The sequence below is a fragment of the Mariniphaga sp. genome (assembly GCF_041687215.1).
Classification (GTDB): domain Bacteria; phylum Bacteroidota; class Bacteroidia; order Bacteroidales; family Prolixibacteraceae; genus Mariniphaga.
In genome coordinates this window covers 1-57671 of sequence record NZ_JAWLCI010000017.1, presented here as the reverse complement: position 1 = coordinate 57671, position 57671 = coordinate 1, and the positions used below count along the sequence as shown (strand labels likewise).

47 protein-coding genes and 2 tRNA genes (1 of these 49 running past the window's edge) are annotated in these 57671 nt (G+C 40.1%); 26 read left to right on the top strand and 23 right to left on the bottom strand.

Translation table 11 applies throughout. The annotated features are described in order from the left end of the window. From ACESMA_RS08360 to ACESMA_RS08320, 9 genes are all read right to left on the bottom strand, one after another. Window positions 1-605, bottom strand: partial view of an alanine racemase gene (locus tag ACESMA_RS08360; RefSeq protein WP_372948339.1) — the 5' portion only. Its footprint begins 499 nt before the window's first position; only the first 605 of its 1104 coding nucleotides appear in the window; its start codon is at window positions 603-605; its stop codon lies beyond the left edge, outside the window. Between the two features lie 21 nt (window positions 606-626). Next, on the bottom strand, window positions 627-2042 hold the full coding sequence (locus ACESMA_RS08355; RefSeq protein ID WP_372948338.1) for a nicotinate phosphoribosyltransferase: 1416 nt from the start codon (window positions 2040-2042) through the stop codon (window positions 627-629). Window positions 2043-2131: 89 nt separating this feature from the next. Further along, on the bottom strand, window positions 2132-3409 hold the full coding sequence (locus ACESMA_RS08350) for an adenylosuccinate synthase (RefSeq protein ID WP_372948337.1): 1278 nt from the start codon (window positions 3407-3409) through the stop codon (window positions 2132-2134). A gap of 162 nt (window positions 3410-3571) precedes the next feature. Then, window positions 3572-4015: a Fur family transcriptional regulator gene (locus ACESMA_RS08345; protein WP_372948336.1), complete on the bottom strand. Its 444-nt coding sequence runs from the start codon at window positions 4013-4015 to the stop codon at window positions 3572-3574. A gap of 68 nt (window positions 4016-4083) precedes the next feature. Beyond that, window positions 4084-6333 (bottom strand): RelA/SpoT family protein, encoded by a 2250-nt coding sequence (locus ACESMA_RS08340; protein WP_372948335.1) that lies wholly within the window; start codon window positions 6331-6333, stop codon window positions 4084-4086. A 121-nt stretch (window positions 6334-6454) separates the two neighbouring features. Further along, entirely contained in the window at window positions 6455-7609 is a 1155-nt protein-coding gene (locus tag ACESMA_RS08335) for a glycosyltransferase (protein WP_372948334.1), read from the bottom strand. Next, window positions 7606-8064: an NUDIX hydrolase gene (locus ACESMA_RS08330; protein ID WP_372948333.1), complete on the bottom strand. Its 459-nt coding sequence runs from the start codon at window positions 8062-8064 to the stop codon at window positions 7606-7608. The genes ACESMA_RS08335 and ACESMA_RS08330 overlap by 4 nt, the downstream gene beginning before the upstream one ends. Beyond that, window positions 8061-8969 carry a tRNA (adenosine(37)-N6)-dimethylallyltransferase MiaA gene (gene miaA / locus ACESMA_RS08325; protein ID WP_372948332.1) on the bottom strand — a complete coding sequence of 303 codons (909 nt, stop codon included), beginning with the start codon at window positions 8967-8969 and terminating at the stop codon, window positions 8061-8063. Before miaA ends, ACESMA_RS08330 begins: the two co-directional genes overlap by 4 nt. A 96-nt stretch (window positions 8970-9065) precedes the next feature. Beyond that, complete coding sequence (locus tag ACESMA_RS08320; protein WP_372948331.1) at window positions 9066-9581, bottom strand: IS1096 element passenger TnpR family protein; 516 nt, start codon at window positions 9579-9581, stop codon at window positions 9066-9068. A gap of 412 nt (window positions 9582-9993) precedes the next feature. Here ACESMA_RS08320 and ACESMA_RS08315 point away from each other — a divergent pair, with 412 nt between their 5' ends. Beyond that, the gene (locus tag ACESMA_RS08315; RefSeq protein ID WP_372948330.1) at window positions 9994-11211 is read left to right on the top strand and encodes an ABC transporter permease; all 1218 of its coding nucleotides are present in this window, start codon (window positions 9994-9996) and stop codon (window positions 11209-11211) included. A 51-nt stretch (window positions 11212-11262) separates the two neighbouring features. Here the strand turns inward: ACESMA_RS08315 and gap are convergent, their stop codons facing one another. Next, the gene (gene gap / locus ACESMA_RS08310) at window positions 11263-12270 is read right to left on the bottom strand and encodes a type I glyceraldehyde-3-phosphate dehydrogenase (protein WP_372948329.1); all 1008 of its coding nucleotides are present in this window, start codon (window positions 12268-12270) and stop codon (window positions 11263-11265) included. A 993-nt stretch (window positions 12271-13263) separates the two neighbouring features. Here gap and ACESMA_RS08305 point away from each other — a divergent pair. Continuing rightward, window positions 13264-19491, top strand: coding sequence for a T9SS type A sorting domain-containing protein (locus tag ACESMA_RS08305; RefSeq protein ID WP_372948328.1), 6228 nt, complete (start codon window positions 13264-13266; stop codon window positions 19489-19491). Between the two features lie 149 nt (window positions 19492-19640). Beyond that, a complete protein-coding gene (locus ACESMA_RS08300; RefSeq protein ID WP_372948327.1) occupies window positions 19641-20381 on the top strand; it encodes a nitroreductase family protein in 741 nt (246 codons plus the stop codon). Here the strand turns inward: ACESMA_RS08300 and ACESMA_RS08295 are convergent, their stop codons facing one another. From ACESMA_RS08295 to ACESMA_RS08280, 4 genes are read right to left on the bottom strand one after another with little or no spacing between them, the layout of a single operon-like run. Then, window positions 20382-21098: a LytR/AlgR family response regulator transcription factor gene (locus tag ACESMA_RS08295; protein ID WP_372948326.1), complete on the bottom strand. Its 717-nt coding sequence runs from the start codon at window positions 21096-21098 to the stop codon at window positions 20382-20384. Window position 21099: 1 nt separating this feature from the next. Then, window positions 21100-22164: a sensor histidine kinase gene (locus tag ACESMA_RS08290; protein ID WP_372948325.1), complete on the bottom strand. Its 1065-nt coding sequence runs from the start codon at window positions 22162-22164 to the stop codon at window positions 21100-21102. Continuing rightward, window positions 22164-22874: a glycosyltransferase gene (locus ACESMA_RS08285; protein ID WP_372948324.1), complete on the bottom strand. Its 711-nt coding sequence runs from the start codon at window positions 22872-22874 to the stop codon at window positions 22164-22166. The genes ACESMA_RS08290 and ACESMA_RS08285 overlap by 1 nt, the downstream gene beginning before the upstream one ends. A gap of 23 nt (window positions 22875-22897) precedes the next feature. Continuing rightward, on the bottom strand, window positions 22898-23662 hold the full coding sequence (locus ACESMA_RS08280; protein WP_372948323.1) for an SDR family NAD(P)-dependent oxidoreductase: 765 nt from the start codon (window positions 23660-23662) through the stop codon (window positions 22898-22900). Window positions 23663-23778: 116 nt separating this feature from the next. Here ACESMA_RS08280 and ACESMA_RS08275 point away from each other — a divergent pair, with 116 nt between their 5' ends. The 3 genes from ACESMA_RS08275 to ACESMA_RS08265 all read left to right on the top strand — a co-directional run bounded on the left by ACESMA_RS08275 (window position 23779) and on the right by ACESMA_RS08265 (window position 26411). After that, window positions 23779-24819 (top strand): AIR synthase-related protein, encoded by a 1041-nt coding sequence (locus tag ACESMA_RS08275; RefSeq protein WP_372948322.1) that lies wholly within the window; start codon window positions 23779-23781, stop codon window positions 24817-24819. Between the two features lie 36 nt (window positions 24820-24855). Beyond that, window positions 24856-25587 (top strand): bifunctional demethylmenaquinone methyltransferase/2-methoxy-6-polyprenyl-1,4-benzoquinol methylase UbiE, encoded by a 732-nt coding sequence (gene ubiE, locus ACESMA_RS08270; protein WP_372948321.1) that lies wholly within the window; start codon window positions 24856-24858, stop codon window positions 25585-25587. A gap of 62 nt (window positions 25588-25649) precedes the next feature. Continuing rightward, window positions 25650-26411, top strand: a complete 762-nt coding sequence (locus tag ACESMA_RS08265; protein WP_372948320.1) for a porin family protein — start codon at window positions 25650-25652, stop codon at window positions 26409-26411. On the opposite strand, the gene ACESMA_RS08260 is transcribed toward ACESMA_RS08265, so the two are convergent. After that, window positions 26392-27174: a TrmH family RNA methyltransferase gene (locus ACESMA_RS08260; protein WP_372948319.1), complete on the bottom strand. Its 783-nt coding sequence runs from the start codon at window positions 27172-27174 to the stop codon at window positions 26392-26394. The two genes, ACESMA_RS08265 and ACESMA_RS08260, sit on opposite strands and share 20 nt — an antisense overlap. Window positions 27175-27267: 93 nt before the next feature. Here ACESMA_RS08260 and ACESMA_RS08255 point away from each other — a divergent pair, with 93 nt between their 5' ends. The 18 genes from ACESMA_RS08255 to ACESMA_RS08170 all read left to right on the top strand — a co-directional run bounded on the left by ACESMA_RS08255 (window position 27268) and on the right by ACESMA_RS08170 (window position 47159). After that, complete coding sequence (locus ACESMA_RS08255) at window positions 27268-29604, top strand: BamA/TamA family outer membrane protein (protein WP_372948318.1); 2337 nt, start codon at window positions 27268-27270, stop codon at window positions 29602-29604. Window positions 29605-29726: 122 nt separating this feature from the next. Continuing rightward, window positions 29727-31091 carry a sodium-dependent transporter gene (locus tag ACESMA_RS08250; RefSeq protein WP_372948317.1) on the top strand — a complete coding sequence of 455 codons (1365 nt, stop codon included), beginning with the start codon at window positions 29727-29729 and terminating at the stop codon, window positions 31089-31091. 143 nt (window positions 31092-31234) lie between these two features. After that, the gene (locus ACESMA_RS08245) at window positions 31235-32344 is read left to right on the top strand and encodes a helix-hairpin-helix domain-containing protein (protein ID WP_372948316.1); all 1110 of its coding nucleotides are present in this window, start codon (window positions 31235-31237) and stop codon (window positions 32342-32344) included. A gap of 111 nt (window positions 32345-32455) precedes the next feature. After that, window positions 32456-32647, top strand: a complete 192-nt coding sequence (gene rpsU / locus ACESMA_RS08240; RefSeq protein ID WP_372948315.1) for a 30S ribosomal protein S21 — start codon at window positions 32456-32458, stop codon at window positions 32645-32647. Window positions 32648-32680: 33 nt separating this feature from the next. After that, window positions 32681-33565 carry a tyrosine-type recombinase/integrase gene (locus ACESMA_RS08235; protein ID WP_372948314.1) on the top strand — a complete coding sequence of 295 codons (885 nt, stop codon included), beginning with the start codon at window positions 32681-32683 and terminating at the stop codon, window positions 33563-33565. Window positions 33566-33583: 18 nt separating this feature from the next. Continuing rightward, a complete protein-coding gene (gene hpf, locus ACESMA_RS08230; protein ID WP_372948313.1) occupies window positions 33584-33886 on the top strand; it encodes a ribosome hibernation-promoting factor, HPF/YfiA family in 303 nt (100 codons plus the stop codon). Between the two features lie 259 nt (window positions 33887-34145). Beyond that, window positions 34146-34218: transfer RNA gene (locus ACESMA_RS08225), tRNA-Gly, on the top strand. 65 nt (window positions 34219-34283) lie between these two features. Then, window positions 34284-34355, top strand: a tRNA-Thr gene (locus ACESMA_RS08220). A 37-nt stretch (window positions 34356-34392) separates the two neighbouring features. After that, window positions 34393-35580, top strand: coding sequence for an elongation factor Tu (tuf, locus tag ACESMA_RS08215; RefSeq protein WP_372948312.1), 1188 nt, complete (start codon window positions 34393-34395; stop codon window positions 35578-35580). Window positions 35581-35719: 139 nt separating this feature from the next. Continuing rightward, window positions 35720-35911 carry a preprotein translocase subunit SecE gene (gene secE / locus ACESMA_RS08210; RefSeq protein WP_372948311.1) on the top strand — a complete coding sequence of 64 codons (192 nt, stop codon included), beginning with the start codon at window positions 35720-35722 and terminating at the stop codon, window positions 35909-35911. 20 nt (window positions 35912-35931) lie between these two features. Continuing rightward, the gene (nusG, locus tag ACESMA_RS08205) at window positions 35932-36480 is read left to right on the top strand and encodes a transcription termination/antitermination protein NusG (protein ID WP_372948310.1); all 549 of its coding nucleotides are present in this window, start codon (window positions 35932-35934) and stop codon (window positions 36478-36480) included. A gap of 21 nt (window positions 36481-36501) precedes the next feature. Then, window positions 36502-36945, top strand: a complete 444-nt coding sequence (gene rplK, locus ACESMA_RS08200) for a 50S ribosomal protein L11 (RefSeq protein ID WP_372948309.1) — start codon at window positions 36502-36504, stop codon at window positions 36943-36945. 25 nt (window positions 36946-36970) lie between these two features. After that, window positions 36971-37666, top strand: coding sequence for a 50S ribosomal protein L1 (gene rplA, locus ACESMA_RS08195; protein WP_372948349.1), 696 nt, complete (start codon window positions 36971-36973; stop codon window positions 37664-37666). Window positions 37667-37668: 2 nt separating this feature from the next. Next, window positions 37669-38187 (top strand): 50S ribosomal protein L10, encoded by a 519-nt coding sequence (gene rplJ, locus ACESMA_RS08190; protein WP_372948308.1) that lies wholly within the window; start codon window positions 37669-37671, stop codon window positions 38185-38187. 33 nt (window positions 38188-38220) lie between these two features. Further along, window positions 38221-38601: a 50S ribosomal protein L7/L12 gene (rplL, locus tag ACESMA_RS08185; protein ID WP_372948307.1), complete on the top strand. Its 381-nt coding sequence runs from the start codon at window positions 38221-38223 to the stop codon at window positions 38599-38601. Window positions 38602-38706: 105 nt separating this feature from the next. Then, window positions 38707-42519, top strand: coding sequence for a DNA-directed RNA polymerase subunit beta (gene rpoB / locus ACESMA_RS08180; RefSeq protein ID WP_372948306.1), 3813 nt, complete (start codon window positions 38707-38709; stop codon window positions 42517-42519). 52 nt (window positions 42520-42571) lie between these two features. Beyond that, complete coding sequence (gene rpoC, locus ACESMA_RS08175) at window positions 42572-46828, top strand: DNA-directed RNA polymerase subunit beta' (protein WP_372948305.1); 4257 nt, start codon at window positions 42572-42574, stop codon at window positions 46826-46828. A 4-nt stretch (window positions 46829-46832) separates the two neighbouring features. Then, window positions 46833-47159: a DUF3467 domain-containing protein gene (locus tag ACESMA_RS08170; protein WP_372948304.1), complete on the top strand. Its 327-nt coding sequence runs from the start codon at window positions 46833-46835 to the stop codon at window positions 47157-47159. A 64-nt stretch (window positions 47160-47223) separates the two neighbouring features. Here ACESMA_RS08170 and ACESMA_RS08165 read toward each other — a convergent pair whose 3' ends face one another. From ACESMA_RS08165 to ACESMA_RS08140, 6 genes are all read right to left on the bottom strand, one after another. Beyond that, window positions 47224-47784, bottom strand: coding sequence for a YdeI/OmpD-associated family protein (locus ACESMA_RS08165; RefSeq protein ID WP_372948303.1), 561 nt, complete (start codon window positions 47782-47784; stop codon window positions 47224-47226). Between the two features lie 4 nt (window positions 47785-47788). Next, on the bottom strand, window positions 47789-48139 hold the full coding sequence (locus tag ACESMA_RS08160) for a DUF2200 domain-containing protein (RefSeq protein WP_372948302.1): 351 nt from the start codon (window positions 48137-48139) through the stop codon (window positions 47789-47791). Window positions 48140-48423: 284 nt separating this feature from the next. Beyond that, complete coding sequence (locus ACESMA_RS08155) at window positions 48424-49368, bottom strand: PstS family phosphate ABC transporter substrate-binding protein (RefSeq protein ID WP_372948301.1); 945 nt, start codon at window positions 49366-49368, stop codon at window positions 48424-48426. A gap of 137 nt (window positions 49369-49505) precedes the next feature. Beyond that, entirely contained in the window at window positions 49506-50828 is a 1323-nt protein-coding gene (locus tag ACESMA_RS08150; RefSeq protein ID WP_372948300.1) for an aspartate kinase, read from the bottom strand. 2 nt (window positions 50829-50830) lie between these two features. Beyond that, on the bottom strand, window positions 50831-51775 hold the full coding sequence (locus ACESMA_RS08145; RefSeq protein ID WP_372948299.1) for an alpha/beta hydrolase fold domain-containing protein: 945 nt from the start codon (window positions 51773-51775) through the stop codon (window positions 50831-50833). A gap of 146 nt (window positions 51776-51921) precedes the next feature. Next, on the bottom strand, window positions 51922-52632 hold the full coding sequence (locus ACESMA_RS08140; protein ID WP_372948298.1) for a GntR family transcriptional regulator: 711 nt from the start codon (window positions 52630-52632) through the stop codon (window positions 51922-51924). Window positions 52633-52812: 180 nt separating this feature from the next. On the opposite strand from ACESMA_RS08140, the gene ACESMA_RS08135 reads away from it, so the two are divergent. Continuing rightward, window positions 52813-54084 (top strand): dihydrolipoamide acetyltransferase family protein, encoded by a 1272-nt coding sequence (locus ACESMA_RS08135; RefSeq protein WP_372948297.1) that lies wholly within the window; start codon window positions 52813-52815, stop codon window positions 54082-54084. Window positions 54085-54201: 117 nt separating this feature from the next. After that, window positions 54202-56670, top strand: coding sequence for a thiamine pyrophosphate-dependent enzyme (locus ACESMA_RS08130; RefSeq protein ID WP_372948296.1), 2469 nt, complete (start codon window positions 54202-54204; stop codon window positions 56668-56670). 98 nt (window positions 56671-56768) lie between these two features. Here ACESMA_RS08130 and ACESMA_RS08125 read toward each other — a convergent pair whose 3' ends face one another. Further along, window positions 56769-57185 carry a HEPN domain-containing protein gene (locus ACESMA_RS08125; RefSeq protein ID WP_372948295.1) on the bottom strand — a complete coding sequence of 139 codons (417 nt, stop codon included), beginning with the start codon at window positions 57183-57185 and terminating at the stop codon, window positions 56769-56771. Then, entirely contained in the window at window positions 57182-57505 is a 324-nt protein-coding gene (locus ACESMA_RS08120; RefSeq protein WP_372948294.1) for a nucleotidyltransferase domain-containing protein, read from the bottom strand. The genes ACESMA_RS08125 and ACESMA_RS08120 overlap by 4 nt, the downstream gene beginning before the upstream one ends. Between the last annotated feature and the right edge of the window lie 166 nt (window positions 57506-57671).

Genomic DNA, 57671 nt, shown 5'->3' with positions numbered 1-57671 from the left:
TTATGATAATAAGACAGATAGCGTTGTTTCAGCGTACGAAGTTTCAGCAGAGAATCGAAATGGCGGCTGAAAATTTCATTAGTTGAGCGCGCAGAATAGGTGTGGCCTGCGTGAGTAAGAAAACCTTTAAATGTGATTTTCTTATTTTCAGCCAGTATCTCCAGGATGGAATTTATTAAACTGATTTTAGATGGTTCAATGCCAGTACGATTCGAACCTGTGTCAATTTTAATGTAAACTCCAATCTTATGTGTTGTTTTTATTGCGAGAGCCGAGGCAGCTTCCCTGTTTTCTATTAAAACATTGAGCTTGATATTGTCTGCCAGCCGGTTTACATTGATAATTTCAAGAACATTTAAAGGAAATGCGATGGTTATATCATTCCAACCGTATCGTGCAAAATATTCGGCCATTTGAACCGATGAAACAGTAATGGCTTCTACTCCATAAATCCGAAACCAGTCACCGATTTCTGCCGACTGGTGCGTTTTAAAATGTGGCCTGAACCGAAGTTGAAAATCCTTTGCTTTTTGCGCCATTCTTTCAATATTGTGCAAGCAAATGCCTTTATCAATAACCAGAGTTGGTCGAATAATTTCTGTCATATTTTTTTTGATAGATGTTTTTTATTTCAACTGTTTTGCCAGTGTGTTTCTGGTTTCCATCAATTTTTCAGAAATTCCAACTTTATAAATATGCGGGCTGATAAAACGTTGATGTTCTTCAGGCAACAACGCTGCTCTTTTTACAAGGTACTGATAAATTTCCTCTGTATTTTTCTGTTCAGAAATTATATCTCCTTTTTTTACCACCAATTGCAACAAGGGTTCTTTTTGCAGCGAAACAATTTTTGTACTTCTCTCAGGATAGATGGGATGAAATATATATTCTGCCTCATTCGGATTTTCATCTGACAGTAAAATGGCATCCCGGTAAAAATTGCCGTCACTGTCAAAACACCTGTAAACCTGTTTCTTACAAGGGAGTGTTACTTTTTCAATATTTTCGGAGAGTTTCATTTTAGGCTGACCATTTATTTCAGAAAGTTTATAAACTCCATCGAGGGCAGCATCGTTTTTGCCGGTAATAAGTTCAGTGCCAATGCCAAAAGCGTCAATTGGAGCTACCTGGTCTTTCAGTAAACTTTTCACCACATGTTCGTTTAACTGGTTCGAAGCAATAATTTTTACATACTCCAGATTGGCTTCATCGAGCATTTTACGGGCTTTTTTGCTCAGATATGCCAGGTCGCCACTATCGAGGCGAATGGCTTTTAACCGGTGACTTTCTTTTTCCATTTCTTTTGCCACCTGAATGACATTTGGAATTCCTGATTTTAGTGTATCGTAGGTGTCCACCAGTAAAGCTGTATTTTCAGGATGAATTTTGGCATAAGCCCTGAATGCCTCAATTTCGCTGTCAAAACTCTGTATCCAGGAGTGGGCTTGAGTTCCACTAACCGGGATATTAAAAATTTTTCCGGCCATTACATTTGAAGTGGAGGAGGCGCCACCAATTGCAGCAGCCCGGCTGGCATGCAGTGCTCCCAAACCCTGGGCACGTCGCAGTCCGAAATCAGCAAACATTTTATCTCCGGTAACTATTTTTATCCGGAATGCTTTGGTCGCAATCAACGATTCAAAATTGAGAATGTTGAGAAGCAAACTTTCAATGAGCTGACATTCAATTACATTCCCCTCAACCTGAAGGACAGGTTCGTTGGGAAATGCAATTTCCCCTTCCGGCATACTAAGAATATTTCCTGAAAAACGAAAGCTTTCTAGGTATTCTATAAACTCTGGTTTAAAACCCTTTTCTTTTAGATACTCAATATCGGAAACTGAAAAAGTAAAGTTGGAAAGCATTTCCAGAAAATCCTGGAGCCCTGCAAAAACAGTAAATCCACCTCTAAACGGATTGGTTCTGAAAAAATAATTGAAGGTGGCTGTGTCGTCTTTTTTTCCACAAAAGAAATACCCCTGAGCCATTGTCAGCTCATAAAAGTCGGTGTAAAGTCCCAATTGTTTTGATATAAATGGCATAAAAAATTCCATTTAAAAGCGATTCCTTAAAGATAATTAAGTTATCGGCAAAAAAGAAACCGGGAACTTAAAATTATGCCTAATGCAGGTTATTCTGTATCGAGGAAAATGGTTTGCTCCCGGTTTGGACCCACTGAGGCAATGGATACCGGAATACCCATTTCGTCTTCAATGAAACTGATGTAATTGTTTAATTCTTCGGGAAATTCATTCTGTTTTTTAATTTTTGTCAGGTCGGTTTCCCATCCGGGTAACTCAACGTAAACGGGCTTTACATCACCGGTGAGTTCAAAGGGGAAATGCTCTACCACCTCGCCGTCAATTTCGTAACCGATACAAATTTTAATCAGTTCAAATGAATCCAAAACATCTGCTTTCATCATAATCAGTTCGGTAACTCCATTCAGCATAACCGAATATTTCAGTGCTACCAAATCGAGCCATCCGCAACGACGTGGCCTGCCGGTTGTTGAGCCATACTCATTACCTGCATCGCGCAGTTTTATGCCGGTTTCGTCATTTAATTCAGTGGGGAAGGGACCCATTCCTACGCGGGTACAGTAAGCTTTAAAAATGCCGTAAACTTTTCCTATTTTTTGAGGGGCAAGCCCGAGGCCAGTGCAGGCGCCGGCACAAATGGTATTCGAACTGGTAACAAAAGGGTAAGAGCCAAAGTCGATGTCGAGCAGAGTACCTTGTGCACCTTCGGCCAGCACCGATTTGCCTTTTTTTAGCAAATCGTTGATATAGTGCTCCGTATCAACAATTTGAAATGATTTTAAAACTTCCACGCCTTCAAACCAATCCTGTTCACATTCAGAAAGAATTTGTTTATAGTCAAAATGGAAGAATTCTGAAAGCATGGTTTTGTGGTTATCAATTCGTTCCTGGTATTTGGTTTCGAAATTGTGCAGCAGATCTCCAACCCGAAGGCCCTCACGTCCGATTTTATCTTTGTAAGTTGGCCCTATTCCTTTGAGTGTTGAGCCAATTTTTGTTTCACCTTTTTTCTGTTCCGATGCTGCATCAAGAATTCGGTGCGTTGGAAGTATCAAATGGGCTTTTTTGGAAATGTAAAGGTTTTTAGAAAGTTCTACACCGATTTTTTTTAATGCGTCAATTTCTTTTTTAAAAACGATGGGGTCAATCACCACGCCATTCCCTATAATATTGATTTTGTTCTCGCGGAAAATACCCGAAGGAATGGTATGCAAAACCTGTTTTATGTTGTTGAATTCCAATGTGTGGCCAGCATTTGGCCCACCCTGAAAACGGGTAATTACATCGTATTTTGGAGTCAATACATCTACAATTTTTCCTTTTCCTTCGTCGCCCCATTGCAGGCCTAACAATACGTCTGCTTTCATTTTTGAATTTTAATTTACAAATGAAACCGTGAAAATATTTTCCTTTGGGAAATGTTTTCACGGTAACTCAATTAAGCGTTTAAAATTACAAATATTTTTGCTTGGCCTGACAAAAAAGATTTCAACAAAAAGTTATTTTATAAAATGATAATGTGAAAACGGTTAGTTGTTTTTAAGAGACTGGCCATAAATGTAAAGGGTATGATGACTAAGCTTAAAATTATTTTTTATGCAGGCGTCTTCAATGATTTCCCGAATCCGGGGATCGAAAAATTCAACCACTTTCCCGTTTGATGTGTCAATAAGGTGGTCGTGCTGCATGGTGGCAAAAGCTTTTTCGAACTGGGCAATGTTTTTCCCAAACTGGTGTTTCACAACCAATTTACATTCAAGCAGTAAATCAATAGTATTGTATAGTGTGGCACGGCTCACCCGGTATTTTTTGTTTTTCATTGAAATGTATAACGATTCAATGTCGAAATGCCCGTCACGCGAATAAATTTCGTCAAGAATGGCAAATCTTTCCGGAGTTTTCCGATGCCCGTTTTTCTCCAGATATTCAGTAAACATGTTCCTTACAGTTTCCCTGGTTTTGTGGTTATTCATACTTCAACCCTTTTTAAACAAGCACCAAAAATAGAAATAATTTTTTGATTATTAAGACTAAATAAAAATTAATCATTTAGGTTTTCATCCCGCGAAACACGGTCTATTCCTTTTATTTTTTCGAGCCGTGCAATCAGGTGGTGCAGGTCGTCAGCATTGTGAATGTACAGAAATAAGTCGCCCTCGAAAATGCCCTCGTGGGTGTCGAACTGAACTGAACGCATGTTTATACTGTGCTGCTTTGAGATTACATTGGTTACCTCGTTAACAATTCCAAGACGGTCGAATCCCTCAAGCTTTAAACGCGTGAGGTACGATTGTTTTTTGAATTTTGTCCATTCTGCCGCAATAATACGGTTCCCATGGCTCGATAGGAATTTTTCCACTTCTTTGCACCCGGTTTTATGAATGATAACATGGTCGTCGGTGGAGAGGTAGCCAATTACTTTATCGCCCGGAATGGGATTGCAGCATTTGGCCAGCGAAAAGTTCACATTATCCTGAGCTTCTTTCAGAAGAAAAGTTTTTCTCTTATCAATTTTCTGTGGCTTTTTTTGTATTTCAGTTTCAGTTTCGGCTTCGGTTTCAGGTTCATCAGTTTCCTCTTTCTTTTTCCGGCTGAAGGTAATATTCCAGTATTTCACCAGTTTATTGGGCGATTTTTTTCCGAGAATTTCATCCAGGTTTTCGAGTTCAAGAAATCCCATACCCACTTCAGAATAGAGTTGATCTTTGTTATTCAAATTAAAGTGGGCAATTATTTTTTTGAGATTATTGGCTGTAATTGGTGCTTTAACTTCTTTTAATGCCTCTTCAACCATTTCCTTACCTTTATCAATGTGTTTTTTCTTTTCCAGTTTAAAGGCATCTTTAATTTTAGACCGGGCTTTTGCAGTGGTGGCAAATTTCAACCACTCCAGTTTGGGTGTTTGTTTTTCAGATGTTAGAATTTCAACCTGATCGCCATTTTCAAGCACGTGACTTATAGGTACCAGTTTAAAATTAATTTTTGCACCGATGCATTTATTGCCCAAATCGGTATGAATTTCATAAGCTAAATCAATAACTGTTGAACCCTGCGGTAAAGAAACCATGTCGCCTTTGGGTGTAAACAAATTGATTTCTGATGCATACAGGTTCAGTTTAAAATCGTCGAGGAATTCGAATGCATCAGAATCGGGAGTGCGCAAGTGTTCGCGAATGCGTTCGATCCAGGTGTCCAGTTCATTTTCAAAAGTGCTGATATCTTTATAACGATAATGTGCTGCAAATCCGTGTTCAGCAATTTCATCCATACGTTCGGTGCGTATTTGTACCTCAACCCATTTCCCTTGCGGGCCCATAACTGTAACATGCAACGATTCGTAACCGTTTGCCTTGGGCATGGTTATCCAGTCGCGAATACGGTCGGGCCGGGGTTTGTAAATATCTGTAACGAGTGATAAAACATCGAAACACTGACGTTTTTCTGAAATGGCGGGTTTGGCTTTTATTACAATCCGAACGGCAAGAATATCATAAATTTCGTTGAAGGTGACCCCCTTTTTTTGCATTTTTTGCCAAATGGAGTAGGTCGATTTCAATCGGTTCGAAACGGTACTTTCAATTTTCTCTTCCTCTAATTTTTGTTTAATAGGCCGTATAAATTCGTTTACCAGGTAGTTTCGTTTTTCTTCCTGGTTGTGCAGCATCAACAAAATTTTGTTGTATTCTTCGGGGTGTTTATGTTTAAAACTTAGTTCTTCAAGTTCTATTTTAATGGCATAAAGTCCCAGCCGGTGAGCCAGAGGAACATAAAGATAAAGCGTTTCTCCGGCAATTTTAATTTTTTTATGTGCCGGCATAGAGTCGAGGGTTTGCATATTGTGCAGACGGTCGGCAATTTTTATGAGGATAATCCGGACATCGTCCGAGAGAGTCATCAGCATTTTTTTGAGCGTAAGAGCCTGCCGGGAGTCGAAGTCGCCCGAAAGTTTGGTTAACCCGTCAACAATCCGGGCCACTTTAACGCCAAACATATTTTCAATGTCGTTGATGGAATACTCCGTATCTTCTACAACATCGTGCAAAATTGCAGCGCAGATTGAGGTGGCGCCAAGACCTAAATCTATGGCAACAATTCGGGCAACAGCAATAGGATGAATGATGTATGGTTCGCCTGACTTTCGTTTAATTCCGTCATGTGCAGCATTGGCAAACCGGAATGCTTTTTCGATTCGTGCCAACCGTTCTTCATCAAATTTAACCTGAATGGCTTTCAGAAAATCCTGGTAACGGTCTTCAATTTGTCGTATTTCTGCTTTATTAAAATGCTGCAACTGTCTGTTTATTAAATTGTTTTTTATTGAATCTCCACTCTTGCTTTACTTCTCAAAGTTTTTAATTTTTTGAATACTCTGGTACTAATAACAGAAAAAAAAAGAAGTTGTTAACTCATATTTAATTCTGATTATTTTTTTCTGATGCCAAATTATTTGCCAATTCATAAATAGTATTTGTCATTTTATCCCAGGCAAACCGCTCCTTTTCTTTTTTTACCTGCTGGGTAAATTTTTCTGCCCGGTGGTTTTCGAAAAAGTCAATGAGCCCTTCTTTTATATTTTTTGCATGGGGAGGCACAACATAACCTGCCTTGCCATTTGGAATAATTTCTGAAAGCCCGCCAACATCAGTCACGAGCATGGGCTTGTTAAAATGAAAGCCAATTTGGGTAACTCCGCTTTGGGTTGCCGATTTGTAAGGTTGTGCAATAATATCAGCAGCGTTGAAATAGTTTTCTACTTCTGAATTGGGTATGTAATCGGTTTTTAAAATCACCTGGCTTTTTAAATTTAAATTTTCAATCAGGTCCAGGTATTTTTTTTCGTCGGTATAAAATTCACCGGCAACAATCAGCTTAATTTTGTTTTGGCTGAAAAAATCATCGGCAAAAGCTTCCAAAAGTAAATCCAATCCTTTGTAATCTCTTATAAATCCGAAAAATAAAACATATTTAAATTGACTATCCAGATTAAGTTTCTGAAGTGCAGTTTCGCGCGGTTCAATTGTTCCGTAATGATCGTAAATGGGGTGGGGAGAAAATAATTTAGGTTTACTGGTGTCGAACAATTCAAGGTCAGTTAAAACTCTTTTCGACATGGCGATAAATCCATCTGCATTTTTTACGAAATAGTTGCTCAAAAATTTGTCGCCCGGCCTTTTTTCGTGTGGGATAATATTGTCAACAATGGAGATAACTTTTGTGTGGCCATTTTTTTTAACCAGATTGCAAATAGTGCCCAGGCTCATGGCCATAAATGGCAGCCAGTAACGCACAATCAGCAAATCGGGTTTTGCCTGTCTTATTTTTTTTCCAATTTTTAACCAGTTAATCGGATTAACAGAATTTACTTCCTGGGTTACCCGAAAATCAAATACCACCTCGTCTTCCGAATACTGTGTCTTTCCGGGGAATAAAATTTTGGGATATTGCAATGCAAATGAAACAATATTTACGTCATGTCCTTCTGCAACAAGCTGTTTTGCAAGCCGCTCGTTCAAAGCTGCAATTCCTCCTCTTAACGGGTGTGCCGGGCCGAGAATAGTTATATTCATAAAAACCGACTTTTTAATTCTTTCGCCACAAATTTATCAATAGGGAATGATAAATCGTCTGTTTTTAAATCTTTTAATTTTACCCATCTGAAACTTTGGTTTCCGTTTTCCATTTTTTCAAAATCGAAAGGCTTTTGCGAAATCGTAAATTGAATGGGAGTATTCAAATCGGCCAGATAATAAATGCTGATTAGCTGGTGATTTTCGTAAAACAACGCTTTTTGATAAAAATCGGTGGTGTAAAAATGGCGAATGTTTTTAATTTCCTGTCCGTTACATTCTTCCCTGAATTCCCGCTGTAAACAATCAATGGTACTTTCGCCGAAATGCAGTCCGCCTCCCGGAAATTTGGTCATTTCCATACCAACCTGAAATTCATCGGTTAGCAGCACTTCTTCTTTTTCGTTTAAAACAATGCCGTAAACCCGAATAATAAAGTTCCCAGGAGAGTTCATTTCTTTTCGATTTTATTTTTTATGAATTTGATAATTTTTTCCAAATCATGAGGTTGAAACCAGTTCATTTCAGAATCTTTTCGGAACCAGGTAAGTTGTTTTCGTGCGTACCGGCGGGAGTTTCGTTTAATCAGTTCAATGGTTTTTTCTTTTGAAATTTCACCATTAAAATGGGCAAAAAACTCGCGGTAGCCAACAGTATTCAACGAATTCAAGTGTTTGAACGGATAGACGCTACGTGCTTCCTCTTCCAGACCGGCTTCAATCATTTTATCCACACGTTGATTAATGCGCTGGTGAAGTTCAACCCGGTCGCAATCAAGACCTATTTTAATTACTGAAAATGGCCTTTCTTTACTGGGCGAAGTGCGAAAAGAAGAATAAGGTTTTCCGGTCATCAGACAAATTTCAAGCGCATGAACAATTCGTGCCGGATTTTTCAAATCAACCTGGTTGTAATATGCCGGATCAAGTTGTTTGAGTTGAAACCGCAAACCTTCAATTCCGTTTTCCTTTAAGCTGGTTTTTAAGTTCTGCCGAAGTTCCGGATCAACATCGGGCATTATGTCAATACCTTTACAAACAGCGTCAATATAAAGCATCGAACCCCCGGTTAAAACAACGGTGTTGTATTTTCTGAACAATTTTTCAAGCAGTTCCATTGCTTCTGATTCGTAACGGCTGGCATTGTATGCATCGTGGATGGAGTGGGAGCGTATAAAATGATGTGTTATTGAATTCAGTTCTGCCTGCGAAGGAACGGCTGTTCCAATGCTTAACTCCCTGTAAATTTGTCGCGAATCTGCCGAAACTATTTCGGTGTTAAAAAATTTAGCTGTTTCAATGGCTACCCGGGTTTTCCCAATTGCGGTCGGTCCGGTAATTATAATCAGGTGTTTTGTCATTTTTAACTGTTTGCACTGCAAATTAAACGCAAAAAAAAGACTGCCCAAAATAAATTGAACAGTCTGAATTTTCTTTTGATATTACACTGTGGAATCCTAAAAGTCTTCCATTTCTCCGTAAAGTTCAGTGTAATCATCTAAAATGCCAAAATCCATCAAAACCTCTTCTTCCTGAAGTTTGGCTGAATCCGTCACAGGTGGTTCATCACCCAGAACCTGTACCGGGGCTTCACCCTGTTTCAGAGTGATAAATGGTTCTCTGAGATTTTTTTCCATAACAATTCCAGTTAGTTCTATATACAATGATCTATCGTTTATAAAATCAAAAGTGTAGAAAATATGACGCGCTTCAGATTTTATTAAGTCAGATAGTTTTGTTTTCTGCATAATGTAATAAATGCCTCCGTTAAGGCCTAAATCAAGCATCGATACTTCTTTTTGTTTCCTTCCGTTTTGGTCGGGTATGAAAAAAGAAGCCAGTTGGTGCGTTTCAAAACCAACGCTCTTTTGTATGATTGTGTGCAAATCGAAAAATGAATGTTCTCCGTCAGCTTCCAGTTTTAAAAGGAAGTTTTTGGATTCCGGTGAAGTAATTCTAAAATTATAAATCATAACTTTGAACGTATTTTCGTGTTCAAATTTAAAAACCTTTTCAATCAAAAAGCAAAATGAAATTGTTGTCGTTCTTCGATAAAATTGATGAAAAGTTTCTTTATTTGACGTTTAACCTTTCCATATTCAGTTCCAAAAAACTGATCTATAACATGTTTCGCACTATTTAAAATTGTACTCGAAGGCTAAATAAGGCCATATTTTGCGCCTTTTAAAAAATGTTAAAAAACACTAAGGGTGGAAAATTATCGAACAATCCCGTCATCTGTTCGTCAGATTTTATCTGATTTCAGAAAAGTAGGTTGGTGTAATAATCTATGTTTTTAGTGAACTAATAAAGTGTTTTTACAAGTATTATTTCTAATTTTCTGAAAAATAAAAAATGAGGAAGGCGACTTTATTCGCTGAAAATATGAGGATTGCACTGCAATCTGTCCGTTCGAACCTGCTTCGCTCGGTGCTAACTGTTTTAATTATTGCAGTAGGTATTACGGCATTAATTGGTATTTTAACTGCAATTGACTCTATCAAAAATTCCATTACACAGGAATTTACGTTTATGGGGGCAAATACTTTTACACTTACGAGCCGGGGAATGCGGGTTCAGGTTGGTAACCAGCAATACCGATCTAAAAACTATTCCTACATTTCTTATTACCAGGCAAAAGCATTTAAAGAACAATTCGAATTTCCAGCAATTACTGCTATTTCGGTAAATGCATCGGGCAATGCCACCATAAAATATGGAGCACAAAAAACAAATCCGAATGTGAATGTTAGAGGAATTGATGAGGATTATCTTCAAACTGCAGGTTTTGAAGTTGATAAAGGCCGCAGCTTTAATGATTCAGAAATTACCGGTGGACGGGCAGTGGTTTTGTTAGGCAGCGATTTGGTAAAACTTTTCTTTAAAAACAACGAAGATCCTTTACAAAAAGTGATTAGCATTGGCAGCGGAAAATATAAAGTTATTGGTACCCTAAAAAGTAAAGGCAGCGGAATGGGCATAAGTAACGATTTGGTTTGTTTTATTCCCTATACCAATACCCGGAATTATTTTTCGCGACCCAATATGAATTTTAATGTTCAGGTGATGGTTCCCAGGGCTGAAATGCTTGAAGTGGCTATTGGGCAAGCTGAAGCGGTTTTCAGAAATGTTAGGGGACTTGACCCCTTGGACGAAACGGATTTTAATATTGAGAAAAGTGATAATCTGGTGAATATTTTGCTCGATAATATCAGAAATATTACACTTGTTGCAACCATAATTGGTTTGATTACCCTTTTTGGTGCAGCAGTGGGATTAATGAACATTATGCTGGTTTCTGTTACCGAGCGCACCCGGGAAATTGGTGTTCGAAAGGCCATTGGGGCTAAAAGTTCAATAGTGCGACAGCAGTTTTTAATAGAAGCAATTGTTATCGGGCAAATAGGGGGAATACTCGGAATTATCGTTGGCATACTTGTAGGAAATTTGGTTTCGGTACTTATAGGTTCTGCCTTCATCATTCCGTGGATGTGGATAATAGTAGGCGTAGTCCTTTGTTTTTTTGTGGGAATTATCTCAGGATATTACCCCGCCCAAAAAGCAGCCCGTCTCGATCCCATTGAATCGCTGAGGTATGAATAAAAAAAGGCCACCTTAGGCAGCCTTTTCTATACCATTATATATATAGGAACTTTATTTTACCGAATCCATATATTCAACTAATTCCACAACTTTAAGCGAATAGCCCCATTCGTTGTCGTACCATGAAACCACTTTTACGAAATTATCGTTAAGTCCAATTCCTGCGCCGGCATCGAAAACTGAGGTACATGATTCACCGAGGAAGTCGTTTGAAACCACTGCATCTTCAGTGTAACCCAGAACGCCTTTCAATTCGCCTTCTGAAGCTTCTTTCATGGCAGCGCAGATGGTTTCGTAAGATGCGCCTTTTTCCAAACGAACAGTCAGGTCAACAACCGATACGTTGGGAGTAGGAACGCGGAAAGCCATTCCTGTAAGTTTACCGTTCAGGCTCGGGATAACTTTACCTACTGCTTTTGCAGCTCCGGTTGACGAGGGAATAATGTTTTGTCCTGCACCACGTCCGCCACGCCAGTCTTTCATGGAAGGACCGTCAACAGTTTTCTGTGTGGCTGTGGTAGCGTGAACAGTGGTCATCAAACCTTCAACAATACCAAACTTGTCATTTAATACCTTGGCAACAGGCGCCAGACAGTTTGTTGTACATGAAGCGTTTGAAACGAAGTTCATATCGTTGGTGTAACTTTTTTGGTTAACACCCATTACAAACATCGGGGTATCGTCTTTCGATGGAGCCGACATAATTACTTTTTTCGCTCCGGCATCCAGGTGACCCTGTGCTTTTTCCTTGGTGAGGAAAATACCAGTAGATTCAACCACGTATTCTGCACCAACTTCACCCCATTTCAAATCGGCAGGGTTTTTTTCGGAAGTAACCCTGATTTTTTTGCCGTTTACAACCAGCATACCATTTTCAACTGAAACTTCGCCTTTAAAGCGGCCATGTGTAGAGTCGTACTTTAACATGTAAGCAATGTAGTCCACATCAAGCAGATCATTGATGCCAACCACTTCAACATTGTCTTTTGCAACAGCAGCACGGAAAACCAGGCGTCCAATGCGGCCAAATCCATTAATACCTATTTTAATTTTTGACATAGTAGTGTAAGTTTTAATTTATTATAATGAACTATTTTTATTAAATTTTTCAGGAAAAGCATTAAGTTTAATTCCTGAATCAGAAACATATACAAATTAACTACTAAAATTCCACAGTTTCAAATCTAAAACATGAATTCAAAATTATTGCTTCGAACTTTAATGTTAATTTAAAGCGAACACAACACAATTTCTTGCCAAAATTTGCAGTCAATCCCCCATAACATGCTAAAATATTCAATTCTCAGCGAGGTAATTTTTAGTTAAATTGTTTTTTGTCAGAATATTATTGGATTTTTTGAGGCTAAATAAATCAACGCAAATAGAAAAAAATGTCAAACTGTGTTCCAGTTATGTAAATTTAAAGGAATGCGTGAGCTAATAAAAATTGGCTGGCAATTCAACATCAAGTAATCAAATTTGCTGTTACGCTTTCTTTTCACGAATTTCCTGGTGTGTTTCTGAATAAGCAGGACATTTACAGGTTTTGCAGGAATTAAATGCTAAAAAGAAAACAAAAAAAACAGCCGGCAGCCATTTGGCAGAATATTGGCCAGTTCGGCACCCAATTTCTTTTAAAAAAAGGGAATAATATATAAAATGGTATAAACGATACATAGTAAATTGCAACTTCAACCTATATTTTACAACATCAAATCGTACTAATCACTTTACCTAAGCGAAAAAAACCAGGATTTATTGTAAATAATTAAAAAAATTGAAGTAAAATTGCACAAATTAAAACGAGAGCAAACTTGTACAAAACAAAAGAAATGTTAACAAGACAGGTTGCATGTCAATTCGGGCCTGTTGATAACAAAGGGAAAAACAAGATATTTTATTCAGCGATTCGTTTGTACATTGCTGATAATTTTATACGTTTGTATTTGTTTATCCTGCAATTATAAAGGACGATATAACTAAAACAATGATTAAAAGATTAAATAATTTAAAATCAATCAATCAATTAAGTTCAATTTAAAAAGAAATGCTATGAGAAAATCATTTACTTGGTTCTTAAGTTTAATGGTACTCCTTACAGCCTTTGCAACCCATGGGTACGCACAGGAGGAACAGGAAACCGTTGAACTTTATGCAGAAGACGCTTCATATTGTTACAATGAAGCTGACGATTACACGGTAACAATCTCGGTACGGGATTTTATTAAATTAAACCGTTTTGAACTGGCTTTGGAATTCAACGACGAAATCTTCGATTTTGTTGGGGTTTCTAATGTCCATGCTTCATTATCTGCTTTAACAACTTCAGAAGCAGGTGGAATTATTAGTGTTGACTGGGCTGACGATGCTGCTACCATTGGCGACAATGAGAGAACGGATATCCTGGTTCTTCACTTTTCAGTGTTGGGTTATCCTGGAAATATGGCTCCATCGTTTACCAGCAGTATGGTATGGGGAACAACCAATTTCTGGTACGAAATACCTGATGGCGACGATTTAGTGAATACAGATGTTTATTACGATGGTTCGCTTACAGTTGACGTAGAAATGACTGATATTGAAACCACTGTAACCACAGAAACCTGTGCCGGTGGTGATGTAACTTTAACCGTTACTGAACCTGATGCAGAGTTTTATCTGTTTAACGAAGACCCTGATCCAGCTAACTGGACAGATGCATGGTCAACTTCACCTGATTATGATGTTGTTGCCGGTGAAACGGTTACAGTTCGCATAAAAGATGCTAACGGCTGTATTTCTTTGAAACAAACTGTTACAGTCCCGGAAACTATCGAACCAGTAGAATTTACTGTAGAAACTCAAAATCCTGCATGTTACGGAGGTAGAGGTTCTGTGGTATTTGATGCGAATGGTGGTGTTGCGCCTTATACTTATTATATTTCAGAAAATTCTGATGGTTCTGATGCAGTAACAAGAACAAATTTCCAGTTTTCTTATGATCCTGGAACATATTATGTTGCCGTTCAGGATGCCAATGGTTGTGCAAACCTGGCTGATTTGACCTATTGGGAAGAAATAACAATTACTGACACCAATCTGCCTGTTACAGGAAATCTTACCATCACCAATGTTTCATGTAATGGCGGAATGGATGGAGAAATTTCTATTGAAATTCTTGAAGACGGTGGCGCTGCCGTAGATGTTTATGAAGTATCTGTTGACGGTGGAACTACCTGGGGAGATGCCGGTGAATATACAGTTGAAGATTTAATGGCCGGAGACTACTCTGTAAAAGTAAGAAATACAAACGGATGTGTTATCGATATTGATACTGATGTTGAAATTACAGAACCTGATGCCATTACATTTGATATGGACATCACAGATACTTCTTGTGGTGGTGACAATGATGGAGAAATTATTGTTACAAATATTGTTGGGGGAACTGCAACTTATACCCTTGAAATTCAAGAAGGTGAGAATATTACTACTCAATCTGGCGTAGATGCTGCCGGATTTACTTTTACCGGTCTGAAACCTACTTACTACAGTTTAACTATTACTGATGCCAATGGTTGTGTAGTTGAATACATTAACCCGAACAATACTCAGAATGTTATTTCTGTACAATCACCTGATGATATTCAGTTTGATGTTGAGATTACTGATCCGGCATGTAACGATGGGGATGCATCCATTGCAATTGTAAATGTTACAGGAGGAACTGGTGATTATGTATATAGTTTTGACGGCGGAACTAGTTGGGTTGACACAACTTCAATTGATGTTTGGCCTGCTCCTTATGCTGTACCCGCAATTGTTGTGGCTAATGCTCCTGTAGGAGAAGGTGATCCGACTTGTGAGGTTACCTATTCTGGTGATTTAACAGTAGATAATCCTGCTGAATTACTTGCTTCTGTTGAAGACTGGTTTGCACCAACCTGTATTGATGGAAATGACGGAAGTATTCGTTTGAGAATCGAAGGTGGAACAAAACCTTACTACTATTCCATTAACGGAAGCTCGGCCAGAGAAACCAGCGCCACTTTAACAAATATCAGAGTAGGAGTTGGTGAGCATACAATCCTGGTTTGGGACGACAACGGTTGTGAGTACGAATTTGATATTGTGCAGGATGTGGATATGGAAGAAAATGTTATTGAAGCAGTTTCTGACCTTCATATCAACTGTTTTGGTGACAAGACAGGAACCATTTCTGTAAACTTCACAAGCTGGGCAGATGGATTAACAGGAGAAGGCGGAGAACCAAATCGTGGAGTTCAATTTTATGTTGAAAATGAAGCTGGTGTGGTTTCATCTTTCGGACCATCCAACATAGCTGCTACTCCTACAACATTCAATGCAGGAACTTATATAGTATGGGTTGTTGACCAATACACTTGCGAATCAAATCCTGATACCATTGAGATTACTCAAAATCCTGAATTATTAATTGATGTAGTTTACACTACTTCTGCCTCCTGTTTCAATACCTTCGAAGGAGTTATCACGGTTCATGCAACCGGTGGTTATGTTCCGGTTGATGGGAGACTGGAATATGCTGTAGTTAACAATGAAGCTGCACTTGGAAATATTGACGAAGGCCTGTGGTTACCTTTTGATACATATAATGATGAGGACTATGATCCGGCATTAAGCACAGTTAGCTTCCAGGTTGATGGCGGAACCTACTGGATTGCCGTTCGCGATGATGGTTGCGACGAAAAATGGTATGGCCCGATTGAAGTTGAAGGTTACGAAGAATTGCTGGTTGACGAAGATGATATCGTTGCTGTTGATCCACTTTGTTTTGAAGGAACAGATGGTAGCATCAATGTCCCAATGAGTGCTGTTTCTGGTGGCGCCGGTTCTTACTTGTTTACCCTGCTCGAATGGGTAGAAGGTGAATGGGTTGAACTGGAAGACTACACAGACCAGGCTACTGGTGATTTCACAGGTTTACCTGCTGGAGTTTATGCTGTAATGGTTGAAGATTCAGAAGATTGTCCTTCCTATACAACTGAAGAAATTGTTTTGGATGATCCGGATGAATTGACTTTCACCGCTACTTATCAGCACATGAGCTGTGAAGATTCAAACGATGGATTAATTACTGTTGACATAACTGGCGGAACTCCCGATTACTGGTATGCTATTAACAATACGAATTCATGGATTCCGATTGATGCAGGAGAAACAGTTAAAACTCATATTGCTACTGAAACAGGAATGTTTAGAATTTGGATTAAAGATGCAAATGAATGTGTAACAGGACCTGATACCATTACTATTCTTGAACCTGAAGCTTTAAGTGCAGATATTGACATTACCGATGCAACTTGCTACGGTATTGCTGATGGTGAAATAGAAGTTGAAGGAATTGGCGGATGGGATGGTTATACTCTTTATGAATTCAAAATAAACGACGGAACCTGGTCATCAGATTTAACATACGACAATTTACCAGCAGGCGACCATGTTCTGTATATCAGAGATGCTTACAATTATGATGCTGTTGATACATTACAAAATCTTGATTGTGAATATTCTGTTCCGTTTACCATTGACTCACCCGAACCAATTACATATACAGTTGTAATTGAAGATGTAAGCTGTAAAGATGGTTCAGACGGTACCTTAACTGTAGAAATTATCAGTGGCGGAATTCCTTATGACCTTGAAGGTACTGCAAATGATGGTTTTGATATACAAATTACTGGAAGTGATTATGATAGTGGCTGGATTAGGTCTGGTGATGATAATGCATATACCTTTACCGATTTGGCACATTCACACTACACCGTGCGCATTATGGATGCAAATGGTTGTACATTGGCTCCAACTACAGGTCAGTTTGATGGACCTTCAACTACAGTTGAATCTTGGGAAGTAAATGAACCTGCTACCTACTTGACACTTGATCCGGAATGGGTAAATGATGTTACCTGTTACGGAGGTGAAGACGGACAATTTGTTCTGAATGCTGACGGTGGTACTGCACCTTACAAATACTGGGCTGGCTTATCAATTGAGCCTGACGGACATATCCTTGTTCCGAACCACCCGGATGAAGATTCAGACGAATGGCAGGAAAGCAATGAGTTCAATGTAGGCGCCGGAACCTGGGTTACCTGGGTAATGGATGCAAACGGCTGTATTGTTGGCGGTCAATACGAAAATAGTTTACCGGTAAACAAATGGCGTGTAAAAGTTGAACAACCTGATTCTATTGAATGGGCCTTCCATACAATGGGTGATCCTGCTATGGTTCATTACAGACTACCTTCTTGCTTCGGTGCATGGGATGGACAAGTTCATTTAGTTAATATTATCGGTGGCTCAGGTACATACAATGCACGCGTTTGGGGAACCAGCGCTGCTGGAGAAACAGTTGACTCTACTTATATGGATATTGAACCTAATACAGGTGGCCTTTATATTTTAGGTGGTGTTCCTGCAAGTTCTGAAGAAGGATTTGAAGTAACTGTTACCGATGATAATGGCTGTATTTCTGCGATTGATACCATTTTTGTTGATCAACCGGATGAATTAACAGTAAGTCTGGAAATTGTTGACGGAACAACTTGTTTCGGCGCTGTTGACGGAGTTATTGAAGCCATTGCTGAAGGTGGAACCGGTGATTATGAATACCAGTTATGGAAAAATGGTGTAATCCATACTCCATGGCAAAATCTTGGAAGTTCATTCCTGGTTGAAGTTGGTAACACATTCACGGTTCAGGTTAGAGATGAAAATGACTGCGAAGCATTAGATACTATCTATCTCGAAACTCCGCTTGAAGTTGAATTCACAGTTAATGACTTGTCTTGTGCAAATCTTGATTACGCCAAGGTAAGAATTAATGCAACTGGCACACCTGATCGTTCCTTCATGGTTTATTACAAACAATTTGAAGATGATGATTTTACAACCGGAGACGATGAATATACTGCTTACAATGGTTGGTTCGATGAATCAATTACCATAGAAGATTTATTCGAATTCGATGCTGAATTTATCGGTGACAGGCACTATGCAATTTATGTAGAAGATAGCGAAGGTTGTGTATCTGCCATTGACACCTTTACTTTTGATTATATTCAAAGTGAAGTGGTTGCCGATATCGAAATCTTAGAAACTACAGAATGCAGTGAAACGTTTACTGTAACTGTTTCCGGTGGTGTTGGACCTTACATGGTAATGGTTGACGACAGTGTAATGACTGAAATGACCTTTACACTGCCAAGGGGTACATACAATATTATTGGAATGGATTCACATGAATGTGGTACAGTAGAAATTGTAGAAGTAGTAGGTGATTACGTAACCCGCGATACTATCGTAGAAACGTATATTAATTACGAAACTGAGTTTGTTGATACCGAAGCTGGTGTTGATACCATGCTTGCAGAAGGTATGCACACATTTGTATATATGTTTGGTGAATGTGAAAGAACGTTGAATGTTGAGGTTGTAGCTGTTCCAATGCCGCTCACCATTGCTGAAATTCAGGGTGAAGGTGCTCAAACCGCTGTACCTGCTGAAGACGTAGTAGTTGTAACGGGTACTGTTACAGGTGTTTCTGCCGGCGAAGGATTCTTTATGCAGGATGCAAATGCTGCATGGAGCGGTATTTGGGTAGAATACGCTGATGCTTCAGACCTCGAAATAGGTGATGGTGTTGAAGTTGTTGGTTCTGTAACTGAAGTTGCTACGGTAACTACTTTAACTGCTGCTGAGGTAACCATGATTGATGCTCCTCTTGTGGTTGAAGCAATTGTTGCTGATTCTCCATCAGACGCTGAAAACGAAATGTGGGAAAGCGTGCTTGTTACAGTAGAGGGAGGTCGTGCAAGACCTGCTGATGAAGGCAACGGTGAATGGTCAGTGTACTACGAACCAACCGACGACGTAATTGTTAACGACTGGTTGTATGCATTTGAACCGACTGACAGCACTTTCTACCATGTAACTGGTATTGTAAATACTCGTCTGGAAGCGTTCAAACTTGAGCCAAGGATGGAATCTGACATTGTTGACCTGGGTGCTACACCTGCTCCTATTATTTCAGGAGTTGAGTTCAAAGTATATCCGAATCCGTTCAACGACAGAATTACTATCGAAAACCACAGTAAACTGACCAGGGTACTTATTACCAATATTGCTGGTCAGCGAGTTATCGACTTAGAATATCCGACCCGTGAAATCCGTACTGCAAATCTGGTAAGCGGTGTGTACGTTGTAAGTATGTTTACTGAAGACGGACTCGCCAAAACAGAAAGGATTGTTAAAAGGTAATACCGAATTGATTGATTAAAAAGGGGGGAAGCATCAGCTTTCCCCTTTTTTATTGTCTTTTTTTGTGATGGTATTACTTGAAGTCATACTATTACTTTCTAGTCAGATACGGATTACTTATTTTTGTTGCAATAAACCATTTTTATAATATGGAACTTTTAAATAGACACGTTACAGTGCGGAATTTTCTGCAAAAGGCAATTGAACCAAAATTACTTGAAAGTATTATCTGTTCCGGCTCCCGTGCATCAACAACTGGCAACATGCAGTTGTACAGTGTTATTATTACTGAGGATGCAGAAATGAAACAGAAACTGGCGCCACTACATTTTAATCAGTCAGTTGCTGTAAGCGCTCCGGTTTTACTCACGTTTGTTGCTGATTTCAATCGTTTTTCCAAATGGTGCAAAAACAATAAAGCCGAACCAGGATATGCAAATTTTCTTTCGTTTTTTACTGCTGCGATTGACGCACTTCTGGTTGCACAGAATACTTGTGTAGCTGCTGAGAATTATGGGCTCGGCATTTGTTATTTGGGAACGACTACCTACAATGCAAAAGAAATTATAAATGTTTTGGAACTGCCCAAATTAACCTTTCCTGTTACTACTATTGCACTTGGTTATCCTGAAGAAATTCCGAACCTCACGGACAGGATTCCAATTCGTTGTATCATTCATCGCGAAAAATATAAGGATTATACGGAAGATGTTATCAGAGATTTATATTCTTATAAAGAAAATCTGGAGTCGATGAAAGAATTTGTTAAAGAGAATGACAAAGAAACTCTTGCGCAGGTCTTTACTGATGTTCGTTATAAAAAATCAGACAATGAATTTTTTTCGGAAAAAATGATTCAAACCTTACGTGAACAGGGATTTATGGATTGATTACATGTGTTCATTAATGTAATCCATAAACTGTTGCCGGTAGCTGTTCCCAATGGGTAAACGTTTATTGTTTATTTTTACTGAATTTCCCTCTACCAATTCCAGTTTTTGGAGTGAGATAATGAAGGATTTATGGATACGGTAAAACTCCTGTTCAGGAAGTATTTCCATCATTTTTTTCATGGAAAGATTCGCAACAATTTTCTGGTCTGTGAGGTGCAACTGCACGTAATCACCAAGCCCTTCCACATAGTAAATTTCAGAAAACTTAACTTTATACGTTTTTTTATTTGATTTTACGAAAAAGAAATTCTGTTTTTCCTCCTTTATTGGTTCCGTTTTTTGATCGGCCTGTTTCAGTCTGAGTAGCTCTTCCGCTTTAAAACAAGCCTTGCAAAACCGCTCGAAACTAAAAGGTTTTTTTAGGTAATCCAATGCATTTAGTTCAAAACCTTCCAGCGCATATTCTGAATATGCCGTTGTGAAAATAACTAATGGTGGATTTTTGAGATTTTTTAAAAACGAAATCCCTGAAAGTTTTGGCATATTGATATCAAGAAAAATTAAATCAATGTGATTGTTTTGCAAAGCCTGGTGGGCACAAATTGCATCGTTGCATTTGTCCACTATTTTCAGTTGCGGTAATTTTTTTGCATACTGTTCAATTACGTTTTGAGCCAGGGGTTCATCGTCAACAATTAAGGTTTTAATTTCCATTTTATTTAAGTTTTAACTTCAGGTTTACAAGGTGTTTATTGTTTTGATGTTGAATTTGCAGATTGTAATCTTTGGAAGAATACAAATGGTTTAATCGTTGTCTCACATTTTCTATTCCTATTCCGCCATCCTTTTTTCTGATACTTTTGGGAAACTGTTCATAATTGTTTTCTATACTGAATTTTATCCAGCCCGGGGTCTCAAAATCAAAAGAGATGTGAATAAAATCCTTGCCATTTGTTCCCGGAAGACCATGTTTAAAGGCATTATCAATAAACGGTTCAAATATTAGTGGAGCAATTTTAGAGGAGGGCACTTCCCCGTTTATTTTAAATTCGATATTTACGTTTTCGGAAGCACGTATTTTTTGTAGTGCAACAAAATTGGTGACAAATTCAATTTCTTTTTCCAGGGAAATATAATTTTCGCGCGATTCGTAAATAATATGACGCATTAAATCTGCCAGTTGTAAAATTAAATCAGGAACCTTTTCCGAATGAACCAATGCCAGGGAGTAAATATTATTTAATGAATTGAACAGAAAATGGGGATTAAGCTGTCCTTTCAGCGTTTTGAGTTCAGCTTCAAGTTTCTGTTGTTCAATTTTTGCAAGTTTTAGATTCAGGTCCTGCATAGTTAGCCAATCTCTGATAAATTTTAAAAAGGATGTAAATGCCACAAAAATAAGTGTTGTAGAAAAATATGCAGCATGCAGGTTAATATCGAAAGAGCGAAATCTAAATCCAACTTGGAGGATATTCCGAAGTGGAAACATGAGCAAAAACTGGATGAACAGGCTTGAAAGGGTCAGCAATACCATTAGCCAGAATACATAAAATATATAATTTTTGCGTTTTAAAAATCCGGGAATCAGCACCAGCAGGTTTATATATACTGCAATGGCAAACCCCAGATTAGTAATAAATGCTTTTGAAAGTATTACCAAATCGAAATGTACTCTGTCTTCATAATAATAAAAAAGCAGAAGAGTTAATCCCATGCTGATTAGCCAGAACCCCAGATGGGAAGCAATTTTTAAAAAATTATTTTGTTTGAAAAATGGCATCAGATTCGGTCGCGTTTATGAATCAGTTTTTTATAATAATAAAGTAACGGATTACTGTATTTTAAATTTTTCCATGGTCTGCTGGAGTGTGGAAGATGCAGTACCTCAATTCCTTTAGCCAGATAGTTTTTAAATCCGGCTTTTTTTGCCTGTCTGCTAATGGTAACATCATACCAATCTTTTTTTGATGACAATTCTGAAAAATTGAAATTTTGAAGAAAAGGCAGGGAAAGGTAGGTGCAGCAAAAACTTAAACTGTGCGATGTTTCAACCGTATGGTTGTTTTTTATTTTTTCAAAGGTGTAGGGGAAATTATAATTGTTTTGTTTATCAACGGTAATTGCGCCAACCAAACCCGCATTTTCTTTTGATTTTGCAAGTTTTAACAACTGGCTCAGTGTGTCTTTTTTAATAATTACATCAGATTCTACAATAATTAAGGGCAATTTTTTTTCAATTGCCATTTTTTGTGCGGTTTCCAGCACTAATTTATAGTTTGGAGATGGATTATCTGTAACATCTTCAAGATGAACGAGATGAAAGTTCCATCTTTTTTGTTTTTCCAGCAAAAGTTGTTTTGTTTTTGGCTGGCTGAAATCGTTAAAAACGGAATATTCAATGTCACAATCCGACTGGCAAACAGCTTCAATTGTTTTGTCAGTTGTTTCGGGTGAATCTTTAACAGGTGTTATTACAATTGCTTCTGACATGTTATTTTTATGTAACTGCAAAGTTAGCCTTTTTCCCGGTTAAAATCACGCGAAAAAGCCTGGTCGGTTGGCATAACAAGAATATCATCAATGTTTAAGTGTTTCGGACGGGTAACCACAAAAAGGATTGTTTCTGCAATATCCTGTGCAAAAAGGGGTGTAAAACCTTCGTAAACACTTTTTGCACGTTGTTCATCACCCTTAAATCGTACCAGCGAAAATTCAGTGTCAACAGCACCCGGAGCTACTGAAGAAACTTTTATTCCGTATTTCAGAAAATCAATACGCATCCCTTTTGTGAGTGCTTGCACAGCATGTTTGGTAGCACAGTAAACATTTCCCATTGGGTAGGTTTCTTTTCCCGCAATAGATGAAATATTTACAATATGCCCTTCTTTCCTTTCAATCATTTTTGCTGAAACCAGTTGTGTAATATAAAGTAAGCCCTTTATATTGGTGTCAATCATCCGTTCCCAGTCATCGGTATCTCCGTTGTCAATCCTGCTCAGGCCGGCAGCAAGTCCGGCATTATTTATCAGAATATCAATGTTTTTCCAGCTCTCTGGCAGGCTTTCAAAGGCTTTTTCTGTTTCCGGCTTGCTTCTGATGTCGAAATTCAGCGCGAAAACTTTTGCTTCGGTTTCATTTTCTATTTTTTCTTTTAGGCCATTCAGTCTTTCGTTTCTTCTTCCGGTAATAATCAGGTTAAAATTATTTTGAGCAAGCAAATGAGCTGTAGCCTCACCAATTCCGGCTGTTGCACCTGTAATTAAAACAATCTTTTTCATGGTTTTGCAGCTTTTTATTCCTGTGCCGAAATTAAAAAAAATAGCTAATTTTATGGAAAAATCGCTTACTTAATTACCTTTGCTTTTGCTTTAATTACCAGAAAAACCATTTACGTATGAAAGACACAATGCAGCAAGAAAATGAAATCAACCTGGATTCACTGCCTGAACCTGTTGATATTGAAAATATAATTTATTCGCTGATGGTTAATCCCAACTTGTCGAGTATCAATTATTTCAACGATTTTAGTGAAGCCGGAATCTCCCCGGATTCCATTGGCGATGGCGATAACGACGAAATTGGATTGTTTGATATTGACAGTACGGGCGCCAGCATGGCTTTGAGCACTCATGCATTTCATCATCACCTGCAAAATGATCCGCAAAAAGCCACTGAGATTTTGATTTCGAGAGCTACGCGAAAAATGCTTTGTATAGGAGCCCAACCCATTGCAATTAGTGCTTTTTTATACCACATTAATTTTGCTGATCCGAATGGACAGTATATTGCTTCGGGGGCAAAAAAGGGTTTGGAGAATGCTGCTCAAAAATTTAAACTGAAAATTTCAGATAAAAAAATCAGGTTCGATCATTTTTCCGGCCACGGACCGGTTCCGCCTACCATAATAATTAGTATGGTTGGAATGGTTCAGGATAAAAATAAACTTACCACACATGCTTTTAAGCAAAAAGGTGGAAATATTTTTTTAATAGGCCGCTCGGTTGAAGACATTGGCTCGTCTGAATATCTTGAATTTTACCATGGAATTTCCGATTCGCCGCTCCCTGCGTACCATATTGATGATGAGATTAAAATTCAGGAAGCATTGCAGGAATTGCATCAATTAGAGTTGTTGCAAAGCGCAAGCCCTGTTGGAAAAGGAGGTTTGTTTTTTACACTTCTGCGCGCTGCCATTCCAAACGGACTTGGATTTGATATCACCACAGATGCCGAAACAAGGCTCGATTCATTCCTGTTTGGAGAAGCTATGGGGAGAATTTTGATTGAAGTAGAGTCTGAAAAAGAGGACGATTTTGTTGATTTTATGACCGAGCGGAAAATCCCGTTTTTTATGTTAGGCCATATTACAAAGGGCGAAATAAGGATTGATGATAAGTCGTTTGGTTATATCGATAAGATGACTTCGGGCATATAACATTTCACCAAATACAATTACTGGTTTTTAGTTTTTATGGCAGCCGTTCCGTATAAAAATTCTAACCTGAGTAAAAAAGGACAGGTTGAGGAGATGTTTGATCATATCTCGCACCGTTACGATTTGCTCAATCACCTGCTTTCGGCAAATATCGACAAAATATGGCGTAACAAGGCTATTAAAATGCTACGTGCCTTTCAACCCCGGTCTATTCTGGACGTTGCCACTGGAACGGCTGATTTTGCTGTGGCAGCGGCAAAGCTACATCCTGAAAAGATTGTGGGTATCGATCTTTCGGAAGGAATGCTTAATGTGGGCAGGCAGAAAATTGAAAAGAAAGGTTTGTCGCATCTGATTGAACTTCAAAAAGCCGATTCAGAAGCATTGCCTTTCGAAAACTATACATTCGATTCAGCTATAGTTGCATTTGGAGTACGTAATTTTGAAAATCTTGAAAAAGGATTATCCGAAATTTACAGAGTGTTGCGTCCGGGTGGAGTGTTTATTGTACTTGAATTTTCACTTCCCAAAAACAAAGTTTTTCGCCGTTTATATTTCTTTTATTTTACTAAAGTGCTTCCATGGCTGGGCAGACTTGTTTCCAAAGATACCAGAGCCTATACTTATCTTCCTGAGTCGGTAAGGGAATTTCCTGATGGAGACGACTTTGTTCGTATTTTGGAAAAAACCGGATTTGAAAAATGCAGATGGATTCAGCAAACCATGGGTATAGCTACAATCTATGAGTCGCAAAAACCCAAAATTTGAGATTGAATACAATAAAAAATCACTTTATTTGTTTTTGAATTGAATGAACTGAGCAAAATCAGGTGAAAAAAATTTCGTTGGCCATATTGACTATTCTTATTGCATTTTCGGCTTTTTCGCAAAAGCAGAAAGTGAACCACATGACAACTTTCGACGATAAGTTGATTCATTTTGGATTCACATTGGGAATAAATACACTTGACTTTGGATTAGCCCATTATAATCCCATCGGGAATAATCCGGATTTTGTGCCGGAAAACTGGCCACTCGATAAAAAACAAATTGTGGGTTCAGACGAAGTTCGTGCCGATGTTTCCAGCCTTATTCCGGGATTCACAGTTGGAATCATCTCAAGTTTGCGGTTAACAAGAGATTTAGATTTACGTTTTCTTCCAGGTCTCTCATTTGGCGAACGGCAATTGCATTACAATATTCCGGTTTGGGAAACCGATTATTACCAACCCTTGCAATACTATTCCATCAAATCTACCTTTTTGGATTTTCCGTTGCTTATAAAATACAAAGCCCGCCGGATTAACAACGACAGGCCCTATATAATTTTTGGCCCGGCTTACCGGCAAGATATCAGCCGCACAGGAAAAGAAGATTTGGTTCGTTTGAAAAGCGGAGGATTTTATGCAGAACTTGGTGCCGGCTGGGACCATTATTTCACTTTTTTCCGGTTCTCGGTGGAAGCCAAAGTTAGTTTGGGGTTAAATAATTTGCTTGGTGCGCCACCCAGCGAAAACCAACGGCAGTATTACACACATGCAATCAAAGATTTGAAGTCGAACATTTTTACTTTCAGCTTTCATTTCGAATAGCAAATTTTTTCCGAGCAAATTCATTACAAATTATAGCTGCTGCAACTGCCACGTTTAACGATTCGGCTTTCTTTTCAGATGGGTTAAACGAAGGAATATTTAAAGGAAAACTGATTTTGTCTGCCACTTCATTTCGAATACCTCGGCCTTCGTTTCCCAGAACAATAAGCGCATTATCAGGAAGATTTTCTGTGTAAATGTTTTTTCCATCGAGAAAAGTACCGTAAAAAGGGATTTGTGATTTTTGCAGATGTACAGACAGCTCATCAAAAGGAATGAAAATAGTTTTCACTCTTGTAAATGAACCCATTGATGCCTGTATAACTTTTGGGTTAAAAGCATCGGCAGTGTCGGGTGAACAAAACAGGTACTTTATGCCGAACCAGTCGCAGGTTCTAATAATGGTTCCCAGATTCCCAGGATCTTGTATTCCATCTAAAAACAACAAAAATCCTTCAGGGTTGGGCGGAAGTTGCGGTTGCGAAGGAAGCTGACAAATGGCCAGGCAATTCTGCGGCTGTTGCAGCAAACTCGCTTTTTTGATTTCTGCTGATGTGGATTCAATTACTTGGGCTGCGTTGCTAATGAATTTTTTATTTTCCGAAATAAAATCAGGAGTTGCAAATAGTTCTTTCACCTTAATCTCTGATTCTAAAACCTCCAGCACAATTTTATCGCCCTCTGTCAGAAAGCTTTGTTCTTTTAATCGATACTTTTTTTGAGCCAGCGATTTAATCAGTTTTAACTTGTTTTTTCCAATCATCAGAAATGGTTGAGTTATGCATAATAATTGTTCCAAATTTACTGTTTCCATCTAAAACACTTCATTATTTTTGCTGAAATTAAAATTGAAATATTGATTCATAAAACAATACCATATTCATCAATTGCCGGAAAGTTAGTGGCTCTCGCGTTTTTAGCCCTGATTTTTTCCTGTTCGCCAGTAAAGTTTGTTCCCAAAGACCGTTATTTGCTGAATAAGGTGGAGGTTGATGTAGATAATTCTGAAATCAATAAAGAAGAAGCCAAAGTACAAATCAGGCAAAAGGAGAATTATAAAATTTTGGGTTTTGCCAAGTTTCATCTTTGGCTGTATAATTTATCTTCTAAAAATAAACCCGGTAGCTGGCTTAAAAGAATTGGAGAACCACCTGAAATTTATGATGAAGCTTTGGTTGGCGCTTCCCGCGACAGGCTGAAACAGTATTTGGGCAACAAGGGTTTTTTCAGGGCAAGGGTTGATTCGGAAGCGAACTTGAACGAGAAAAAACAAAAAGCCAATGTAAAATATAGAATTGAAACGGGTGAACAGTATAAGATCAGGGAAATAAATTACCATATTTCTGATTCGGCCCTTCAGTCGATTTTTTTTCGGGATTCAACCCAGGCTGTTATTTCTGAGGGTACTCCATTCGATTTTAATTTGCTTGAAGAACAACGCGCTCAAATTGTAAACCTTTTTAAAAATGAAGGGTATTATTACTTCACAAAAGATGAAGTTAGCTATTTGGCAGACAGTAGTTTGCATGAAAAGGAAATTGTTCTTGATCTTTATATTGGGAGCAATGCCCGGCAAGAAGAAACACGGAAATTTAAGCCCCACTATTTAAATCATTTTTACATTTCGGTTTTGCCAGGCACTATTCCGGGTTCGTTGGCACAAAGTAATTTGGGGCAGTTCTCCGATACCATTCACTGGGAAAACCACACTTTGTTTTCTACTCCTGAATTCAAGTATCGACCAGGTCTTTTTCGCAGTTTACTCCAGATGGAGAGTGGGGCACTTTATCGCATTGCCGATGCCAGGCATACGTTTGATGCGTTCAACCGGTTACGCCAGTTTCGTTTTATCGATATTCAGTTTAACGAACCTGATTTTCCAAAAGATTCCAATTTGCTGGATTGCCACATCAGGCTTGCTCCTTTGAGTAAGCAGGCAGTTTCTTTTGATATTGAAGGAACAAATACCTCCGGAAATTTAGGAATTGCAGGAAATGTGAACTATCAGCACCGAAATATGTTTCGCGGAGCCGAGGTTTTTCGATTCAATATAAAAGGTGCAATGGAACGCCAGCAACGTGTGAATGGAAATGTTACGGAATATTTTAATACCCGTGAAATTGGCCCGGAAGCCAGCTTAACATTCCCAAAAATTTTAGGGCCAAAACAACTGGTAAATGCATTTTGGAATTTACTCCCGAAAACGGTTTTCACACTGGGATACAATTTTCAACGCAGACCTGAATACACACGAACAATTGCTAGTTTAAAGTTTGGATACGACTGGATGACATCTGAATACCGGAAGCATACCTGGAACCTTTTGGATTTTAATATGGTGAATCTGTACCAGTTCGATCCTGGTTTTATTGATCGGATTAAAGATCTTTACATCAAAAGCAGTTTTACCGACCACCTTATCCTTGCCTCAAACTATTCGTTTGTTTATAATACCCAGCGGCTGGGCACTACCAATAATTACACCTATTTGCGTTTTAACGTCGAGTCAGCGGGCAACCTTCTTTACCTGTTGTCTGAAACTTTGGACAGACCTTATTCGCAGGTTATTGATTCCATCGGGCCGGGTTCGGCGGAGTTTTATACCCTGGTTAATACAAGGTTTGCACAGTATGTGAAATCTGACGTGGAATTTCGTTACGGGCACATTTTCGATAAATACAACAGTGTAGTGGGCCGTGCATTTTTAGGGGTTGGTTTGCCTTATGGAAATTTTGATGTGTTGCCTTTCGAAAAGAAATATTTTACTGGCGGGGCCAACGGAATCAGGGCCTGGCAGGTTCGGTCTCTTGGGCCTGGAACTTACAGGGCGCCGGCCACCGACTATCCTAATCAGTCATCAGACATTAAACTGGAAGCCAACATAGAATACCGTTTTAGTCTGATAGGATTTTTGGAAGGGGCATTGTTTTTAGATGCCGGAAATATTTGGGCAATTAATGAAAAGGATAACAGGCCCGGTGCACAGTTCAAACTGAATGAGTTTTACAAACAACTTGCACTTGGCACCGGAACCGGTTTCCGTTTCGATTTTAGTTATTTCATTTTCAGGCTCGATTTGGGTATGAAATTGCGCGATCCTTCGCAGGCTGGCGGAAATGGATGGATTCCTGGTCACCGAAAATATACCGGCGATGATTTTAATATTTCATTTGCCATTGGATATCCGTTTTAATACTTTTTGTTTTATTCAAAATTCACATTATTGTTGAATATTTTTTGCATTTTTAGCCCCGTTTTTATGAGAGTTTAAAAGGAAAATGAAGTTTAAAAAAACAAATTAATACACTGTAACTTATGTCTGGTCTTCCTGCTAATCGTGACTCATTTGGTTCAAGGTTTGGTGTTATTGCAGCAACTGCTGGTTCTGCTATTGGATTGGGAAATATTTGGCGATTTCCCTATGTGGCGGGAGAAAACGGTGGAGGAGCTTTTTTAATCATCTATCTGGGCTTTATTCTTGTAATTGGAATCCCGGTTATGTTGTCCGAATTTACCATTGGGCGGAGCGCACAGCGAAATGTTTTTGGTTCTTTCAGAAAACTGGCGCCCGGAAAACCCTGGTATCTTATTGGACTGATGGGCGTAGGTGCAGCGTTTATGATTCTGGCATTTTATACTGCAGTGGCCGGATGGACACTCGAATATATTTTTCAGTCGGTGATAAATGGATTTGAAGGACTTTCGTCAAACGAGTTGAATGGCATGTTTTACTCATTTATTGGCACCCCCTGGAGACCTCTTCTGTGGTTTTTTGTTTTTATGGGGCTTACTGCTGCGATAATTATGTCAGGAGTTCAAAAAGGCATTGAAAAATATACAAAGATTCTTATGCCGATGTTGCTTATTTTGCTTCTGGTATTGGTTGTCAGGTCGGTAACATTGCCCGGAGCAGCAAGTGGAATTTCTTTTTTATTTAAACCTGATTTTAGTAAAATAACTCCATCTACAATCCTTGAAGCCCTTGGCCAGGCATTTTTCTCACTTAGCATTGGAATGGGAACGCTTATTACGTACGGTTCATATATCCAGAAAAATGATAATTTGGGAAACACAGCCGTATCAGTTGCTTTTGCCGATACTTTTATTGCCATTTTAGCGGGAGTGGCCATTTTTCCGGCTGTTTTTGCATTTGGTATTGAACCCGGTTCTGGCGAAGGGTTGGTTTACATTACTCTGCCAAATATCTTTCAGCAAATGCCCGGCGGATATATCTTTTCTCTTATGTTTTTTATTTTACTTGGAGTTGCTGCATTAACATCCACCATTTCGGTTTTGGAGGTTATAGTGGCTTTTTTCTCTGAAGAACTTGGATTAAAACGGAAAGCTGCCACCTGGCTGGCTACCTCGTCTGTTTCAATTTTAGGAGTAATGTGTGTACTCTCAACCAGCACAATGGCCGATGTGAAAATATTGGGATTTACTGTTTTTGATTTAATGAATTTTACGTCGGCTAATATATTATTGCCGCTGGGAGGTTTTTTTATTGTAATTTTTGTTGCCTGGTTTCTAGGGCGTGAAGGTGCTAAAGAAGAGTTATCCAACGAGGGGAAGCTGAAAGTAAAATATATTCCATTTTACATGTTTGTCATTAAATTTATTGCTCCACTGGCCATAGCTTTTATTTTTCTCCAGGGAGTTGGGCTAATAAATTTTTCCTGATGAAGGTTAAGTTGTTGTATTGAAATCGGAGTTTTTTTTGTTCCCCCCTGCAACCAGTAAAAAAAAATTGTCTAAAGTTGTTTTTCTTTGCATAAAGCTTTATATTTAAGCCCATTACTGTAATACCCAAAAATACTGTTGGAATGAAAAACACCTTCAGGCAAATTTTTAAAGGATATTTCAACTTTTCGAAACAAGATCGCAGCGCAGTTGTGGCGTTGAGTGTGATTATCTTTTTGTTTCTGGCAGGCAATATCATTGTCGGAAAAATTGAATTGAACCCCTCTTCAGACTTTTCTGCAATAATCAAGGCATTTGAAGAATGGGAAAAACAAACTGAAAGCGAGAATGAAAGCAGAACCTTGTTTCACTTCAATCCCAATACCATTACTGAAGAAGCTTTGGATTCATTTAATATGCCAGCCTTTATAAAAAGAAACATGTTGAGTTACAGATCTGCCGGTGGGAAATTTAATAAAACCGAAGACGTTCGGCGAATTTACGGAATGAATGACAGTATTTTTTCACTTATCGAAAGTTACATCCGTATTCCGGCTGCTGCCATCGCCAATAATTCGGAAGATGAACCAGGTTTGAAAGTGGCTGCAAAACCAACATTTCAGGTATTTGATCCCAACACGGCCAACAAAGATGAATTACTAAATACAGGTTTTAATCAGTTTCAGGCGTCAAACCTGATAAAATATCGTGAAAGCGGAGGCAGTTTTTCTCAACCTGAAGATTTGTTGATAATTTATGGAATCGACTCTGTGTTTTATAATTCGATAAAAAGTTTTATAAATGTAGCTGAACTGCCCGAAGAAGTGAAGGTAGATAAAACAGTGTCAATTCCAATACGGATTGAACTTAATTCTGCCGATTCCCTTGATTTGTTGCAACTTAATGGAATTGGACCAGTTTATGCATCCCGCATTTTGAAATACCGCAGTTTGCTTGGCGGTTTTTATGGCAAACATCAATTGCTTGAAGTTTATGGTTTTCCGGAAGAAACTTATCATGCTATCAATGAAAATTTAACAATAGATTCACTTCGGGTGGAAAAACTCAGGATTAATTTTGCCGGTTATGCCGAACTAATACGTCATCCCTATTTCGAAAAAAGAAATGTGGAAGCAATATTAAATTTTCGTCAAAACAACGGGCCATTTTCTTCGCATGAGCAATTACTTACTGAGGGCCTGATTGATACAGCATCTTTTGCCCTGATTCGGCCCTACATTACCTGCCGTTAAAAATCTTTAAAAGGGTATATGCTTGTAGGATTAATTATTTTTTTCCTTTAAATTTGATTTACGTTGAATAATTTCTAAATTTGCGCCTCAATTTTTAAATACGGTATAGAAATGATTGTTATTCCGGTAAAAGAAGGCGAAAATATAGAAAGAGCCCTAAAAAGGTTTAAGCGGAAATTTGAAAAGACTGGTGTAATTAAAGAATTACGTGAGCGCCAGAAGTTTACTAAACCTTCCATCAAAAGAAGGGAAGAAGTAAAAAAGGCTGTTTATATTGAAAAATTACAACGCCAGGAAGACTAGTATTATGGATTCCTGGGGTTACAGAATGGGTGAATGAACTATCAGGAATCGTTTGTCAACTATTTAAGGTATGAGAAGAGAAATTCTTCCCATACAGTAACAGCATATAAAAAAGACCTCGATCAATTCGTGTCATTTTACACTGAGATGGTCGGGGAATTTGATGTTAAAAGGGTTGATGCAAAATTTGTTAGAAGCTGGATTGTTTCATTGATGGAGCAGGAATATACTCCGAGGTCAGTGAGCAGAAAAATTTCTACAGTTAAAGCATTTTACCGGTTTTTAATGAAAAATGAAATAGTTGAAAGCAATCCGGCAACAAACGTTACTTTACCAAAAATCAGAAAAAAATTACCCAATTTTGTAGAAGAAAATAACTTGCACCACTTACTGGATGATGGTTATTTCACTGATGATTTCAAAGGTATTAGGGATAAGTTGATTATTACATTACTTTATGGAACGGGTATTAGGTTGGCTGAATTATTAAACCTTAAAGATCGTGACTTCGATACAAAAGGGTATTTAATCAAAGTGTTGGGAAAAAGACAAAAGGAAAGAATAATTCCTTACCCAAGAAGTATTAATCAACTTCTACAACAGTACCTCGAAATAAGAAACAGGGAAATTGGAAACAGTCAGGAAGCGTTACTCGTAACAGAGAAGGGAAAGCCGGTTTACGAAAAATTAATATACAGGGTTGTGAACAAATATTTGGAGCTTGTAACATCATTGGAAAAAAAGAGTCCACATGTTTTGCGTCATTCTTACGCTACTCATTTGTTAAACAAAGGAGCTGATTTGAATGCTGTAAAAGAACTGCTGGGACACTCCAACTTGTCAGCAACTCAGGTTTACACCCACACAACATTTGAAAAATTGCATTCTATATATAAACAAGCCCACCCAAGGGGTTAACTAATAAAAAGTGTTACTATGGAAATTATTATTAATTCAGTACATTTCACCACAGATAAGAAGCTGGTGGATTTCGTAAACAAAAAAGTGAATAAGCTCGATACCTTTTTCGATGGTATCATTAATGCTGAAGTAACATTAAAAGTGCTTAAACCCGAAGCCGCCAAAAACAAAATCTCAGAAATTAAAATTTCAATACCCTCCAACGGTTATCTTTTCGCAAAAAAGCAAGCCGATACATTTGAGGAAGCAACCGATTTGGCCGTTGATGCCCTTCGTAAACAACTCGGTAAATTTAAAGAAAAACTTAAGAGTAAATAAAATTCATTTTTTACAAGTAGAATTTTAGATTTTTAAAATAATATTTTTACATTTGCACACCCTTTTTAGGGGCGTTTCAGAAACAGTCGAATTTAAAGTAGTTTCACCTTATTTACTGATACTTAAGCGTTTTTTGAATAGGTTGAATAGGTGAATTTTTTTCGTGTTTTTACTTTGGATTTGAGAAAGACACGCGTTTTGTCTTCAGTTTTTGATAAAATTTTGTAGTTTTGCAGCGCATTATAGCGTGCAATATATTGCGGGAGTAGCTCAGTCGATAGAGCATTAGCCTTCCAAGCTAAGGGTCGCGGGTTTGAATCCCGTCTCCCGCTCAAAAAATTGAGACTGGAGTTTTAAGCCAATCGCTTTTAACTCCTGTCTTTTTGTGTGTTTAAAGGCCGGAGTAGCTCAGGGGTAGAGCGCATCCTTGGTAAGGATGAGGTCACGAGTTCAATTCTCGTCTTCGGCTCAAATGAATTTAGATAATAATTAAAAAAGATGAAGTTATGGCTAAACAAACATTTGTAAGGGACAAAGACCATGTCAATATTGGTACTATTGGCCACGTTGACCACGGTAAAACTACATTGACCGCTGCTATCACTATGGTATTGGCCAAAAAAGGCCTTTCAGAAATTAAATCATTCGATTCAATTGATAATGCACCTGAAGAAAAAGAAAGGGGTATTACCATTAACACTGCACACGTTGAGTACCAGACTGAAAAACGTCACTATGCTCACGTTGACTGTCCCGGTCACGCCGACTATGTGAAAAACATGGTTACTGGTGCTGCCCAGATGGACGGCGCTATTATTGTAGTAGCTGCTACCGACGGTCCTATGCCGCAAACACGCGAGCACATCCTTTTGGCCCGCCAGGTAAACGTTCCTAAACTCGTTGTTTTCATGAACAAAGTGGACATGGTTGACGACGAAGAATTACTGGAACTGGTTGAAATGGAAATCCGCGAACTGCTCGAATTCTATGAATTTGACGGTGACAATACTCCTGTTATCAGAGGTTCTGCACTGGGTGCTATGAACGGCGAAGCTCAGTGGGAAGAAAAAATAATGGAACTGATGGATGCAGTTGATACCTGGATTCCGCTGCCTCCGCGTGAAGTTGACAAACCATTCCTGATGCCGGTTGAAGATGTATTCTCAATTACCGGACGTGGTACAGTTGCTACCGGACGTATTGAAACCGGGAAAGTTCATACTGGTGACGAACTCCAGTTGATTGGTTTGGGAGCAGAAGGACGCAAAACTGTTTGTACAGGGGTTGAAATGTTCCGTAAAATCCTCGATGACGGACAAGCTGGCGATAACGTTGGTTTGCTGCTTCGTGGAGTGGACAAAAAAGAAATTAAACGTGGACAGATTTTGGCAAAACCTGGTTCAATTACACCGCACACCAGATTCAAAGCTGAAGTGTATGTATTGAAAAAAGAAGAAGGTGGCCGCCACACGCCGTTCCACAACAAATACCGTCCTCAGTTTTACCTGCGTACACTTGACGTAACCGGTGAAATTCATTTACCTGAAGGTCGTGAAATGGTTATGCCTGGTGATAACGTATCAATTGAAGTAGAATTGATTTACCCTGTAGCTCTGAACGTAGGTTTGCGTTTTGCAATCCGCGAAGGTGGACGTACAGTTGGTGCCGGACAGGTAACCGAAATTATTAATTAATCTGTTACAATCTGATTGAAAAATAGAAGTCCCGGGCCTTAGGTCCGGGACTATTTAACGGAAGAAACTCGAAACGGGAGTTTTTGTTTTTTTGTAAGTTCGATTCTTACCTTCCGTACATTAATAACCAAAAGTTGAAATGAAATTAAAAATTTATTTGCAGGAGGCTTACGATGAACTGGTTCACAAAGTGACCTGGCCTACCTGGAAAGAACTGCAAAGCAGTGCATTGGTTGTAATGGTTGCTTCCTTTATTATATCACTCTTAATTTTCGTTATGGATCTGTCATTCAGAAACATGATGGAGTTAATTTATGGATTGTTTTATTAATTGAAACCCGGAGATCAAAAATGAGCGACACAACAAAAAAATGGTATGTTCTTCGTGCAATTGGAGGTAAAGAGAAGAAAGTAAAAGAATATATCGAAAACGAAATCGCAAATGGTGATCTGAAGGGTTTTGTTGAGCAGGTTTTAATACCTACGGAAAAGGTTTATCAAATCCGAAACGGTAAAAAAATCAGCAAAGAACGAAACTTTTTCCCAGGCTATGTTCTGATTGAAGCTACATTGGTAGGAGAAGTGGCACATACGTTACGGAATGTGCCCAATGTTATAGGATTTCTTGGCGACACGAAAGGTGGAGATCCGGTACCAATGAGGCAAAATGAAGTGAACAGGATTTTGGGTAGAGTGGATGAACTTGCTGAAACCGACGAAGAATTGAATATTCCATTCGTAGTGGGAGAAACCGTAAAAGTAATCGACGGACCATTTAACGGCTTTAACGGAACCATTGAGGCAATCAATGAAGAGAAGAAAAAGCTGCAGGTAATGGTGAAGATTTTTGGACGTAAAACGCCTTTGGAACTTAGCTTCATGCAAGTTGAAAAGGAATAGTAACGCTTTATAATTTTATTTATGGCGAAAGAAGTTGCTGGATTAATTAAATTACAAATTAAAGGTGGGGCGGCAAATCCGTCACCACCGGTGGGACCAGCATTAGGTGCCAAGGGAGTTAATATAATGCAGTTTTGTAAACAGTTTAACGGTCGTACACAAGACCAGGCCGGAAAAATTCTTCCGGTAATTATTACTGTTTACAGCGACAAGTCGTTTGACTTTATTATAAAACAACCTCCCGTAGCCGTTCAGTTGCTCGAAGCAGCTAAAGTAAAAAAAGGTTCAGCAGAACCACATGTCAGCAAAGTTGCTGCAGTTTCCTGGGAACAGGTAAAACAAATTGCAGAAGTAAAAATGGCTGATTTGAATTGCTTTACGGTTGAATCGGCAATGAGAATGGTAGCTGGAACTGCCAGAAGTATGGGAATCACCGTAAAAGGTGCTTCGCCATTCAAAAATTAAAATTAAATCTTTTAAGATGGGCAGAATTACGAAAAATAAAAAAGCTTCTCTTGATAAACTCGATAAAGCAAAAGCTTACTCAATTGATGAAGCAGCTCAACTGGTAAAGGAAATTACCTTCACCAAGTTCGATGCTTCAGTTGATATTGACGTAAGACTGGGAGTTGACCCAAGAAAAGCTAACCAGATGGTTAGAGGCGTAGTTTCTTTACCCCATGGAACCGGAAAAGATATTCGAGTGCTCGCTTTGGTAACTCCTGATAAAGAGGACGAAGCCAAAGAAGCCGGAGCGGATTTTGTAGGTTTAGATGATTATATCGAAAAAATCAAAGGTGGCTGGACCGATGTTGACGTGGTTATTACCATGCCTCCTGTTATGGGAAAAGTCGGTCAGTTGGGACGTATTTTAGGTCCCCGAGGTTTAATGCCTAACCCCAAAAGCGGAACTGTTACCATGGAAGTGGGCAAAGCAGTAAGCGAAGTGAAACAGGGTAAAATTGATTTTAAAGTAGATAAATTTGGTATTGTACACACTTCAATCGGTAAAATTTCTTTTCCTCCGGAAAAGATTAGAGAAAATGCCGTTGAGTTCATCAAAACCATCATCAAATTAAAACCTGTAGCCGCAAAAGGTACCTATGTAAAGAGCATCTATCTCTCCAGTACCATGAGCCCTGGTATTAAAGTTGAACCAAAGTCAGTTTCTGACAAAACAGAGTAGAAATGAAAAGTACAGAAAAACAAGTTATTATTAATAACCTAAAGGATCAGATTGATTCGTACAGCCATTTTTACCTTGCTGACATTAGTGGTTTAAATGCTGAAGATACCAGCGATTTAAGGAGACTGTGCTTCAAACAAGACGTAAAACTGGTTGTTACAAAAAACACCCTACTGCGTAAAGCTTTGGAAAGTTCTGCGAAGAATGCCGAAGAGCTTTACGACGCGCTCAAGGGAAACACATCGGTTATGTTCACCGAAACCGGGAACGTGCCTGCAAAACTGATAAAAGACTTTAGTAAAAAACGTAAAAAGCCTGTTTTAAAGGCTGCTTATGTTGAGGAAGCTGTTTATATGGGTGCTGACCAACTCGATGCACTTATTGCAGTGAAATCCAAAAATGAACTTATCGGCGATGTTGTTGCCCTGTTACAATCACCAATGCAAACATTACTCTCACAATTGCAGTCTGGTGGTAATACAATACATGGTGTTCTTGAAACACTGAAAGAGAGAGAATAATTTTTTTTAGAAATCTTTAAAAAACAAATAAAAATGGCAGATTTAAAACAGCTTGCAGAAGAGTTGGTAAACTTAACTGTTAAAGAGGTTAACGAATTAGCTGGAATTCTGAAAAACGAATACGGTATTGAACCAGCCGCAGCTGCAGTAGCAGTAGCAGGTCCGGCAGCAGGTGGCGACGAAAGTGAAACCGCAGCAGAACAAACTGAATTCGACGTAATTTTGAAAGCAGCTGGTCAGTCAAAACTGGCAGTAGTTAAACTCGTAAAAGAATTAACCGGCCTTGGTCTGAAAGAAGCCAAAGCAGTGGTTGACGAGGCTCCAAAAGCAATTAAAGAAAAAATTTCCAAAGATGAGGCAGAAGCCCTTAAAAATCAGTTGGAAGAAGCTGGAGCAGAAGTTGAAGTTAAATAATCGCAATCAGACCTTTTTTAAGGTTGTATGGTTTAGAATCTTGTCAGGCAGGGTTCTAAACCTTTTTGTGTATTTATATTTTATATAATTAACCTGTATAAATACATGTCAGTAAATACAAAAATCGAGAGGATAAATTTTTCCTCAACACAGACAAGGTTTGATTACCCTGACTTTTTAGAAGTTCAAATTAAATCATTTAAGGAGTTTTTCCAGTTAAATTCTACGCCAGAAAAGCGGAAGGAGGAAGGACTGTGGCGTGTATTCGAAGAAAATTTCCCGATAACCGATACCCGGAACAATTTTGTTCTGGAGTTTCTCGATTATCAGGTAGATCCGCCGCGGTATTCCATTCACGAATGTATCGAGCGTGGATTAACGTTTAGTGTGCCGGTAAAAGCCAGGTTAAAACTGTATTGTACAGACCCTGAACACGAAGATTTTGATACCGTTGTTCAGGACGTTTATCTGGGAACTGTGCCCTACATGACCGAAAAAGGTACCTTTATTATTAATGGTGCCGAACGGGTTATTGTATCGCAGTTGCACCGGTCTCCGGGCGTTTTCTTTGGGCAAAGTTTGCATGCCAATGGCACCAAACTTTATTCAGCCCGGATTATCCCTTTTAAAGGATCGTGGATCGAATTTGCAACCGACATTAACAGTGTTATGTTTGCATACATCGACCGGAAAAAGAAATTGCCGGTAACCACACTTTTAAGAGCCATCGGCTACGAAAGCGACAAGGATATCCTTGAGATTTTCGATCTGGCAGATGAAGTTAAAGTTTCGAAAACCGGGCTTAAAAAAGTGGTTGGACGAAGGCTGGCTGCCCGTGTGTTAAAATCGTGGGTGGAAGATTTTGTTGATGAAGATACCGGCGAAGTGGTATCCATCGAGCGTAATGAGGTTATCATCGACAGGGAAACTGTTTTGGAAGATGACCACATCGACGAAATTCTGGATTCAGGAGTGAAAACTATTCTGATTCATAAAGACGATCAACGTCAACAGGATTTCGCCATCATTTACAATACGCTTCAAAAAGACCCTTGTAACTCCGAAAAAGAAGCTGTTCTTCATATCTACCGGCAGTTACGAAATGCTGAACCGCCCGATGAAGCCACGGCACGCGATGTCATAGACAAATTATTTTTCTCTGATAAACGCTACGACCTGGGAGAAGTTGGACGGTACAGAATTAACAAGAAACTGGGTCTTGAAGTTGACTCGGATATTCGCGTTCTGACCAAGGAAGATATAATCGAAATTATCAGGTACCTCATTCAATTGGTAAATTCCAAAACGGATGTGGATGATATTGACCACCTGAGCAACCGCCGTGTTCGTACAGTTGGAGAACAAATGTACAACCAGTTCGGTATTGGTTTAGCCCGTATGGCTCGCACCATTCGCGAAAGAATGAATGTGCGTGATAACGAGGTGTTTACTCCAATAGATTTGATTAATTCAAAAACACTGTCTTCGGTTATCAATTCTTTCTTTGGAACCAACGCTTTGTCGCAATTTATGGATCAGACCAACCCGTTGGCCGAAATGACTCATAAACGCCGTATGTCGGCATTGGGACCAGGTGGTTTATCCAGAGAAAGAGCCGGTTTCGAAGTACGCGACGTGCACTACACGCATTACGGAAGGTTGTGCCCGATAGAAACTCCTGAAGGACCGAATATCGGTTTGATATCCTCTCTTTGTGTTTTTGCAAAAATTACTGACCTCGGGTTTATTTCAACCCCGTACCGTAAAGTTACCGACGGAAAAGTTGACCTTTCCGATGCAGGTTCAGTTTATTTAACAGCAGAAGAAGAAGAAGGTAAAATTATTGCCCAGGCCAACGCGCCTATCGATTCTGATGGATTCTTCATGAATCAAAAAGTAAAATCAAGGCTCGATGGCGACTATCCCTTAATTGACAAGGAAGAAGTTGACCTGATGGACGTTGGCCCAAACCAGATTGCCTCGGTGGCTGCATCGCTTATTTCATTTTTGGAACACGACGATGCCAACCGTGCACTGATGGGATCGAACATGATGCGTCAGGCAGTTCCACTGCTTCGCCCTGAATCACCTATTGTAGGAACAGGTTTGGAAGCCAGGGCTGCTTCAGATTCCAGGGTGCTCATTCAGGCAGAAGGCGATGGTGTTGTGGAATATGTTGATGCAACACAAATCATTGTTCGGTACGATGTTACCGATGACGATCGTTTTGTTAGTTTCGATCCGGAAGTGGTAACTTATCCGCTGCAAAAATATACCAAAACCAACCAGGGAACTACTGTTGATTTGAAACCTATTGTTCTTAAAGGACAAAGGATTTCAAAAGGCGAAATTCTTTCGGAAGGTTATGCAACAGAAAAAGGAGAACTTGCTCTTGGCCGCAACCTTATGGTGGCTTTTATGCCCTGGCAGGGGTATAACTACGAAGATGCCATAGTTATTTCGGAACGTATAGTGCGCGAAGATGTATTTACTTCAGTTCATGTGGATGAATACAGTCTTGAAGTTCGCGATACCAAACGAGGGCTGGAGGAATTTACCTCCGATATTCCAAACGTGAGTGAAGAAGCTACAAAAAATCTCGACGAGAATGGGCTTATTCGTATTGGCGCCGATGTAAAACCCGGCGACATTCTTATCGGTAAAATTACTCCGAAAGGGGAATCAGATCCCTCACCGGAAGAAAAATTGCTGCGTGCTATTTTCGGAGATAAAGCCGGTGATGTGAAAGATGCTTCGTTAAAAGCTTCTCCGTCATTGTCCGGTATTGTAATCGATAAAAAATTATTCTCCAGGGTAGCCAAAGACAAAAAAGGTAAAACTGCCACAAAAACGCTACTCGATCAAATCGATGAAAATTTCGATCGGGAAATTGCTGCCTTGAGGGCACGTTTGGAAGATAAACTTTTTACTCTTGTTAGTGGAAAAACTTCGCAGGGAGTAAAAGATTACTACGGAACTGAAGTTATTCCCAAAGGTGTGAAATTCACTTTGAAACAACTTCAGGAATTAGATTACATCTCGGTTAATCCGGCAAAATGGACAACCGATAAAGATAAAAACGACTTGATCTTCAGGGTGATTAACAATTACATCATGAAGCACAAGGAAGCTGAAGCTTTTTCAAGACGTGAAAGATACAATGTAACCATTGGTGATGAACTGCCTGCCGGTATTATTCAATTAGCGAAAATTTTTATTGCTAAAAAACGGAAGCTTTCAATTGGCGATAAAATGGCAGGCCGCCACGGAAACAAAGGTATTGTTTCGCGTGTGGTTCGCCAGGAAGATATGCCTTTTCTTGCAGACGGAACACCTGTTGACATTGTATTGAACCCGCTGGGTGTACCTTCGAGGATGAATCTGGGACAGATTTACGAAACTGTTCTGGGATGGGCAGGCAAAGAATTAGGGTTGAAATTTGCAACTCCGATTTTTGACGGTGCTACACTTGAAGAAATTTCGGAATATACCGATAAAGCAGGATTACCACGTTTTGGTAAAACAGTACTTCACGATGGTGAAACCGGTGAACCTTTTGACCAGCAGGCAACAGTTGGAGTCATTTACATGATGAAACTGGGGCACATGGTTGAAGATAAAATGCACGCCCGTTCCATTGGCCCATACTCGCTCATTACACAACAACCATTGGGTGGTAAAGCACAGTTTGGTGGCCAGCGTTTCGGGGAAATGGAAGTTTGGGCACTCGAAGCCTTCGGTGCATCTCATATTTTGCAGGAAATTCTTACCGTGAAATCTGATGATGTGATGGGAAGGGCAAAAGCTTACGAGTCCATTGTTAAAGGTGAACCCATGCCGCAACCCGGTATTCCGGAATCGCTCAATGTACTGCTACACGAACTCAGAGGTCTTGGCCTCAGCATTAAGATGGAATAATTTCCAATCTTCCTGTATTTTGGTTCTGTTATAATGATTTTTAATTAGAATTATGGCATTCAGAAAAGATAACAAAGCAAAAGGTGGTTTCTCAAAAATTTCGATCAGTCTGTCTTCTCCCGAAGAAATTCTGGAAAGATCGTTTGGCGAAGTTTTGAAACCTGAAACAATAAACTACAGAACTTATAAACCAGAACGGGACGGCTTGTTTTGCGAGCGTATTTTCGGGCCTGTGAAAGATTACGAATGCCATTGCGGTAAATACAAACGAATTCGTTACAAGGGAATAGTTTGCGACCGCTGTGGGGTTGAAGTAACAGAGAAAAAAGTTCGCCGTGAACGTATGGGGCATATTGCCCTGGTAGTTCCGGTGGCGCATATCTGGTACTTCCGTTCGCTGCCAAACAAAATCGGATACCTGCTTGGGTTACCTACCAAAAAGCTCGATTCTATTATTTATTACGAACGTTACGTAGTAATTAATCCGGGTGTAAAAGCAACTGACGGGGTAAAAGAACTCGATTTCTTAACTGAAGAAGAATACCTCGATATACTCGATTCATTGCCAAAAGACAATCAGTTTCTCGATGATGAAGATCCTAATAAATTCATCGCGAAAATGGGAGCCGAGGCACTTTACGAAATTTTGAGCAGGATTGATTTGGATGACTTGTCTTTTACATTGAGGCACAAAGCAAATACCGAAACTTCTCAGCAGAGGAAAAACGAAGCGCTTAAACGCCTGCAGGTAGTGGAAGCATTCAGGGCAAGTAAAAACCTGAACCGCCCCGAATGGATGATTGTCCGGGTTGTTCCGGTTATTCCTCCCGATTTAAGACCGCTTGTTCCGCTGGATGGCGGACGGTTTGCAACCTCCGATTTGAATGACTTGTACCGCAGGGTAATCATTCGGAATAACAGGTTGAAAAGGCTGATTGAAATTAAAGCGCCTGAGGTTATTCTTCGAAATGAAAAACGAATGTTGCAGGAAGCTGTAGATTCGCTTTTCGATAATTCAAGAAAATCGAATGCCGTAAAAACTGAAAATAACCGGGCACTGAAATCACTTTCAGACAGTTTGAAAGGGAAACAGGGACGTTTCCGCCAAAACCTGCTCGGTAAACGTGTTGACTATTCTGCCCGTTCGGTTATTGTGGTTGGTCCGAAACTGAAAATTCACGAATGTGGTCTTCCAAAAGATATGGCTGCCGAACTTTACAAGCCATTTGTAATCAGGAAACTGATTGAACGGGGGATTGTAAAAACGGTTAAATCGGCCAAAAAGATTGTGGATCGCAAAGACCCGGTAGTTTGGGAAATTCTGGAAAATGTTTTGAAAGGACATCCGGTTCTGCTGAACCGTGCGCCCACACTGCACAGGTTATCCATTCAGGCATTCCAACCGGTAATGATTGAGGGAAAAGCTATTCAGTTGCACCCGCTTGTATGTACCGGTTTTAACGCCGACTTCGACGGTGACCAGATGGCTGTTCACCTTCCGCTTGGAAATGCTGCCATTTTGGAAGCTCAGTTGCTGATGCTTGCATCGCACAACCTGCTGAACCCTGCAAACGGTGCACCTATTCAGGTTCCGTCTCAGGATATGGTTCTTGGTTTATATTACATGACCAAACCACGCGAAGGTTCAAAAGGTGAAGGCATGACTTTCTATTCACCCGAAGAAGTGAAAATTGCTTACGATGAAAGAGCTGTCGGACTCCACTCCATTGTTAAAGTGAAGGTGGAAGACGTGGACGAAAACGGCGAATATTTCAAACATATTATTGAAACGACTGTTGGCCGGATACTGTTTAACGAATATGTTCCGCGAAAAGTGGGATACATTAACCAGTTGCTTACCAAAAAGTCGTTGCGTACCATCATTTCCGACGTTTTCAAAAGATGTGGAAACGCTGAGACGGTAGCATTCCTCGATGCCATTAAAGACCTTGGGTACCACATGGCCTATCGCGGAGGATTGTCGTTTAACATTGATGACGTAATTATTCCTGAAGATAAAGAGACCATTGTTGGAAGTGGTTACGAGGAAGTTGAAGAGGTAATTGCCAACTACAACATGGGTTTTATTACCAACAACGAGAGGTACAACCAGGTTATCGATATCTGGACACATGCCAACTCGAAACTGACCCACTCGGTAATGAAAACCATTAGTACCGACAAACAGGGTTTCAATTCAATTTATATGATGCTTGATTCCGGTGCCCGTGGTTCAAAAGAGCAGATTCGTCAGCTTTGCGGAATGAGGGGATTGATGGCCAAGCCTCAGAAATCTGGCTCAACAGGTTCTCAGATTATCGAAAACCCGATTTTGGCCAACTTTAAGGAAGGCCTTTCAGTACTCGAGTACTTTATTTCAACTCACGGTGCACGTAAAGGTTTGGCTGACACCGCCCTTAAAACCGCCGATGCGGGATATTTAACCCGTCGTTTGGTTGATGTTTCACAAGACGTTATTATTTCGGAAGAAGACTGCGGAACACTGCGTGGTTTGGTGGCAGCAGCCATTAAAAACAACGAAGAAATTGTTGCTTCTCTTCCTGAACGTATTGTTGGAAGAACTTCAGTGCATGATATTTACCACCCGTTAAATGGTGATTTAATTATAAAGTCGGGCGATACAATTACTGAGGAAGTTGCTGCAGCAATTGACGAATCACCCATTGAAACTGTTGAAATCCGTTCAGTGCTCACCTGTGAATCGAAAGTGGGTGTTTGTGCCAAATGTTACGGTCGCAATCTTGCTACCGGATACATGGTTCAAAAAGGAGAGGCAGTTGGTGTAATTGCCGCCCAGTCGATTGGTGAACCGGGAACACAGCTTACACTGCGTACCTTCCACGTTGGGGGTATTGCAGGTAACATTTCGGCTCAATCTGCAGTGGAAGCCCGTTACGACGGGTATGTTGAAATTGAAGAATTGCGCGCCGTTGAAAACAAAGGTGATGACGGCAAACCCGTTGACATTGTTGTAAGCCGGTTGGCAGAACTTAAGATTATTGATAAAAATACACAAATCCCACTTTCTACACATTCCATTCCTTACGGTTCAAAACTGTATGTAAAGAATGGCGATGAAATTAGAAAAGGGAAACTGATTTGTGAATGGGACCCTTTCAATGGGGTAATTATTACTGAATTCGATGGAAAAATTGAATTTGAAAACCTCATAGAAAGTGTTACTTTCCGCGAAGAATCGGATGAACAGACCGGTTACAGCGAAAAAGTGATTATTGAAACCCGGGATAAAACCAAAAATCCGACCCTGAAAATCATGGACAAAGATGGTACGATGATTCGGTCGTACAACTTGCCTGTAGGTGGACACATTTCTGTGGCACAAGGGCAAACGGTAAAAGCAGGTACGGTTCTGGTTAAAATACCGAGGGCTGCCGGAAAAGCAGGCGATATCACTGGTGGTTTACCACGTGTTACTGAACTTTTCGAAGCACGAAATCCCTCCAACCCGGCTGTGGTTTCTGAAATTGACGGTGAAGTTTCACTGGGTAAAATCAAACGTGGAAACCGCGAGATCATCATTACCTCAAAAACCGGTGATGTGAAAAAATACCTGGTGCCACTTTCAAAACAGATTCTGGTGCAGGAAAATGATTACATCAGGGCCGGTACTTCACTTTCCGATGGTGCAACCACACCTTCCGACATTCTGGGCATTAAAGGGCCCACTGCAGTTCAGGAATATATTTTGAACGAAGTTCAGGATGTTTACCGCATGCAGGGGGTAAAAATTAACGACAAACACTTCGAGGTGATTATTCGTCAGATGATGCGTAAAGTGGAAATTGACGATCCGGGTGATACCCGTTTCCTCGAAAAACAAATCGTTGATAAGAACGAATTCCTTTCGGAAAACGACTGGATTTGGAACAAAAAAGTGGTGATTGAACCGGGTGATGCCGAAGGCTTAAAAGCCGGGCAGATTATTTCTGCACGTCGCATGAGGGATGAAAACTCGCAGTTGAGGCGGAAAGACAAAAAACTGGTGGAAGCCAGGGATGCCATTCCTGCAACATCGAGCCAGATTCTGCAGGGTATTACCCGTGCAGCGCTGCAAACCCGAAGCTGGTTGTCGGCTGCATCGTTCCAGGAAACCACAAAAGTACTGAATGAAGCCGCTATTAACGGCAAAACCGATTACCTCGACGGACTGAAGGAAAACGTAATTTGCGGACACCTCATTCCGGCCGGTACCGGGTTAAAAGAATATAAAAACCTGATTGTGGGTTCGAAAGAAGAATACGACAGGTTAATTGATATGAAAAAATAGGACCATGGACGAGAAAAAGCAAAAACAACAGCAGTTGAACATTGAATTGAGTGAAGAAGTGGCCCAGGGAATTTATTCAAACTTGGCTGTTATTACCCACTCCAGTTCAGAGTTTGTTATCGATTTTGTACGCATTATGCCGGGAATTCCTAAGGCGAATGTAAAGTCGAGGGTGATTCTTACGCCCGAACATGCCAAACGGTTGTTGTTTGCTTTGCAGGATAACATTAAAAAGTTTGAAGCCGTTCACGGACCAATTAAGAATGTAAAACCGGGTCCGGGCAATGGAATGCCGCCTATGGCATTTGGCGGTCCAACCGCACAGGCCTGATAAGGTTTATACGAAAAAAAGAGGGATCAGATTACTGGTCCCTCTTTTTCGTTATGCTTTAGTTCTACATAAATTTAATTCGTTTTTGCTGTTCACTTTCGTTAATGGTTTTTTCAAGTCGCGAAAGTTGTGTTTTTTCCATCTTTGCACTCATTATCCACCGGGTAATTATTTTTCTGTATGATAGTGCTTGCTGTGCAAAAAAATTCCATGCTGTTTTGTTTGCTTTAAACAGGTCTTCATATTTGGATGCTAATTTTGAAGGATTTTCGTAGCTGTAAATTTTTGATTTGCCATCTTCTCTGAAATTAAATGCCTTTAGTCCTGCGTTTGTCATTAAACCTGCTTTTTTCAGCTCTTCAACTTTTTTTATATTAATGGCACTCCAGTTGCTTGTTTTTTTTCTGGGTGTAAACCGAATTGAATAACTTTCATCGTCAATGGATTTTCTAACACTGTCAATCCAGCCAAAGCACAAAGCCTGGTCAACCGATTGCGACCAACTCATCGACGGTTTTCCGGTTTTAACTTTATAAAAACCAACCAGTAACTCATTTTCTTTATCGTGGTGTTTTTCCAACCACATTCTAAACTCATCCTGATTCGAAAAGAATGTTACATCCATAGTTTCAATTTCTTAAAATTTTCTCCATGGCCTTGCCTTTGGCCAGTTCATCCACCAGTTTATCCAAATAGCGGACTTTCTGCACCACCGCATCTTCGATTTCCTTCACGCGGTACCCGCAAATCACCCCTTTAATTTTTGAAACATTCGGATTCATTTGTGGCGCCTGTGCAAAAAAAGTTTCAAAATCGCTTTGGCTTTCAATTTGCTGTTGCAGGGTTTGTTTATCATATCCGGTCAGCCAAAAAATAATTTCATCCACTTCCGCTTTTGTGCGTCCTTTTCGTTCTGCTTTTTGAATATACAAAGGATAAACACTGGCAAATTTCATTCTGTAAACTCTGGAATTGTCCATATCTGTAGTTTTAGATTTTAAACTTTTTCAGGTTTCAATTTCCAAATTTTTTCTGAAAGAGGCAAATTTCCGGGAAGGGTAACCAAATCTGGCTGGAACTCTGCAATAAAAATTAAAACCGATAAATGAGATTGTGCTTTATTCCACTGGTTTTCTGATGACTTGGTGAACCGTCCCTAAGTCGGGATCTACCACCCAATAACAGAAAAACCCGGCAACTTGCCGGGTTTTTCTGTTATTTAAAAGTTCAAACTCAAATCATCCATTTTGAAAAAAAATCACTGTCAGTTTGTAATGTACCCGCTTTTTTCAATCATGCGTTTTCCACCTTTGGTCTGAAGGGCTTCATAAACTTTAAAGGCCATGGAAGTTCGGTCCAAATCCTGCCGGACAACAGCATAAACAAACGTTGTGTATGGATAAGACTGGTTTTTGATGGTTTTTTTATCAGGATATACGCCATCCACGCTGAGATGCTTAACTATCTGGTCCCTGACCATTTGTTCCTTGTAATAATAAACAGTGTAACACAGGCCGTTTTCATCCCAACGTAAAGTCGAAAACGGACCTGCCATTCCCGACAATACCGCTTCTGTCCAGTCGGCCATGGGTTCCCCTTTCATCACCAGTGATTCCATCAGTTCCTGGCTACCCGAATTGGCGTTCCTCACATAAGGGGTTATCGGGCTGTCGTTACCCCCTACTTCCTTCCAGTTGGTAATGTTGTTTTTATAAATGTCTTTAATTTGGCTGGTGGTCAGCGAATTTACGGGATTGTTCGTGTTTGTGATAAAAATAAAAGCATCGAGGGCTACCGGTGTAATTTCCAGTTCCACACCCTCCAAACCGGCGGCATCCAGTTCGAAATTGGACGGCTCGCGGGCAACAAGGATCAAATCAGATTCTTTGTTTATCAGGCTCATATAGGCTCCGTGAGTGCCCGAAACGCTTGTCTTTTCATAAAAGTCAGAATAATCATCGATATCGGGATGTACATAAAAAACATTATCGAGGGCCATGTTTCTCGACCAACTGTAATTCAGCCCTAATAATTCACAGTAAATAATGGTTTGCAACGGCCCCGCCGAGGTGGAGCAATCAACTTTGGGATAGTTTTCGGCTGTTAAACCATCTATTACAACGCCAGGGTCTTCGTTTGATTTTTTACATGATAACAGGAGAAAACCAAATAGTAGTCCAAAAGTTAAAGTAATTTTTAAATTTTTCATGGCAGTTTTTTTACGGTAGATATTTTTTTTTAGCTATAGGTTGCGCCCTATCCTGAAAAAAAATTAAAAAATTCATGAGAACTTTTTTTCAGAGGGAAGTCCAATCACTCCCGAACCGTAAAAAAACGTTTGCCGATCTAATTTCCGTTACTTAACAGATTTTCGCTCAATGCCTGCAACGTACTCTTCTTATGTGAGTTTGGTACTAGTACAGAAATGTTGTGGCGACTTCCCCCGTATGAAATCATCCGGATAGGAATACCATCGAGTGCGTTAAACACTTTTGACGCAAATCCACGTTCTTCAGCAATAATATCACCAACAATACAAATAATGGTCATATTATCATCCACTTCCACAGTTCCAAATTTATCCAGGTCATTTTTTATTTTTTGCAGATTATCTTTTTTATCAATGGTAAGCGAAACAGCTACCTCCGAAGTTGAAATCATGTCAATTGGTGTTCTATACTTTTCGAAAATCCGGAATACACTTTTCAGAAATCCGTATGCCATTAACATCCTGTCAGAACGTATTTTAATGGCAGTAATTCCATCTTTTGCTGCTACGGCTTTAATACCTGTACCCGAAGATTCAGCAGTAATAAGTGTTCCGCCGTCGGCAGGATTCATCGTATTTTTTAATCGCACCGGAATATTCTGAACTCTGGCAGGAAATACAGTTTGCGGGTGTAAAATTTTTGCGCCAAAATAAGCCAGCTCAGCCGCTTCGTTAAATGAAAGTTGCTCTATTTTTTTGGTATTCTCCACATAGCGTGGGTCGTTGTTATGAAAACCGTCAATATCAGTCCAAATCTGAATTTCTTCGGCATCAATTGCAGCACCTAAAAGCGATGCAGTGTAATCACTTCCCCCGCGCTGCAGGTTATCAATTTCACCGCTGGCATTCCGGCAAATGTATCCCTGGGTAATGTAATAAGTGGTGGGCCCCACTTCTTGGAGCACCTTTTCTGCATGTTCCCTGATATAATTAGAGTCAGCCATTTTATCTTCATCAATTCGCATAAACTCGAGTGCCGGAAGCAATTTGCAATCATACCCGTTTTCATTCATCAACAGGGTAAAAAGCTGGGTAGAAATTAGTTCGCCTTGTGCAAGGATTGTGTTTTCACCAACTTGTGAAAATTTTCCGGAAGTAAAAGATTTTATAATATTGAAAGCAGACTTTATAATTTTTTGTCCTTTTTTCCTGTTTTCCTCACTTTCAAAAAGTTTTTTCACCACCTTTTTATAGGATGCCTCCAGTTGCCCAATAGAAATACTCGCCGTTTCCCGGTTCTTTTTCCATAACAACCCCGATATTTCGACCAATGCATTTGTAGTACCCGACATAGCAGAAAGCACCACAATTTTTTCTTCTCCGTCAGCAATAATTTTCATTACAGCCCGCATATTTTCGGGCGAGCCAACTGAAGTTCCGCCAAACTTTAAAACCTTCATTTTTAAATTGCTTTTAATCTGTTGTTTAGTTGCAAAGATGTATATTTTTTCTCAAAAAACTTTTCAAAAAAGAATTCAACCAAATCTTTTCCTGAAGAATCTGTAATTCCAATTTCGGGGGCATAAACTATTGCTTCGAGGCCAACTTCATCAGCTTTTTCTTTTAAAGCTTTTGCATGCAACGGATGGTGGTTCAATTCATCTTCGTTGGCAGGAATTCCGTTTTTATGTTTATTGAACACGAATATGGGCGGGTCTTTTTTATCCATTTTACTTAGAAAATCCAGTTCCCGGCGGATTTCATACTGCGCAAACAAATCCACTCCATCCATATTTTTAATTCCGAAAGCTGTGGCAATGGCCAATAATTGTTCTGGCGTATCAGACATGGGAACACCGATGATTTTCTCCCATTGAAATATGTCGTATGTAGATTGCGTTGCAAATGCTCCGGCACAGGTTAAACGTGTTGATTCCCGAAGAACCGGATCCACATTTTGCAAATCGGCCATATCGTCGGAAAATGCCAGCCAAAGCGCAGTTCCGGCTCCTGCAGAACCTCCCGAGCAGGCAATCCGGGTTTTATCGATGTTATATTTATTGGAGTTGTACCGAATGTATTGCAAACACCTTTTCGAGTCGTTGAAACTTGCTATAATTCCATAAGGGGCCTCGGTCATAAACCGGTAGTTGATGGTGGCCACTGAAACGCCGGCATCCAGAAAACGCACCAAATCTTCCGACTCAAAATATTTCGATTTGTCGCCTCCAATAAAACCGCCACCATGAATGTAAATTACAAGTGGAGTGGGAGTTTCCGACTTTGCCATCCAAATATCAAACGTGTTGCGTGGATGGGCGCCGTATCTTTCATTTTCAAAGGTAGCCCGTTCTCCTCTAATGTTTACAGGTTCCTTTATTTCTGTCAATTCAACTCTGTTTCCCAAAATAAAACTGTTTCATTTTACATTAAATGACGTTAATTATTTACGCCACTCTTTTCATTCACTGCGCTCTGATTTTCAATTCAGAAACTGAAATTCGGGCAAAAGTATGATTTAATAAAAAGAGACAAAAATTTTTACAGGAAAAATTAAAACGAACCAAAAATGGCGTGCTTTTCTGAGTTGAAGTAAATGGTGGAGTAAATGTTGAATCCCTCCTTGTTGGTAGTTAGTTTTCGCTCAATATAAAGCACCGGCTGGCCTTTTTTTAACTGAAGCAGGTTTTTAATTTTTTCTTTGGGAACAAGAGCTTTCAGTTGCTGCTCGCCTCCCAAAATATTTATCTGGTAATGTTTTCGTAAAACTTCAAACAGCGATTTGTTCTCCAATGACCGGCTTGTGAACCGGGGCAGATTGATGTTTGGCAGGTGGTTGATGTCGTAAAAAACCGGTTGGTCGTCCACATACCGCAAACGTTCCATGTAAATGCACCCTGATTCCTTTTCCAACTCTGAAAGTTCAAACGCAAACTTTTCGGGCCATTTTCTGATTTCCGGTTTTTGCAAAATATCGGTTTTCAGGTACCTGACCCCAACTGCCGAAGCCGTGCCTGCAATGGACAAAATACCAATGTTTTGCGGCGGTTTTCGCACAATACTTCCCTTTCCCTGTTTTTTCAATATGAGTCCGTCTTTTACCAACGTGTCCAGCGCATGGCGAACCGTTGGGCGCGTCATTCCATGCACGGCACACAACTCGTTTTCCGACGGCAGCAAACTTCCTTCCTCATAAACTCCTGAAAGAATATGCTTCCGAAGCATTTCATATAATTTACGGTATTGCGGCACTTGATTTACCATGCCCCAAAGTTAAAAATATTTTAAATACATAAACCAACTTGTATTTACAAGTTATTCTTTTTATTTTTACACCGTCATAATATCTGGGCTCATTAAATGCCAGATAATATGCTGTGAACAATAAAAGCTGAAATTGAGAATTTGTAACAACAAGTCAAACAAAATAATTCAAAAGAAAAAATGGCAATACCTGTAATGATGCCCCGCCAGGGCCAGTCTGTTGAATCCTGCATCATGGGTCAATGGTACAAGTCGGTGGGCGACGAAGTGAAAGAGGGCGACCTGCTCTTTTCATACGAAACCGACAAGGCTTCGTTTGAGGAAGAAGCAAAGTCAGAAGGAATACTGCTGGCAATCTTTTTCGACGAAGGCGACGAGGTGCCGGTGCTCACCAATGTAGCCGTAATTGGCGCCGAAGGTGAACCGGTGGATGAATTTGCTCCAGGCAGTGAAAAAACTCCCTCTGCTGAGAAAGAACCGGAAAAGGAAGAAAAAGAGGAAGAATCGCCAAAAGTGATTGAGTTCGATGTGGAAGAAAATGAAACCGGGAAACGCATTCGCATTTCGCCGCTGGCCAAAAATATGGCCGAAAAAATGGGCGTGGATATTCATTCGCTAAAAGGCACCGGCCCACGCGGCAGAATCATTGCCCGCGATGTGGAGGTAGCCGCAGAAACGGTTCAAAAACCTGCGACAAAATCAGAACCTGCGGCCAAACCTGCACCTGTACAAAAAGCACAGATCTTGCAAACCGGAGCTGATTTCGAAATAAAATCCATTCCGAATATCCGGAAATTGATTGCAACCGCCATGCATCAGTCGCTGCAAAACTCTGCACAGCTTACCCACCACCTCAGCGCCGATGCGCGGCAACTGCTGAAACTGCGTAAAAAATACAAAGCCGAATATTCCGAAGGAAAAATTCAGCAGAACGTTACCATCAACGATTTGGTATGTTTTGCCGTTATCCGGGCGCTGGAAAAATTTCCGCAGGTAAATACCCACTATTTGGGCGATAAAATAAAATGGTTCAAAAAAGTGCATTTGGGGCTGGCTGTGGACACCGACCGCGGACTTATGGTTCCGGCGCTGCAAAATGCCGACGACCTCTCTGTCACTGGACTTTCCAATCAATTGCAGCAACTGGCTACACAGGCGCGCAGCGGGAATGTCAATCCCGATTTGCTGAGTCCGGAGGCAGCTACATTTACGGTCTCCAACCTCGGAAATTACGGTGTGGAAATGTTTACGCCGGTCATTAATCTGCCGCAAACTGCTATTCTGGGCGTTTGCACCATCGTACTGCGCCCAATGGAAATTGAGGAAGGTGTGTATGGTTTTGTGCCAATGATTGGCCTGTCGCTCACCTATAACCACCAGGCAATTGACGGCGGCGAAGCAACGCGGTTCCTGGCAGAGGTGAAGGAGCAGATAGAGGGGCTTTCAGTTTAAAGTTAAATGTTCAAAGTTTAATGTATGAAGTTGCAGGTTACAGGTTTCAAGTAGCAAGTTAACGTGGAACCTGAAACCTGGAAACTGAAACAAAAATTAAAATAAAATAAAATAACGATGCCAAAAGTACAATTCATAAATCCCGACGAAGTAAGGAAACCCAGACAACTGGAATTTAAACCGATTCCAATCAATCAGTACAACAAAACGATTGAAGAAGAAAAAGAAAATTTCTCCAAAGAAGATTTCCTGCGCATTTTTAACGACATGGTGGTTATTCGCGAGTTCGAAACCATGCTGAACCTCATCAAAACCCGTGGCGAATACAACGGTATTCCGTATAACCATCCTGGCCCGGCTCACCTTTCCATTGGTCAGGAAGCAGCGGCAGTGGGAATGGCCTATAATCTGGATGTGGAAGATTTTATCTTCGGTTCGCACCGCAGTCACGGCGAAATTTTGGCCAAAGGATTGTCGGCCATTGCCAAACTCGATGATGAAACGCTGGAAAACATCATGGAAAAACATTTCGACGGAGTTACGCTTGCGCCTGTAAAAGCCGGCCACACCGGAACCACCAAAGAACTGGCGGTAAAATTCCTGCTTTACGGAACGCTGGCAGAGATTTTTGCCCGCGAAACCGGTTTCAACAAAGGGCTGGGCGGTTCCATGCACGCCTTTTTCACACCGTTTGGCGTTTACCCGAACAATGCCATTGTGGGTGGCTCAGGCGACATTTCGGTTGGCGCGGCGCTTTACAAAAAAGTGAACCGCAAAAAAGGAATAGTGGTGGCCAATATTGGTGATGCTTCTATGGCTTGCGGGCCTGTTTGGGAAGGTTTGGCGTTTGCCACCATGGACCAGTTTACTGAGTTGTGGGAGGGCGATATGAAAGGCGGACTTCCGCTCATCATCAACATCATGAACAACCAGTACGGCATGGGCGGCCAAACCTGTGGCGAAACCATGGGATACGAAGTGGCAGCCCGCATCGGTGCAGGCCTGAACAAAGATCAAATGCACGCCGAACGGGTGGATGGTTACAATCCGCTGGCGGTTATCGATGCCTACCGCCGCAAAAAGAAAATTCTGGAAGAAAAACGCGGTCCGGTGCTGCTCGATGTGCTCACTTACCGGTACAGTGGCCACTCTCCTTCAGATGCTTCGTCCTATCGTTCGAAAGAAGAAGTGGAAGCATGGGAAAGCCAGGATTCCATTGTTTGGTTTGGCAACGAGCTGGTAAAAGCCGGTATTGCCACCAAAGAAGAACTGGAAAAGATTAAAACCGAAACTGAAAATATTGTCACTTCTACTTTGAAGCTGGCCATCGACGATGAAGTTTCGCCCCACATGGATATGAAAAAATATCCGAACCTGATTGGTGAAATGATGTTCAGCGATCAGAGTGTGGATAAAATGGAGGACCGTGAGCCGGACGTAAATCACCCAATGGAAGAAAATCCGAGGGTAAAACAGTTAGCTACCAAAGAACGGTTTATGTTCGACGAAAATGGCAAACCGCACTCCAAAATAAAAACCTATGCATTACGCGACGGTCTGTTTGAAGCCATTGCCGATCGGTTTTACAAAGACCCGACATTGATTGCCTACGGGGAAGAAAACCGCGACTGGGGAGGTGCATTTGCTGTTTACCGTGGCCTCACTGAAGCGCTGCCATACCACCGCCTGTTCAACTCACCCATTTCCGAAGGCGCCATCGTGGGAACGGCCATTGGTTATGCCATGTGCGGCGGACGGGTGATTCCTGAAATCATGTACTGCGACTTCCTGGGCCGCGCCGGCGACGAGGTGTTTAACCAGTTGCCCAAATGGCAGGCCATGAGCGGCAACGTGTTGAAAATGCCCGTGGTTATCCGCGTTTCGGTAGGTTCAAAATACGGCGCACAGCACTCGCAGGACTGGACTGCACTGCCCGCCCATATTCCCGGGCTGAAAGTGGTGTTCCCCGCTACGCCTTACGATGCCAAAGGGTTGATGAACGCTGCCCTGCAAGGGACCGATCCGGTTGTTTTCTTCGAAAGCCAGCGCATTTACGATATTGGCGAAATGTTCCACAAAGGCGGCGTTCCGGAAGGATATTACGAAATACCGCTGGGTGAACCTGACATAAAAAAAGAGGGCGGCGATGTGACCATTCTCTCCATTGGCGCCACGCTTTACCGGGCGCTGGATGCTGCAAAAATTCTGGAAGAAAAATATGATTTATCGGCAGAAGTTATTGACGCCCGCTCGCTGGTGCCGTTTAATTACGATTTGGTGATTGAATCCATCAAAAAAACAGGTCGCATTGTGATTACCGGCGATGCATCGGGCCGCGGGTCGTTTATGCGCGATTTGGCCTCGAACATTACCGAACTGGCATTCGATTACCTGGATGCCCCGCCTGTGGTGGTGGGTTCGCGCAACTGGATTACACCGGCCCACGAACTGGAAGACTATTTCTTCCCGCAGCCGGAGTGGATAGTGGATGCCATTCACGAACGCATCCTGCCTTTACCCGGCCACACCCCGGAAAATGATTTTACGGAAGAAGAACAACTGGACAGAAATGCACGGGGGATTTAGGGTGGCGCGGTTTTGAATCGCGCATGAAAAAAGGCAGCAGGTTTTTGAAACTGCTGCCTTTTTTTTGTGGACTATTCTGTGTATTGATTCATAAGATATTACAGGTAGTTATTTTTATTTTTTTCTATATATATTTTAATCGATGTGATAAATTCTTTCATCTCATCAAACATGTCCCTTATAATTTCTTTTTCAAAAACTACATAAGTGTCATAATCGCCTTTTGTTCTGCGGTTGAATGCTTTATTAATTATTTTCCCGTATTTTGAATCAATTAAACCACTATGAATGAATTTTTTATTGAACCACCCGATGAGTTGCGCATGTTTTGAAGTTTCGAATTCGTAGGCTAATCCTAATGCGAGTAAAGAATAAAACATGCCATAGTAAATCCTGTTAACTGCTGAGCGAAGTCTTTCATTTTCAATTAGTAATTTAACATCCTGAATTGTTTCCTCAGCTTGTTCAAATCGGTATGAGATTAAATTCTTTCTGTCTTCCTTGTCGAGTGTCATGCGTAAATACCGGATTTTATTGCATTAACATAAATTGGCTGTTTCCCGCGAATGGTATTTAATTCATGATTTGAAATTATATGAACATCCAGCAGGATATCGTATTTCAAATCAATATCATAGCATAAGTCAAGGATTCTGTTTTCATCTTTTCCCGTATAATCCTCATTTAAAATGATTAGCACATCATAATCTGAAAATTTATTTGAATCGCCACGGGCCTGTGAACCAAATAGTACCACATCTTTTACAGAATCACCATAATGATGAATCAAATGGTTTTTTAAATCTGACAGTATTTCATTAATGCCTGCACTCATCATTTTTATTTTTTATAAAAATACGAAAAAGAATGAAACGAGCATGTAAAATATTTACATCCAGGGTGATGATTAAAATACGTGCGAGTTCCATATGATACCTTTGAAAATGAACAATTTTAATCATATGAAACCTACATGACAATTTTTTGACACCCACGAGAAT

Coding starts and splice junctions, on each gene's coding strand:
- ACESMA_RS08355 (WP_372948338.1), bottom strand. CDS start 2,042: ATGCCATTTATATCAAAACAATTGGGACTTTACACCGACTTTTATGAG.
- ACESMA_RS08350 (WP_372948337.1), bottom strand. CDS start 3,409: ATGAAAGCAGACGTATTGTTAGGCCTGCAATGGGGCGACGAAGGAAAA.
- ACESMA_RS08345 (WP_372948336.1), bottom strand. CDS start 4,015: ATGAATAACCACAAAACCAGGGAAACTGTAAGGAACATGTTTACTGAA.
- ACESMA_RS08335 (WP_372948334.1), bottom strand. CDS start 7,609: ATGAATATAACTATTCTCGGCCCGGCACACCCGTTAAGAGGAGGAATT.
- ACESMA_RS08330 (WP_372948333.1), bottom strand. CDS start 8,064: ATGAACTCTCCTGGGAACTTTATTATTCGGGTTTACGGCATTGTTTTA.
- miaA (WP_372948332.1), bottom strand. CDS start 8,969: ATGACAAAACACCTGATTATAATTACCGGACCGACCGCAATTGGGAAA.
- ACESMA_RS08320 (WP_372948331.1), bottom strand. CDS start 9,581: ATGATTTATAATTTTAGAATTACTTCACCGGAATCCAAAAACTTCCTT.
- ACESMA_RS08315 (WP_372948330.1), top strand. CDS start 9,994: ATGAGGATTGCACTGCAATCTGTCCGTTCGAACCTGCTTCGCTCGGTG.
- gap (WP_372948329.1), bottom strand. CDS start 12,270: ATGTCAAAAATTAAAATAGGTATTAATGGATTTGGCCGCATTGGACGC.
- ACESMA_RS08305 (WP_372948328.1), top strand. CDS start 13,264: ATGAGAAAATCATTTACTTGGTTCTTAAGTTTAATGGTACTCCTTACA.
- ACESMA_RS08300 (WP_372948327.1), top strand. CDS start 19,641: ATGGAACTTTTAAATAGACACGTTACAGTGCGGAATTTTCTGCAAAAG.
- ACESMA_RS08295 (WP_372948326.1), bottom strand. CDS start 21,098: ATGGAAATTAAAACCTTAATTGTTGACGATGAACCCCTGGCTCAAAAC.
- ACESMA_RS08290 (WP_372948325.1), bottom strand. CDS start 22,164: ATGCCATTTTTCAAACAAAATAATTTTTTAAAAATTGCTTCCCATCTG.
- ACESMA_RS08285 (WP_372948324.1), bottom strand. CDS start 22,874: ATGTCAGAAGCAATTGTAATAACACCTGTTAAAGATTCACCCGAAACA.
- ACESMA_RS08280 (WP_372948323.1), bottom strand. CDS start 23,662: ATGAAAAAGATTGTTTTAATTACAGGTGCAACAGCCGGAATTGGTGAG.
- ACESMA_RS08275 (WP_372948322.1), top strand. CDS start 23,779: ATGAAAGACACAATGCAGCAAGAAAATGAAATCAACCTGGATTCACTG.
- ubiE (WP_372948321.1), top strand. CDS start 24,856: ATGGCAGCCGTTCCGTATAAAAATTCTAACCTGAGTAAAAAAGGACAG.
- ACESMA_RS08260 (WP_372948319.1), bottom strand. CDS start 27,174: ATGATTGGAAAAAACAAGTTAAAACTGATTAAATCGCTGGCTCAAAAA.
- ACESMA_RS08250 (WP_372948317.1), top strand. CDS start 29,727: ATGTCTGGTCTTCCTGCTAATCGTGACTCATTTGGTTCAAGGTTTGGT.
- ACESMA_RS08245 (WP_372948316.1), top strand. CDS start 31,235: ATGAAAAACACCTTCAGGCAAATTTTTAAAGGATATTTCAACTTTTCG.
- rpsU (WP_372948315.1), top strand. CDS start 32,456: ATGATTGTTATTCCGGTAAAAGAAGGCGAAAATATAGAAAGAGCCCTA.
- ACESMA_RS08235 (WP_372948314.1), top strand. CDS start 32,681: ATGAACTATCAGGAATCGTTTGTCAACTATTTAAGGTATGAGAAGAGA.
- hpf (WP_372948313.1), top strand. CDS start 33,584: ATGGAAATTATTATTAATTCAGTACATTTCACCACAGATAAGAAGCTG.
- tuf (WP_372948312.1), top strand. CDS start 34,393: ATGGCTAAACAAACATTTGTAAGGGACAAAGACCATGTCAATATTGGT.
- secE (WP_372948311.1), top strand. CDS start 35,720: ATGAAATTAAAAATTTATTTGCAGGAGGCTTACGATGAACTGGTTCAC.
- nusG (WP_372948310.1), top strand. CDS start 35,932: ATGAGCGACACAACAAAAAAATGGTATGTTCTTCGTGCAATTGGAGGT.
- rplK (WP_372948309.1), top strand. CDS start 36,502: ATGGCGAAAGAAGTTGCTGGATTAATTAAATTACAAATTAAAGGTGGG.
- rplJ (WP_372948308.1), top strand. CDS start 37,669: ATGAAAAGTACAGAAAAACAAGTTATTATTAATAACCTAAAGGATCAG.
- rplL (WP_372948307.1), top strand. CDS start 38,221: ATGGCAGATTTAAAACAGCTTGCAGAAGAGTTGGTAAACTTAACTGTT.
- rpoB (WP_372948306.1), top strand. CDS start 38,707: ATGTCAGTAAATACAAAAATCGAGAGGATAAATTTTTCCTCAACACAG.
- rpoC (WP_372948305.1), top strand. CDS start 42,572: ATGGCATTCAGAAAAGATAACAAAGCAAAAGGTGGTTTCTCAAAAATT.
- ACESMA_RS08170 (WP_372948304.1), top strand. CDS start 46,833: ATGGACGAGAAAAAGCAAAAACAACAGCAGTTGAACATTGAATTGAGT.
- ACESMA_RS08165 (WP_372948303.1), bottom strand. CDS start 47,784: ATGGATGTAACATTCTTTTCGAATCAGGATGAGTTTAGAATGTGGTTG.
- ACESMA_RS08160 (WP_372948302.1), bottom strand. CDS start 48,139: ATGGACAATTCCAGAGTTTACAGAATGAAATTTGCCAGTGTTTATCCT.
- ACESMA_RS08155 (WP_372948301.1), bottom strand. CDS start 49,368: ATGAAAAATTTAAAAATTACTTTAACTTTTGGACTACTATTTGGTTTT.
- ACESMA_RS08150 (WP_372948300.1), bottom strand. CDS start 50,828: ATGAAGGTTTTAAAGTTTGGCGGAACTTCAGTTGGCTCGCCCGAAAAT.
- ACESMA_RS08140 (WP_372948298.1), bottom strand. CDS start 52,632: ATGGTAAATCAAGTGCCGCAATACCGTAAATTATATGAAATGCTTCGG.
- ACESMA_RS08135 (WP_372948297.1), top strand. CDS start 52,813: ATGGCAATACCTGTAATGATGCCCCGCCAGGGCCAGTCTGTTGAATCC.
- ACESMA_RS08130 (WP_372948296.1), top strand. CDS start 54,202: ATGCCAAAAGTACAATTCATAAATCCCGACGAAGTAAGGAAACCCAGA.
- ACESMA_RS08125 (WP_372948295.1), bottom strand. CDS start 57,185: ATGACACTCGACAAGGAAGACAGAAAGAATTTAATCTCATACCGATTT.
- ACESMA_RS08120 (WP_372948294.1), bottom strand. CDS start 57,505: ATGAGTGCAGGCATTAATGAAATACTGTCAGATTTAAAAAACCATTTG.